At 46.5% G+C, this 57,671-nt stretch carries 53 protein-coding genes and 7 pseudogenes (2 of these 60 running past the window's edge); 8 read left to right on the forward strand and 52 right to left on the reverse strand.

The annotated features are described in order from the left end of the window. The 8 genes from trmD to BLQ82_RS12695 form a co-directional block, all read right to left on the reverse strand. Window positions 1-9, reverse strand: the start of a protein-coding gene (gene trmD / locus BLQ82_RS12660; RefSeq protein ID WP_062523315.1) for a tRNA (guanosine(37)-N1)-methyltransferase TrmD. Its footprint begins 849 nt before the window's first position; only the first 9 of its 858 coding nucleotides appear in the window; the start codon lies at window positions 7-9; its stop codon lies off the left edge, out of view. Next, window positions 9-533, reverse strand: coding sequence for a ribosome maturation factor RimM (gene rimM / locus BLQ82_RS12665; protein ID WP_062523189.1), 525 nt, complete (start codon window positions 531-533; stop codon window positions 9-11). Before rimM ends, trmD begins: the two co-directional genes overlap by 1 nt. A 110-nt stretch (window positions 534-643) precedes the next feature. Beyond that, window positions 644-874, reverse strand: coding sequence for a KH domain-containing protein (locus BLQ82_RS12670; protein ID WP_020432321.1), 231 nt, complete (start codon window positions 872-874; stop codon window positions 644-646). A 22-nt stretch (window positions 875-896) separates the two neighbouring features. Then, window positions 897-1,169: a 30S ribosomal protein S16 gene (gene rpsP / locus BLQ82_RS12675; protein WP_019910363.1), complete on the reverse strand. Its 273-nt coding sequence runs from the start codon at window positions 1,167-1,169 to the stop codon at window positions 897-899. A gap of 409 nt (window positions 1,170-1,578) precedes the next feature. Next, entirely contained in the window at window positions 1,579-2,964 is a 1,386-nt protein-coding gene (ffh, locus tag BLQ82_RS12680; RefSeq protein ID WP_062523188.1) for a signal recognition particle protein, read from the reverse strand. A gap of 21 nt (window positions 2,965-2,985) precedes the next feature. Next, on the reverse strand, window positions 2,986-3,342 hold the full coding sequence (locus BLQ82_RS12685; protein WP_062523186.1) for a putative DNA-binding protein: 357 nt from the start codon (window positions 3,340-3,342) through the stop codon (window positions 2,986-2,988). A gap of 204 nt (window positions 3,343-3,546) precedes the next feature. Further along, window positions 3,547-4,194, reverse strand: coding sequence for a PAQR family membrane homeostasis protein TrhA (gene trhA / locus BLQ82_RS12690; protein WP_062523184.1), 648 nt, complete (start codon window positions 4,192-4,194; stop codon window positions 3,547-3,549). A 91-nt stretch (window positions 4,195-4,285) separates the two neighbouring features. Then, window positions 4,286-5,803 carry a carboxypeptidase M32 gene (locus BLQ82_RS12695; RefSeq protein ID WP_062523182.1) on the reverse strand — a complete coding sequence of 506 codons (1,518 nt, stop codon included), beginning with the start codon at window positions 5,801-5,803 and terminating at the stop codon, window positions 4,286-4,288. Window positions 5,804-6,139: 336 nt separating this feature from the next. Between BLQ82_RS12695 and BLQ82_RS12700 the strand changes: the two genes are divergently transcribed. The 5 genes from BLQ82_RS12700 (at window position 6,140) to BLQ82_RS12720 (ending at window position 9,885) form a co-directional block, all read left to right on the forward strand. After that, on the forward strand, window positions 6,140-6,706 hold the full coding sequence (locus BLQ82_RS12700; RefSeq protein ID WP_062523180.1) for a beta-class carbonic anhydrase: 567 nt from the start codon (window positions 6,140-6,142) through the stop codon (window positions 6,704-6,706). A gap of 246 nt (window positions 6,707-6,952) precedes the next feature. Then, a complete protein-coding gene (locus BLQ82_RS12705; RefSeq protein WP_208810679.1) occupies window positions 6,953-7,390 on the forward strand; it encodes a hypothetical protein in 438 nt (145 codons plus the stop codon). Between the two features lies 1 nt (window position 7,391). Next, the gene (locus BLQ82_RS12710) at window positions 7,392-7,679 is read left to right on the forward strand and encodes a YxcD family protein (protein WP_062523178.1); all 288 of its coding nucleotides are present in this window, start codon (window positions 7,392-7,394) and stop codon (window positions 7,677-7,679) included. 245 nt (window positions 7,680-7,924) lie between these two features. Next, the gene (locus tag BLQ82_RS12715) at window positions 7,925-8,458 is read left to right on the forward strand and encodes a histidine phosphatase family protein (protein ID WP_062523176.1); all 534 of its coding nucleotides are present in this window, start codon (window positions 7,925-7,927) and stop codon (window positions 8,456-8,458) included. A 14-nt stretch (window positions 8,459-8,472) separates the two neighbouring features. Next, window positions 8,473-9,885: a DEAD/DEAH box helicase family protein gene (locus BLQ82_RS12720; RefSeq protein ID WP_062523175.1), complete on the forward strand. Its 1,413-nt coding sequence runs from the start codon at window positions 8,473-8,475 to the stop codon at window positions 9,883-9,885. A gap of 65 nt (window positions 9,886-9,950) precedes the next feature. Here BLQ82_RS12720 and BLQ82_RS12725 read toward each other — a convergent pair whose 3' ends face one another. From BLQ82_RS12725 to BLQ82_RS12755, 7 genes are all read right to left on the reverse strand, one after another. Continuing rightward, window positions 9,951-10,967, reverse strand: coding sequence for a S66 family peptidase (locus tag BLQ82_RS12725; RefSeq protein WP_062523173.1), 1,017 nt, complete (start codon window positions 10,965-10,967; stop codon window positions 9,951-9,953). Window positions 10,968-11,117: 150 nt separating this feature from the next. Next, complete coding sequence (locus tag BLQ82_RS12730; protein ID WP_062523171.1) at window positions 11,118-11,477, reverse strand: hypothetical protein; 360 nt, start codon at window positions 11,475-11,477, stop codon at window positions 11,118-11,120. Window positions 11,478-11,557: 80 nt separating this feature from the next. Further along, window positions 11,558-11,905, reverse strand: a complete 348-nt coding sequence (locus tag BLQ82_RS12735) for an Asp23/Gls24 family envelope stress response protein (RefSeq protein WP_062523169.1) — start codon at window positions 11,903-11,905, stop codon at window positions 11,558-11,560. 39 nt (window positions 11,906-11,944) lie between these two features. Continuing rightward, the gene (locus tag BLQ82_RS12740; RefSeq protein WP_062523167.1) at window positions 11,945-13,051 is read right to left on the reverse strand and encodes an AI-2E family transporter; all 1,107 of its coding nucleotides are present in this window, start codon (window positions 13,049-13,051) and stop codon (window positions 11,945-11,947) included. Between the two features lie 34 nt (window positions 13,052-13,085). After that, a complete protein-coding gene (locus BLQ82_RS12745; RefSeq protein ID WP_062523164.1) occupies window positions 13,086-14,507 on the reverse strand; it encodes a sensor histidine kinase in 1,422 nt (473 codons plus the stop codon). After that, the gene (locus BLQ82_RS12750) at window positions 14,485-15,189 is read right to left on the reverse strand and encodes a response regulator transcription factor (protein WP_036704794.1); all 705 of its coding nucleotides are present in this window, start codon (window positions 15,187-15,189) and stop codon (window positions 14,485-14,487) included. The genes BLQ82_RS12745 and BLQ82_RS12750 overlap by 23 nt, the downstream gene beginning before the upstream one ends. 174 nt (window positions 15,190-15,363) lie before the next feature. Next, window positions 15,364-16,203: a DegV family protein gene (locus BLQ82_RS12755; RefSeq protein WP_062523162.1), complete on the reverse strand. Its 840-nt coding sequence runs from the start codon at window positions 16,201-16,203 to the stop codon at window positions 15,364-15,366. A 165-nt stretch (window positions 16,204-16,368) separates the two neighbouring features. Between BLQ82_RS12755 and BLQ82_RS12760 the strand changes: the two genes are divergently transcribed. Then, window positions 16,369-16,584 carry a hypothetical protein gene (locus BLQ82_RS12760; protein WP_062523160.1) on the forward strand — a complete coding sequence of 72 codons (216 nt, stop codon included), beginning with the start codon at window positions 16,369-16,371 and terminating at the stop codon, window positions 16,582-16,584. An 83-nt stretch (window positions 16,585-16,667) separates the two neighbouring features. On the opposite strand, the gene BLQ82_RS12765 is transcribed toward BLQ82_RS12760, so the two are convergent. The 11 genes and pseudogenes from BLQ82_RS12765 to BLQ82_RS12815 all read right to left on the reverse strand — a co-directional run. Beyond that, a complete protein-coding gene (locus BLQ82_RS12765; RefSeq protein ID WP_062523158.1) occupies window positions 16,668-18,449 on the reverse strand; it encodes a stalk domain-containing protein in 1,782 nt (593 codons plus the stop codon). Between the two features lie 27 nt (window positions 18,450-18,476). Further along, window positions 18,477-18,599 (reverse strand): annotated as a pseudogene (locus BLQ82_RS33195) (hypothetical protein); the annotation flags it as partial. A 177-nt stretch (window positions 18,600-18,776) separates the two neighbouring features. Beyond that, window positions 18,777-19,466: a metal-dependent hydrolase gene (locus tag BLQ82_RS12775; RefSeq protein WP_062523156.1), complete on the reverse strand. Its 690-nt coding sequence runs from the start codon at window positions 19,464-19,466 to the stop codon at window positions 18,777-18,779. 139 nt (window positions 19,467-19,605) lie between these two features. Continuing rightward, window positions 19,606-20,781: an MFS transporter gene (locus BLQ82_RS12780; RefSeq protein WP_074648200.1), complete on the reverse strand. Its 1,176-nt coding sequence runs from the start codon at window positions 20,779-20,781 to the stop codon at window positions 19,606-19,608. A 148-nt stretch (window positions 20,782-20,929) separates the two neighbouring features. Next, the gene (locus BLQ82_RS12785; RefSeq protein ID WP_025705455.1) at window positions 20,930-21,232 is read right to left on the reverse strand and encodes an ArsR/SmtB family transcription factor; all 303 of its coding nucleotides are present in this window, start codon (window positions 21,230-21,232) and stop codon (window positions 20,930-20,932) included. Window positions 21,233-21,384: 152 nt separating this feature from the next. Beyond that, window positions 21,385-23,511: pseudogene (locus BLQ82_RS12790) on the reverse strand (thioredoxin domain-containing protein). Window positions 23,512-23,671: 160 nt separating this feature from the next. Next, window positions 23,672-24,502, reverse strand: a complete 831-nt coding sequence (locus tag BLQ82_RS12795) for a hypothetical protein (RefSeq protein WP_074648202.1) — start codon at window positions 24,500-24,502, stop codon at window positions 23,672-23,674. Between the two features lie 314 nt (window positions 24,503-24,816). Continuing rightward, window positions 24,817-24,984: pseudogene (locus tag BLQ82_RS12800) on the reverse strand (DUF255 domain-containing protein); the annotation flags it as partial. 189 nt (window positions 24,985-25,173) lie between these two features. Continuing rightward, window positions 25,174-26,136: an alpha/beta hydrolase gene (locus BLQ82_RS12805; RefSeq protein WP_062518894.1), complete on the reverse strand. Its 963-nt coding sequence runs from the start codon at window positions 26,134-26,136 to the stop codon at window positions 25,174-25,176. Further along, window positions 26,133-26,762 carry a TetR/AcrR family transcriptional regulator gene (locus BLQ82_RS12810; RefSeq protein ID WP_062518897.1) on the reverse strand — a complete coding sequence of 210 codons (630 nt, stop codon included), beginning with the start codon at window positions 26,760-26,762 and terminating at the stop codon, window positions 26,133-26,135. The genes BLQ82_RS12805 and BLQ82_RS12810 overlap by 4 nt, the downstream gene beginning before the upstream one ends. 281 nt (window positions 26,763-27,043) lie before the next feature. Then, window positions 27,044-27,199: pseudogene (locus tag BLQ82_RS12815) on the reverse strand (DUF255 domain-containing protein); the annotation flags it as partial. Window positions 27,200-27,678: 479 nt separating this feature from the next. Here BLQ82_RS12815 and BLQ82_RS31405 point away from each other — a divergent pair. Beyond that, complete coding sequence (locus BLQ82_RS31405) at window positions 27,679-28,032, forward strand: hypothetical protein (RefSeq protein ID WP_143013420.1); 354 nt, start codon at window positions 27,679-27,681, stop codon at window positions 28,030-28,032. Here BLQ82_RS31405 and BLQ82_RS12820 read toward each other — a convergent pair. The 7 genes and pseudogenes from BLQ82_RS12820 to BLQ82_RS12845 form a co-directional block, all read right to left on the reverse strand. Continuing rightward, window positions 28,003-28,133: pseudogene (locus BLQ82_RS12820) on the reverse strand (DUF255 domain-containing protein). The gene BLQ82_RS31405 and the pseudogene BLQ82_RS12820 sit on opposite strands and share 30 nt — an antisense overlap. Before the next feature lie 27 nt (window positions 28,134-28,160). After that, window positions 28,161-29,042 (reverse strand): hypothetical protein, encoded by an 882-nt coding sequence (locus tag BLQ82_RS12825; protein WP_062520190.1) that lies wholly within the window; start codon window positions 29,040-29,042, stop codon window positions 28,161-28,163. A 225-nt stretch (window positions 29,043-29,267) separates the two neighbouring features. Next, entirely contained in the window at window positions 29,268-30,269 is a 1,002-nt protein-coding gene (locus BLQ82_RS12830) for an alpha/beta fold hydrolase (RefSeq protein WP_062520293.1), read from the reverse strand. A 331-nt stretch (window positions 30,270-30,600) separates the two neighbouring features. Then, entirely contained in the window at window positions 30,601-31,419 is an 819-nt protein-coding gene (locus tag BLQ82_RS12835; protein WP_062520193.1) for a hypothetical protein, read from the reverse strand. A 69-nt stretch (window positions 31,420-31,488) separates the two neighbouring features. Continuing rightward, window positions 31,489-31,585: pseudogene (locus tag BLQ82_RS32625) on the reverse strand (DUF255 domain-containing protein); the annotation flags it as partial. A 174-nt stretch (window positions 31,586-31,759) separates the two neighbouring features. After that, on the reverse strand, window positions 31,760-32,197 hold the full coding sequence (locus BLQ82_RS12840) for a DUF1259 domain-containing protein (protein WP_062520196.1): 438 nt from the start codon (window positions 32,195-32,197) through the stop codon (window positions 31,760-31,762). A 358-nt stretch (window positions 32,198-32,555) separates the two neighbouring features. Further along, the gene (locus BLQ82_RS12845) at window positions 32,556-33,134 is read right to left on the reverse strand and encodes a GNAT family N-acetyltransferase (protein WP_074648222.1); all 579 of its coding nucleotides are present in this window, start codon (window positions 33,132-33,134) and stop codon (window positions 32,556-32,558) included. A gap of 244 nt (window positions 33,135-33,378) precedes the next feature. On the opposite strand from BLQ82_RS12845, the gene BLQ82_RS12850 reads away from it, so the two are divergent. Continuing rightward, entirely contained in the window at window positions 33,379-34,467 is a 1,089-nt protein-coding gene (locus tag BLQ82_RS12850; RefSeq protein ID WP_062520200.1) for a nucleotidyltransferase domain-containing protein, read from the forward strand. A gap of 246 nt (window positions 34,468-34,713) precedes the next feature. On the opposite strand, the gene BLQ82_RS12855 is transcribed toward BLQ82_RS12850, so the two are convergent. The 19 genes and pseudogenes from BLQ82_RS12855 to BLQ82_RS12940 form a co-directional block, all read right to left on the reverse strand. After that, entirely contained in the window at window positions 34,714-35,118 is a 405-nt protein-coding gene (locus tag BLQ82_RS12855) for a contact-dependent growth inhibition system immunity protein (RefSeq protein WP_062520202.1), read from the reverse strand. Window positions 35,119-35,151: 33 nt separating this feature from the next. Beyond that, window positions 35,152-35,769, reverse strand: a complete 618-nt coding sequence (locus BLQ82_RS12860; RefSeq protein WP_062520204.1) for an HAD family hydrolase — start codon at window positions 35,767-35,769, stop codon at window positions 35,152-35,154. Window positions 35,770-35,786: 17 nt separating this feature from the next. Further along, window positions 35,787-36,398 (reverse strand): class I SAM-dependent methyltransferase, encoded by a 612-nt coding sequence (locus BLQ82_RS12865; protein ID WP_062520206.1) that lies wholly within the window; start codon window positions 36,396-36,398, stop codon window positions 35,787-35,789. Between the two features lie 283 nt (window positions 36,399-36,681). Continuing rightward, the gene (locus BLQ82_RS12870; protein WP_062520209.1) at window positions 36,682-37,260 is read right to left on the reverse strand and encodes a hypothetical protein; all 579 of its coding nucleotides are present in this window, start codon (window positions 37,258-37,260) and stop codon (window positions 36,682-36,684) included. A 162-nt stretch (window positions 37,261-37,422) separates the two neighbouring features. Then, window positions 37,423-37,710, reverse strand: a complete 288-nt coding sequence (locus BLQ82_RS12875; RefSeq protein WP_062520211.1) for a DUF6809 family protein — start codon at window positions 37,708-37,710, stop codon at window positions 37,423-37,425. Window positions 37,711-38,022: 312 nt separating this feature from the next. Beyond that, window positions 38,023-42,780, reverse strand: a complete 4,758-nt coding sequence (locus BLQ82_RS12880; RefSeq protein ID WP_062520215.1) for a carbohydrate binding domain-containing protein — start codon at window positions 42,778-42,780, stop codon at window positions 38,023-38,025. Window positions 42,781-42,984: 204 nt separating this feature from the next. Further along, on the reverse strand, window positions 42,985-43,707 hold the full coding sequence (locus tag BLQ82_RS12885; RefSeq protein ID WP_062520217.1) for a response regulator transcription factor: 723 nt from the start codon (window positions 43,705-43,707) through the stop codon (window positions 42,985-42,987). Window positions 43,708-44,031: 324 nt separating this feature from the next. Continuing rightward, window positions 44,032-45,012, reverse strand: a complete 981-nt coding sequence (locus BLQ82_RS12890; RefSeq protein WP_062520219.1) for an aldo/keto reductase — start codon at window positions 45,010-45,012, stop codon at window positions 44,032-44,034. A gap of 101 nt (window positions 45,013-45,113) precedes the next feature. Continuing rightward, a complete protein-coding gene (locus tag BLQ82_RS12895) occupies window positions 45,114-45,659 on the reverse strand; it encodes a TetR/AcrR family transcriptional regulator (RefSeq protein ID WP_062520221.1) in 546 nt (181 codons plus the stop codon). A gap of 327 nt (window positions 45,660-45,986) precedes the next feature. After that, complete coding sequence (locus BLQ82_RS12900; RefSeq protein WP_062520223.1) at window positions 45,987-47,096, reverse strand: GerAB/ArcD/ProY family transporter; 1,110 nt, start codon at window positions 47,094-47,096, stop codon at window positions 45,987-45,989. Window positions 47,097-47,123: 27 nt separating this feature from the next. Further along, window positions 47,124-48,302 carry a Ger(x)C family spore germination protein gene (locus tag BLQ82_RS12905; RefSeq protein WP_062520225.1) on the reverse strand — a complete coding sequence of 393 codons (1,179 nt, stop codon included), beginning with the start codon at window positions 48,300-48,302 and terminating at the stop codon, window positions 47,124-47,126. 9 nt (window positions 48,303-48,311) lie between these two features. Beyond that, window positions 48,312-49,829: a spore germination protein gene (locus BLQ82_RS12910; RefSeq protein ID WP_062520228.1), complete on the reverse strand. Its 1,518-nt coding sequence runs from the start codon at window positions 49,827-49,829 to the stop codon at window positions 48,312-48,314. A 382-nt stretch (window positions 49,830-50,211) separates the two neighbouring features. Further along, window positions 50,212-51,918 (reverse strand): GMC family oxidoreductase N-terminal domain-containing protein, encoded by a 1,707-nt coding sequence (locus BLQ82_RS12915; RefSeq protein WP_062520295.1) that lies wholly within the window; start codon window positions 51,916-51,918, stop codon window positions 50,212-50,214. Between the two features lie 10 nt (window positions 51,919-51,928). After that, the gene (locus BLQ82_RS12920) at window positions 51,929-52,588 is read right to left on the reverse strand and encodes a hypothetical protein (protein WP_062520231.1); all 660 of its coding nucleotides are present in this window, start codon (window positions 52,586-52,588) and stop codon (window positions 51,929-51,931) included. A gap of 287 nt (window positions 52,589-52,875) precedes the next feature. Further along, window positions 52,876-53,034: pseudogene (locus BLQ82_RS33305) on the reverse strand (helix-hairpin-helix domain-containing protein); the annotation flags it as partial. Between the two features lie 24 nt (window positions 53,035-53,058). Further along, a complete protein-coding gene (locus BLQ82_RS12925; protein WP_062520234.1) occupies window positions 53,059-53,706 on the reverse strand; it encodes a hypothetical protein in 648 nt (215 codons plus the stop codon). 202 nt (window positions 53,707-53,908) lie between these two features. Continuing rightward, window positions 53,909-55,954: a serine hydrolase domain-containing protein gene (locus tag BLQ82_RS12930; protein WP_062520237.1), complete on the reverse strand. Its 2,046-nt coding sequence runs from the start codon at window positions 55,952-55,954 to the stop codon at window positions 53,909-53,911. A gap of 280 nt (window positions 55,955-56,234) precedes the next feature. Then, complete coding sequence (locus tag BLQ82_RS12935; protein WP_062520240.1) at window positions 56,235-56,921, reverse strand: hypothetical protein; 687 nt, start codon at window positions 56,919-56,921, stop codon at window positions 56,235-56,237. Then, window positions 56,914-57,671: the 3' portion of an ATP-binding cassette domain-containing protein gene (locus BLQ82_RS12940; RefSeq protein ID WP_425287527.1), read on the reverse strand. The gene runs 49 nt beyond the window's last position; only the last 758 of its 807 coding nucleotides appear in the window; its start codon lies off the right edge, out of view — the gene reads right to left on this strand; its stop codon occupies window positions 56,914-56,916. The genes BLQ82_RS12935 and BLQ82_RS12940 overlap by 8 nt, the downstream gene beginning before the upstream one ends.

Consider the following 57,671-nt stretch of genomic DNA (forward strand, 5'->3'; position numbering starts at 1 on the left):
AATCCGCATCATGGCAGCAGTCCTTCCATCAGATGCACCTTGATTTTTTTGGCCTGAATATCTACGTCGAGCACAACGTCATTAATGACCGGAATCAGAATATCCTGACCTTTAGCCGGCTTTACCACCCACACATCATTGGCCCCGGGCTGGAGAATTTCTTTTATGGTGCCCAGCGGCTGACTGTCATCCTCATCGGTATACACCTCGCAGCCAACGATCTGGTGGAAATAATATTCATTTTCCGGCAGCTCCACTAAATCGTCACTGGGGACCTTCAGGAGGCTTCCTTTATATTTCTCAATCTGATTGATGTTGGTATATCCCTTTAATCTGACGATATACATCCCTTTATGCTCGCGTGAGGATTCCACCGTCACTTCGAATTTCGGGCTTCCATCGGGGGGAACCACGAGCAGCTTTTTGCCCGGTGCAAAACGGACCTCCGGAAAATCGGTAGAGGACAATATTTTGATCTCCCCGCGGATTCCATGTGTATTGACCAGCCTGCCTACGTTCAGCTCTTCCGTCATCTGATCCTCTCCTTCGTCTGTTCCTGTGCAGCGTAAACTTAGTTCTCTTATATATTTCAACAAAAAGGAGCCGGGATATACTATCCCTAGCCCCTCATTGAACGCATTCTTTAAGATAAGATATCCACGGTAACGCGTTTATCGCTCTTGACTGCTGCAGATGTGACCACGGTACGAAGCGCTTTGGCGATTCTGCCCTGTTTGCCTATGACCTTGCCGACATCATCTGGATGTACCGACAGCTCATATACAATCAGGTGATCCTTCTCCACGGTCCGTACAGCCACATCCTCTGGATGATCCACTAAAGCCTTAGCAATAACTCCAACTAATTCTTCCATAGAGGACCCTCGCAATCAGTCATTATTTCTGTTGCTTCAGCTCATGGAACTTCTTCATCACGCCTGCTTTGGAAAGCAGATTGCGGACGGTGTCAGATGCCTGCGCACCTGTTTGAAGCCATTTAAGAGCTTTTTCCTCATCGATCTTAACTACTGCCGGTACTTCAATCGGATTATAATAACCGATTTCCTCGATAAAACGGCCGTCACGAGGGGACCGGGAATCGGAAACCACTACACGATAGAAAGGCGCTTTATGTGCACCCATTCTTTTCAGACGAATACGTACTGCCACGAAATTCACCTCCTTAAAATAGTTTCGATCCCTCCCAAACCCTCCCTTAGCCAAGGGAGGGCCCCAAGGGCTCTGCCCTCTGGACACCCGATTAAGTGCAACTGGCGTGGGCGTTCAGACTGGCGGGACCTGGGGTTATGGGAGTAAGGACCGCTTGCCGTCCCTACGGGACACGCTTAACTGCGGCGGTACCTTGGGACGGGGTAGAGATTTAAAGATTAAAATCAAAAGAATAAGATCAAAATCGTCTGATCATCTGATGTTGCACAATGTCTGATCTTTAAAAAGACTTAGTTCAAAACCCTCTTGATCATCTGATGTTGCACTATGTCTGATCTTTAGAAGACTAAGTTCAAAACCGTCTGATCATCTGATGTTGTACTATGTCTGATCTTTAAAAAGACTAAGATCAGCGGAAAGGGAACTTCATGCCTTTGCCGCCAAGACCCTTGAGCTGCTTCATGGCGTTTTTCTTGCCGCCCTTGCCTCCGCCGCCCATCATGCCGGAGAACTGCTTCATCATCTTCCGCATTTCATCGAACTGTTTGATGAGGCGGTTGACCTCCGCTACGTTGGTACCGCTGCCGGCGGCGATGCGCTTACGGCGGTTGTGGTTGATAATCTCCGGCTGGGCTTTCTCGGCCTTGGTCATGGAATGAACAATGGCTTCGACACGGCCCATCTGCTTATCATCGACCTTGAGATCCTTCATGCCCTTGGCTTTGTTCATGCCAGGCAGCATGTCGAGAATCTGGTCGATCGGGCCAAGCTTCTTGACCTGATCCATCTGCTCAAGGAAATCATCGAACGTAAATTCCGCATTGCGCATCTTACGTTCCATTTCCTTCGCTTTTTCGGTATCGATATTGGCCTGGGCCTTCTCGATCAGCGACAGCATATCGCCCATTCCGAGAATCCGCGAGGCCATACGCTCCGGATGGAACGGCTCCAGCGCATCAATCTTCTCGCCTAGTGCAGCGAATTTGATTGGACAGCCGGTGACGGCTTTGACAGACAATGCAGCACCGCCGCGGGTATCGCCATCAAGCTTCGTCAGCACAACGCCGGTAAGCTCCAGCTGCTTGTTGAAGCTGTCCGCAACGTTGACGGCATCCTGACCGGTCATTGCATCAACGACCAACAGCACTTCGTCGGGATTAGTAACAGTGTGGATCTGCTTCAGCTCTTCCATCAGCTCTTCATCAATATGCAGACGGCCTGCGGTATCGATAATTACATAGTCCAGGTTATTGTCCTTCGCATGCTGAACAGCTTGTCTGGCGATTTCCACCGGACTGGTCTGATCACCCAGCGTAAATACAGGAACCTTGATTTGTTCTCCCAGTATCTGCAGCTGCTTAATCGCAGCCGGGCGGTAAATATCTCCCGCTACGAGCAGCGGGCGGTGGTTGCCCTTCTGCAGCAGCTTAGCCAGCTTGCCTGAAGTGGTGGTCTTCCCTGCCCCTTGCAGACCAGCCATCATAATAACAGTCGGCGGCTTGTTCGACTTGGCCAGCTTCGCCTGGCTTCCGCCCATCAGCTCGGTCAGTTCCTTGTTAACGATATCAATGATCACCATGCCGGGTGTAAAGCTGTCCATTACTTCCTTGCCAATGGACTTCTCCTTCACCTTGGACACGAAGTCCTTGACTACCTTGAAGTTAACATCGGCTTCCAGAAGCGCCAGCCGCACTTCACGCATGGCTTCGTTCACGTCATCTTCGGATACTTTACCTTTGCCGCGCAGTTTGCTGAACACATTCTGCAATCTTCCGGTTAAACCTTCAAACGCCATAAGCAGCTTCCTCCCTTCATGCTACTCTAACCTCTGCAAATGATCCACGAGCTCCGTGAACCGCAGTGTATATTGCTCAGGCAGCATCCCATTCTCCGGCAGTCTGCGCAGTTCTTCTAAGTATTTGCTGCGGCTCTCATGCTTCTTGAGCAAACCCAGCTTCTCTTCATAATTCTCCAGCACCTGCTCGGCACGCTTGATGTGCTCATACACGGCCTGGCGGCTGATCTCAAATTCAGCGGCGATTTCTCCCAGGGAGAAGTCATCGTGAAAATAATATTTAAGAAACGTTTGCTGCTTATCCGTAAGCAGCCGTTCATAAAAGGCAAATAACAAGTTAATCCGGTTGGTTTTCTCGAGCCTATTCTCCTGACTCATTAAGGGCACTCCCTTCGTCAAGGAAAAACACTTTACAGCTTCACAACGTCCCTTATGATACCTAAAACAAAGAAAGATGTCAAGCCTTTTTGCTTGTCATCTTTTTCTTTGTCAAACAGCAGCGGTTTTATCGTCCAATTCCCTTGAGACTCTATAGATTGAACTAACTTCTCTTCCGCCACTTTTCCCTGTTTGTATGCTATTTCAGTGAATAGGCAGCACGTAAAGAAGGACTACAAAAAAGTGAACAACCGTCCCTCCGAGCACAAACAAATGCCAGATCGCATGATGATAAGGAAATCCCCGCCACACATAAAAAACCGTTCCCAATGTATACAGCAGACCGCCAGCCAGCAGCAGCGTCATGCCCCCATCCGCCATCACCGCTGACAGCGGGTTCCAGGCAATGACAATCATCCAGCCCATAGCGATGTAAAAAATGGTGGACATAAACAGGAACCTCTTGACGAAAAAGGCTTTGAAGAACACCCCGAACACCGCGACGCCCCAGGCAATACCGAACAGGGTCCAGCCGAGAGTCCCCCGGATTGCCACCAGCATAAACGGGGTGTAAGTACCGGCTATGAACAAGTAGATGGAGGAATGGTCCAGAAATTCAAAGAAATCCTTTGCTTTTCCTTCCCTAAGACTATGCACCATTGTTGAATTAATATACAGCAGCAGCATAGTGGCGCCGTAAATGGAGAAACTGACCACATGCCAGGCTGTACCGTTCCGTGCAGCGAAGACAACCAGCAACACCAGCGCAGCTATGCTTAAGACTACTCCAATCCCATGTGTTACCGCATTTGCAACCTCTTCCTTGCGGCTGTATGTGTGTGTATTAGCCATCCCACTAATCCTTCCATTGTACGCTTTCCTTCTATTATATTCCCTTTGGCGAATACCTTCCACCCTGCTGAGGGTAGGACTCCTTAGCCGGCTACAGTTGATAAAGCTCTGTATATTTGGCTTCCAGATAATCGGCCAGATAATCAGGATTCAGCGGCTCACCTGTCACCTGCTCAATAATTTGCGATGGGGTCAGGCTTTGACCATAACGGTAGATTTTCTCCGTGAGCCATTCCTTGACCGGCAGCAGATTCCCGGCAGCAATCAGATTCTCGAATTCCGGCAGCTCTTGGCGCAGCGTATTCAAAATTTGTGCGGCATACATATTCCCCAGCGAATAAGAGGCGAAATAACCGAAATCCCCGCCGGACCAGTGAACATCCTGCAGCACACCCAGCGCATTGCTTGGAGGTGTAATCCCAAGATACTCCTGATACTTGGCATTCCATACCCCAGGCAGATCTTTAACCTCCAGTCCTTCATTAAAAATCAGCTTCTCTATCTCATAACGGATGATGATATGCAGATTATAGGTCAGCTCGTCGGCTTCAATGCGGATAAAGGAATTCGCCACACTGTTGATCGCACGGTAGAAGTCCTCCACATCCACACCGGCAAGCTGCTCAGGAAAATGCTGCTGCAGATCGCCATAGTAGCGGTGCCAGAAGGCGCGGCTGCGGCCAATCATATTTTCCCATAGTCTGGACTGGGATTCATGGATGCCCATAGAAGCGCCCTGAGCCAGCGGTGTACCGACAAGCTCCTTACTGATGTTCTGTTCATAGAGTGCATGCCCGCCTTCGTGCAGCGAGCTGAATACTGCGCTTGTGACATTGTCCTGCAAGTAGTTGGTTGTGATGCGGACATCCCCCGGATTGAGTCCCGTAGCGAACGGATGGACACTCTCGTCCAGGCGTCCGGCTTCAAAGTCAAAACCCATTTGCTTAAGAAGGAACAAACCGAACTTCTCCTGCTGCTCCTTCGGAAAGACCTGGGCAAGAAACTCCGTATCGGGCTTGTTCGGCGAAGCCGAAATAGCCTCCACAAGCGGAACGAGGCGGCTGCGCAGACGGCCGAATATGTCGTCCAGCTTCTCTACCGTCAGATCAGGCTCGTACATGTCAAGCAGGGTGTCATAACGGGAGTCTTTTACCCCCCAATGGTCGATGAACTCCTGTGTAAAGGCTACGATTTTGCTCAAATAAGGCTCAAAGGAATTAAAATCACCGCTTTCCTTGGCTTCCTCCCAAATGGTCTGCGCATGGGCGGTGAGTACGGAATACTCCTCGTAGCTTTTGGCAGGTATGCTCTGGCTGCGCTCATACTCCTTGCGGCAATCCTTGACGATTTTATTCTGGACGTCGCTTAACTGATTCATGACCTCCGGGCGGCTGAAAAATTGTGTGAACTCGCCCATTTCAGTTGAAGTCTGCAGTCTGAAGATTTCCCCGCTGATGAGCCCGATAGTATTGGAACGGGTCTCTACACCTTTGCGCGGCGCCCCTGTCCGCAAATCCCAATGCAGCAGGCCTATCGCCTCTGTGAATCCGCTAAGTTTGGATAATAGCCCGCTGAATTTCTCCCACTCTTCCTTGACCAGTTGTTCCATGGCCCAACACCCGCTTTCTCTATTTTTACCAGCTCCTCTTGATGATACTTTTTTAAATCAGTATAATCAACTTCAGAAGAATATATCTTCAATTTGAAATATTGGGGCGCCACTGTGTCCCAGCAGGCTGCCGGAACGCTGTGTAGCGTGTCTAGACGCAGCATGTAAACATCTTTTTTCGCGACTGGATGTGCGAAATGTGTCTTAAGGGAGTATATTAAGAGTTAGCAAGTACGGGGCAGGATGCTCCCGAAACTAAGCGTGTGCTTTTGAAGCAAGTTTTGCGAAGTGAATCCGGGTATCTATGCTATCAAAACTTTTAGGAGGCTGCAGGTCATGAGTCAAGTCACAGATATTATGGAGTTTAACAAAAAATTCGTCGAACAAAAAGAATACGAAGCTTATCTGACCAGCCGCTTTCCCGACAAAAAGATGCTGATCATCACCTGCATGGACACACGGCTCGTGGAGCTTTTGCCCAAGGCTATGAATTTCAAGAACGGGGACGTCAAAATCATCAAAAATGCCGGTGCGGTCATTTCCCAGCCTTTTGGAAGCGTAATGCGCAGTGTGATGGTAGCCCTGTATGAGCTGGATGCGGATGAGGTCATTGTCGTCGGGCACTATGAATGCGGGATGGCCTCGCTGAACGCTGACAGAATGATCAATTCCATTAAAGAACGCGGGGTTTCCGATGAGGTCCTCTCCACTTTGGAGAATTCGGGCATTAAACTGACCAAGTGGCTGCGCGGGTTTGACAATGTGGAAGAAGGGGTAATTCAGACTGTGGAGCTGATTAAGCGCCATCCTTTACTCCCCCCAAACGTACCTATTCACGGCATGATCATCGATCCGGCCACCGGAGCGCTTGAGCTGGTGTCTGACGGGTATGCGGAGAACTAGGCAACTCTCTGAAAAACTGCTGTGGCGCGGATCTTTAGGTCCGCGTCTTTTTTTTGCCCTCATCCTCATCCTCATCCACTTCCTGTAAACCAACAATTGTGATATTTCAATTTGAAACTTTCTGTCGTGTGCTGCGTATTACCGGGCAGATACACAAAACCAAGCGCATGCTCCCGAAGCAAGTTTATACGATACCGTTTCTGGAAGCAGATGCTAACAAAACTTATAGGAGGGTACTTGTACTCAATGAAACCAATGAAACGTGTAATGATGATTCTCATGGCCTTTACCCTGTTCTTCGCAGTCACCGCTCCTGACTTTGCGGATGCTAGACGTGGAGGGGGCGGCTTTAAGTCCGGAACCCGCGGGTACACCACTACGCCGAAGAAATCAACCACAAATAACGTGAAACAAAGCGATAGCAGCACAGGAACAAAAGCCGGCACCGCCTCCAAAGCAAACCGTGGATTTTTCAGCGGCGGCAGCTTAATGAAAGGCCTGATGATCGGCGGGATTGCCGGCTTCCTCTTCGGCAGCATGTTCGCCGGGATGGGCGCCTTCGGGAACCTGCTTGGCTTCGCCGTCAATATGCTGGCCATCTACCTGGTCGTAATGCTGATTATGTCCTTCTTCCGCCGCAGAAAGGAACGGCGCAGACTTCAGGAACGGGATGGTCGATACTAATATGGCATTGACTGTTCTAAGCATGGACGAGATCATTAACGCTATCTGCCTGCATATGGCCGAACGCAAGGGCGTCCGGGTGCAGGAGGTCCAGGTGGAGCTTAGCTGGGAGGAAGACACAGGCTATACTGCAGAGGTGTGGGTCCAGGGCCGGAGCCAGTATCTGGTCGAGTCCAATATGATCGAAGCAGTCCTCCGCTATTTGCACAGTGAGTATGGCATCCGTGCTTACCGTGAGGATGTGCGGCTGGAACTGGACGAGGAGATTACAGCGGTTGTGAATACGTAAATAGTTCTGCACAAGAAACTGTCCGGCTATCGCAGCGGACAGTTTTTTTGTATTGTCTATGGTTTACCCTCATTCTGAGAAATAGGGTAGATTTCCCTATACTGGTTCGATCATGCCGCCTGTCTCCGGTTCATCCAATCAGGCCAAATTTAGGATCGGATACACGGGTGATATTAAGCGCATTCTAAACTAGGTTTTCCAAACCGTTACCTTGAGCAGCAACTTTTGAAAGGTGTGTGTCGCCAATGAGCCGCAGCATGACATTTCTGATCGCCCGCCACGGGCTGGCCACAGGGAATCAAACGGATGCGCCTTTAAGTCCGGTTGGGCTAGGTCAAGCCGAACAATTGGCCGACTGGTTAGCCGGGATGGAGAATGTCCACATTGACAGGTTTCTGTCCAGTCCTTATAGGAGAGCCTGGCAAACTGCCGAGATCATTGAGAAAAGGCTGTCTATTAAGCTTGAACAGGCAGACTGCCGTCTGAAGGAGAAGGGAGTCCTAGGCTTTGACGAAGAAGAGACTGACGAAGAAGTGCTTAGCCGAGTGACAAGGCTGGCGGAAGAATTACTTGAAAGCGATTCTCAGACCGTGCTGCTTGTTACACACCGGTTGACGATGACGCTTCTTATGAACCGGTATGATCCAAGCTTCACACTGGAGCAGGGACGCCACATCACCAACCCTGATCTTTATGAACTGAAGTTTACTCATGGCAATGGACATGTGAAGCGGTTATTGATTGCTGTGCCGCACCAAGCCGAATCAGTCCAAATTTAAGGAGGAGATTGTCCATGCAAGGATTACTCGAAAGAAACCGGATTACAACGGTTATGAACCCCGATATCTCGAATATGACAGCCTGTATCGAAAATGTAAAAAGAGCAGTGCTTCTAAATCTTCAAGGGCCACTGGACCCTACGGACTACAATCAATTAAGAGGCCGGCTATACGCGGCCAAGGACAAGCTTCCGAGAATGTATCAGCAGACTGTAGCCATTCCCTTTATTCTGGCGCTTGACGAGTTGGGACAGCAAGGATTCTCCGATCTGGTCGCCCGGGACCCGCAAAGAAACGGCATTGCCCGGCTTATGCTGGATATTGCCCATTGTATTCTACAGAATGGCGAAGGCTACAATGCGCTGGCAACCGATGCTTTCCAGGAAATTGTCAGCGACCTTTATGACGGCTTTCTCAGCGCAGAGGATCGTGTCGGCATTAAGCTGCCGGATCTCAGCGTAATTCCCGCCCTTGTAAAATGGGGAGAGCCGGACAGCGGCCCTTATACCTGGCCTTCAGATGCCACAGTTGCTTTCAATGCCGGCGCTGCACTCGTAAACCTCCCTCCCGCTAATGCGTTCAGCGGACTATTAGCCTGGTCAAGCATTCCGCATGAAGTCTGCGGCCATGATATCCTTCATGCCGATCTCGGCCTGATGGAGGAGCTGTCCAGAATGGTCAATATCCGGCTGACTGAAGCTAACATTGGCAGCGGTCTGCCGGAGTATTGGGCCTCACGCATCGATGAGACTGCCGCCGATGTGCTCGGTGTACTGAATCTTGGACCAGCCGCAGCTATTGGCCTTGTCGGTTACTTCCGCGGCATGAACGCCGCCTTCTCCGGTCAGGCAAAGCTGCGCAATGCCGGACCGTCCCGTGATCCGCATGCGGCGGATATTCTGCGCGGTTACCTGAGCGCCTATGCCACCGCACTGCTGAAGTTTGATCAGGCAGAAGCCTGGAGCAAAATGATCGAGGCGGAAACCGACAAGGATTTGACCGGTATTGAAATTGACGGCATCGCTGTGGACGCCGCAGCCGCGAAGCGTTCTGCGCAAATTGTCGCCACAACCATCATGACCGAAAAGCTGCACAGTCTGGAGAATCACAGCCTGAATGAAATCCAGAACTGGAGCAACAATGATGAGAATATCGCCTCTTCCCTGCGTATTCTGCTGCAGACTACCGGCTCGCTCAAAGAGGAATACCGGTCGGGATACTATGCAGCACATGTAGTGGCAGCAGCGGTGACAGCTGGATTGTCCGCTCATAGCGATCTGGACATCATTTTCAACCGGATGCAATCTTTGCTCAAAATCATGCACGATACAAACCCTGCCTGGGGGCCGCTCTTCGTACAGCATCCGGGCGATATCACACGCCACCTGCTTTACTATCCAGCCGCACCGGAAGAATTGTTCCTCTAACTCAAAGGGATGACCCCGCCGCGGGTCATCCCTTTTCCACTTAAAAATATCCCGATTGATGTCTCCTATTCATTAAAATACTGTGTGATTGTTCCTGCGCCGCCGGCCACATGCACTTCAGCGTATGCTCCATTGATCAATGTCATTTGCGGAGGAACATGGCCGAAGTCCAAATCATAAACAACCGGCACTTGGAGTTCTTCGGACAGCTCTCTGTATACATCCTCCGCCGTATAATTTTCCATGGGCGTATTGGAGCCGCTTCTGCCGAACATAACACCGGAGCAGTTCTCGAACCAGCCCGCCAGCTTCATCTGCACCAGTGACCGACGTAAGTCTGCTGTGTTCAGTTCGCAATTCTCCAAATACCACAGGACGGGTTCCCGATGAATGAAGTTTTCTTGAAAATGCCGCACATCGCCGTAGGGTGTACCGATAATATGCCGGATCACATCGATGCAGCCGCCGAGCAGCCGGCCATTAAGCGTGGCCGCATTGCCGGATACCGTCTTCCAGTCTGTTGGGGTATGTAAATGAAAAAGTGACGGTGAAGGCTCCGCTCCCTCCAGCTCCTGATGATAGTGCAGTGAGGAGCGTTGGGTGACGGATTCTCCGCTTGCTGTGGATAAAACCGTCTCCCACATCGCCGTAGTCTCATCTGCAGCCTCCGCGCGCAAGTCCCCCAAACTGGGCCCATGTGCTGTCGCAATGCCCGTCCGGAGGGTGATCACCAGCAGCAGCAGGCTGATATCGGAAAAGCCCATGATCCACTTGCTCTTCACCTGGCTGAAATCGATATGCTCCAGCATCTCGATCAGCAGCTCTCCGCCCCAGGGCGGAATGATCAGATCAACCTCATCGCTAGTCATCATCTGATTAAATTCCTTGCCGCGCACCAGCCCGGGGGCTGATTTCGCCTTGTCATGCCGGAAGACGGTATCTCCGCAAAGAACGCGATAACCTTTTTCCTCCATACGGGTGCAGGCTTGTCCGAACAGCTCCGCAGATTGGGGTCCAACCCCTGCGGAGGCGGCGGTCACGCCTATGGCCGCCCCTTTTTTAATAACCGGGTATGTAATCATCTTAAGCCTCCTGTAACTTAATAATCTTTCTTCATAGTCTATCATTCTTCCCCTTGCCCGGGAAAAGAAAAACCGTTTCCGCCAAGCGGTCAGCCTGACTGGAGACGGTCTATTGCGGTTACAGCACCGGCCACTACTATAAGCACATGATCAGATCAGGGAAATGGCCAGCAGCTCGAACAATACCAGAGGCAGGATCGCATTGCCCGGGTATGGATAAGGATACGGATAAGGATAGCCTGGGCCTAGATAAGGCTTGTAATAGGGATTGTAGTAACCCCGAACCATATCTGTGGTGCCTTCAACCATAAGATACATATGCTTGTTGTCCATTCCGGCAATGGTTCCTTCATGCACCTGACCGTCAATCGTCTGAACGCTTACTTTGTGGTTTAAATATGGCCTGCAAGAGTGGTGGAGCGACTCGCGGACTCCGTGCAGATGCTGGACAACGGCGGGATCGGCCTGATAGATTACCGTCGCAGGCTGTCCTGACTGATAGAATGACATCGCTAGATGACCTCCGTAATTGGATTTGCTCCATTCTATGCGGATGCCCAGGGCAGGGTGCCTAATTCCGGGAAGCAGATTTACGGAAGAACCAGCTTTTCGACCCGGATGTTCACTACGCCAAGCGTCAGGCCGAGCATATTCTCCACTGCACTGCGGACGTTCTGCTGCACGCTTCTGCATACCTCTTGAATCGCGTATCCGTAGTTGACTATGACTTGCAGATGTATGGCAACATCCTCTTCCGTAACTTCCACTGACAATCCTTTTTTGCTGAATTTGCCGCCCAGGCGTTTGGCCAGATTTCCGGTAACCGTGCTGCCGGACATTCCAGCGATTCCCGGAGTATCCATCACCGCATAGCCAATAATAGCCGATATCACCCGGTCGGAAATATTCACCAGACCTTTGTGAGAATCCTGTTCCATTCCTATTCCTCCTTAAGTATGGTTAGGCATAACCCCGTTTTAATCCCCTGAATCCGCAGACAGCTGCGGCTCCTCCGGCCAGCGCTGGCGCATATACAGCTGATGCAGCTTGACCGTAATGATTTTGAGCATCATATAGACCGGAATAATCAGTAATATCCCAATAATACCACCAAAGTCTCCTCCGGCCAGCACCAGAATGATCGTAGTCAGCGGATGGATATCCAGGCTTTTTCCAAAGATATAGGGTGCCACGAGGTTATCCTGAACCTGCTGTGCGACTAACACAACCACGATGGACCAGACTGCCGTCGAAGGCGACTCCATTAGTCCGATAATGAAGATGGGTATGGTGGACAGAATGGCTCCGATAAACGGGATAAAATTCATCAGCACAGCCACCACTGTCAACAGCAGGGCATATGGCAGACCAATGAGCAGAAAACCAAGATACATCAATACACCGAGCGCCAGATTCACCAGTACTCTGCCAACGATGAAATTACTCATCGCCTCATCAATGTCGGCAACGACTCCCTCTCCTTCCTTATGGAAGCGTTTTGGGAAGAAGCTCACCACTTTTACGCCGAACTTTCCGCCTTCCTTAAGCATGTAGAACAACAGAATCGGGAAGGTAAAGAGTACTACAGCGAAATTGGATACAAAAGAGAACAGCTCAGACATAGAGTTCGACAATAGCGAAAACCCTTTATTTAAGTAGTTCATCAGTTGTCCTGCCGGATTCATATCCGCCGGAATCAGTGAAGACAGCAGCTTGCTGTCCTCCAGCTTCGTGAGCTGTTCACCCAACGCATTGAACACATTCGGCATATTGTTGCCAAGATTCACCAGCTGGCTTTTTAATGAAGGCCAGACCCCCACACTGAAAGCCAGGAGCAGAACTGCGATGCTCAAATAGACCAGCAGGATGGCTGCCGTCCGGTTCAGCTTGCGTGACTCCAGCCAGTTGATCAGCGGCCGCAGGAGATAAAAGAAGAACACCGCCAGCATCAGCGGCACAATGACCACACGGAATAAAGACAAAATCGGTGTAAAAATAAACTTCACCTGAGTGCCTAAGTAGATAATGCCCAGCACCAGCAGAACCGCAATACAAATGCGGATAAACAAATTTAATTTGGCCATGACCCTCTCCCGTTTCTGAATTCATCCGTCCGTACTATTTCGGAACCCGGATAGTAAATACCGTCGGTTCTCCCTCCCTGCTCGCAAGCTCCAGTGAACCGCCCATTTTCTCGGCGTTTTTCTTCGCAATGGATAATCCCAGCCCGGTTCCGCCGCTTGCTGTACTGCGGGCTTCATCTCCCCGGACGAACGGGTCGAAGATCGTCGACCAGAGCTCCTTCGGAATGCCCACCCCATTGTCGGCAATCTCAATACGAATCTCTGTGTCCTCCGGAAAGACGCTTACCCGCAGGTGTGTGCCATTGGGATTGTAAGCCAGCGCATTAGAGATCAGATTGTTGACAACACTTGCGAACAGCTCCGGATCATAATGGGCATACATTTCCTCTTCCGGAACCTGAAGCTGAAGCTGGAAGTCCTTTTGCTCGATTTCGCCGTAGGTGTCGGCAACAATCTCCCGCAGATGATCCCCCAGCTCAAGCCGTTCCGTGCGGAGAATGAAATCCGGCGAGTCCAGCTTCAGCAGCTCCAGCATATGCTGGATCAGCTTCGTCACCTGCACGGATTTGCTGTAAATATAATTCAAGTATTTCGTCTGCCGTTCAGGGTCGGTCCCCCGGCCCTCCATTAAGGCCTGGGCATAGCCCTGGATACTCGTAATCGGTGTTTTCAGATCATGGGACAGGTCTACCATCAGCCGCTGCTTGCTTTTCTCGGCCCGCCGCTTCTCTTCGGTAGTCTTCTCAATCACATCCGCCATGTAATTAAAGCTTTCCCCGATCCGCAGAAATTCCGTCTCCGCATATAGGGCAATCCGCGTGCTGTAATGTCCCTCCATCATCTGCTTCAGCCCGAGATTCAGAACCCGCAGCGGCTTTTTGATACGTCTGGTGACCCAATAGCTATATACAAAAATCAGCATCAGTATGAGCCCGCTGACCAAAAATACGTAGAAAAACACGGAATGGTTCAAATACGAAACCAGCAGTTCATTATCAATGGACACTTTGATCACATCGCGGGGAATTTTGAGCAGCAGCCAGGCCGCCTGCCCGCCTCCGTCTATTTTGGCAATCGAATAATAATAAGGCTGATCCGTGCGGTTCTCCAGCCCCAGAAATAAAAGGTCTTCATCGTAGGATTGGATCTGGTCCTCCTTGTCTCCAATAACCTGAATCACTTGCTTATTGGAATCAAGCAGCTCCAGCCAGCCTCCGCTGTGCAGCAGCTGGGTGCTTTGCGGGCCTTCGCCCATCTCTTCGAGATATTGACTGGCTTCGACCGGAAGATTCGGGTCTGTCAGCCGTTTGTCAAGAATCATATGGGTGATATCCTTCTGGATAAAAAGATAGACCCCAAGCACGAGCAGCAACAGCATGCAGTTGAACAGCAAAAAATCCAGTGTGAGTGATGTCTGCAGCGGGCGGTTGTCTCTACTTTTCCACGGGTGCTTCAATTTTGTACCCCAATCCCCTGATCGTCTTCAGGTATTCCGGCTTCTTGGAATCACGCTCGATCTTATCGCGGATATTGCTGATATGCACCATAATACTGTTGTCTTCATAGACGTAGAAGTCTTCCCAGACGGCTTCATAAATTTTTTTGCGGGTGAACACCCGGCCCGGCTGCTCCATCAGAAGCTCCAGGATTTTGTATTCCGTAGAAGTCAGTGCAACCGGTTCTCCGGCCACTTCAACCTGACAGCTGCTCCGGTCAAGCAGCAACCGTCCGAGCACAATCTGTTCCTTCTTCTTCTCTTGGACTGCCGGAGCATCGAACTCATGAACCCGCCGCAGCATGGAACCTACACGGGCAACGATTTCCAGCGGATTGAACGGCTTGGAGATATAATCATCCGCTCCCAGCTCAAGGCCCAGGATTTTATCATGGTATTGGCTTTTGGCTGATAGAAACAGCACTGGAAAATGATCATTTTCACGGATTCGCTTGAGCAGCTGCAGCCCGTCCATACCCGGCATCATAATATCAAGAATTGCCAGGTCCACGGTGTGGCTCTGCATCAGCTTCAAGGCTTCGTTCCCGTTCTGCGCTTGCAAAATGTTGTACTCCTTCTCCAGATACAGCTGCAGAAGCTCAACAATCTCCAGTTCATCGTCGGCAATCAGAATGGTATACATTATGAATCCCCCTCTATCTTCTCCCGCAAGGCGCGTTAATTGTAACTATAGCCTGCCATTCTTAATCCAGTCTAAACCAAATCTAAAGAATAGATAAAGTTTTGTGATGCAAAAAAACCGCACACCGGGCGGGGTTTCCGGGTACGGCCTTCCTGACAGCGTTGAGGACGTATGTTAAAAAGCTACGCCGATTCCGCCTTCGCCCGCATAGGTCCCCATCACAGGTCCCATACTGGAAAATAGGATCTCTTTGAAGGGATGCTTTTCCAGAATCCGCTCCTTGATTTCCAGCGCCAGCTTCTCGCAATTGCTGTGCACAATGGCAATCACCGCTTTTTCGTAATCATGCTGTTTGCTTTCCAGCTTCGCCAGCAGGTGACTCAACGCTTTGGGAAGTCCGCGTGTTTTTTCTACCACTTCAACGGTCCCTTCGTCGCTGATCTTCAGCAGCAGCTTGATGTTCAGCACGGAAGCCACTGCGCCGGACAGCCGGTTCAGCCGCCCGCCCTTGATCACATTCTCCAGGGTATCCAGCGTAAAGTATGCGTTCACTTCTTCGATCTTATCCAGCACCATCTGCTTGAGCTCCGCCAGACTGGAGCAGGTCAGCGACCATTTGGCTGTTAAAGCGACAATAAGGGACAGGCCCCCGGAAAAGTTCTTCGAATCTATAATCTCAATCGCATTCGGATGGCCTTCTTCTTCATACATTTCCTTGGCAATCACCGCAGTCTGATAAGTGCTGCTTATATTGGCGGACATACAGACGACCATAATATCGGTGCCCGGTTCCACTTGTTTGAATTTGTTCAGGAATACCTGCGGACTGGGGCTGGCTGTTTTGGGCAGCTCCTTGGATTCGCGCATTTTGGCATAAAAAGCCGGGGTATCCGTATCTTCCGGCATCAGCTCATGCCCAAAATGAACCGGCAAATGAACGATGTCCACGTTATATTTTTCTGCATATTCCAGGGGTATATCCGAACCGCTATCGGTAATAATTTTGATGGGCATCAGAGTGCTCTCCTTTCAATTCTATTTTATTATAGTTACCCTGATGAGCGATCAATAGTACATTTTATAACTTGTCAAACAGCCCGTTTTATGCTACCTGATCTTTCTTAACGTTTCGTGATGTGATAAGGTGGAAGCATAAGCCTACAGAAATGGAGTGTAATTATGAGCAAGGGAAGAGTATGGAACAAAGGCAAGCATAACGGGCGGGGGCTGTCGAAGAAGAATATAGCGGCTGAAGAAACAGAAAACCAGGCACAGCCTGAGCAGGCTCCTGAGGAGAGCTTCATTCCGCGCATTGATACGGTCAAGCCGATGAACCGCAGCAACTGGGTAACCCGGCCGGCACGGGTGGTGCCGAAGAAACCGGAGAATAAATAATGATCCGTGATATAAAAAGGGATGAACCGTGTAGTGCTGCGGATCATCCCTTTCTGATTGATGGGGCTGGATCTGAGCCAAGCCTATTTTACGACAACTACGAATGTCACAATTGCGGCAAGATCGCCTTTTGTCAGGCTGCCAGGAGGGTTATACAAAGAGACGATATAGGTGCCTTGGCCCTGCTCCGGTTTAAAGCGATAGGAGAAACTGCCATCCTCAGCAACATTGAAGGATATCGGCTTACTCTCCACTCCATTCGCTTGACGATAGGTCAACCGAAGAGAGGAATAATTGAAGCCTTCTGACTTAATGATTCCAGTAATATCTGCAAATGAGGTTGTTTCCACATAGCCGGAAGGCCATGCTGTACCGTCACCCGCAGCCAGCTTGAGATCCATCTTCATTGAATCGTAAGCAGGATAGCTGCTGTAACGGAATGGAATATCCTTAGGCTGCAGGTCCGCTGTAAGCGGAATGCTATTGATAATACGCCCAGATGTTGCGTCACGGTATACGAGTTCATTCGCACCTGGAAGCACTGGAATGCTGACTTGATAAACATTATACTTCAGCCCGTTGTAGCCTTGTGGCGGTTGATTGTGCACAAACGACCAATCTCCTCCGGCACCAATCCGGCTGTTTTCATAAAGGAACGACGGACCTCCGGTACTGAACACCGTGAAAGGATAATCGGCTGTGACCGCATGTTTCGGAATCCGGCTATTTGTGAACCAGCTGCTGTGAAGGATTGAGACCGTTTTAGAGAATGGATCATATTTCATCTGCATTCCGAACTGCTCCGTAAAAAATTTTAACGGGACCAGTACTCTGCTGTCCGCCACATACACCGGGACTTTAGCTATTAATGCCTTCTTTTTATTGACTTCTCCTGTTTTCAGATTGAGCTTCAGCTGATTATAATATCCGCTCTCAGAGAGATAAACGGCATTCTCCTGTGGAACATACTGCATCTGCCCCTGGATGATTTTAACCACATCGGCGACTGGCAAATACACGGAACCTCCAATGACGACAGGCTTGCTGCTTAGCGTAATAAAATTGTTGGTAATTGGCTCAAACGCTTCTTTGCGTCCAACTTGCAGGTCATACTGGCTCTCGATAGGCAGCAGCACAATGTCCGCAACGTTGAGCAGATTGATCACCGGACGAAAACTGTACAGCACCGAAATAAAATCGGAGATCGGCGCTCTGCTCTCAAAGGAGTAGCCAACCTTTCCATCAAAAGTCCAATATGCGGAATAAGATCTGTTATCTCCGGCTCCCGTAACTTTGACGACCCCAGCAGCACCGGATATCGGTGCACTATATTTAGCAGCCTCCCTGAATATTTGAATAAGCCGCTCCTTCTCCGCCTGATTGCCAATTGCAGCCTGATCCGTATAGAACATCCAGTTATCCTTTTGGTATAAGAGAGTTCCCTTGTTATCTGCTGCTCTATAGGCCTCTGCTTTCATCTTCATTAAAACCATTTTGGGGTCTGGTTCCTGAACTGCTGCCGATGGCAAACTACTGTCCTTGCCGGGGAGCTGATTCGTCTTATAAGCGGACACCTCATAACCATTCGTCGTCAGCTTGCTCTTCAACCCGTAATAGTGCCAGTTAGAGCCAGGCAGGCGGGTAGGCAAGTAGGCAGTAACCGGACTATCCTTGTACAACTGGTTCGCGAGTGGTTCAAAAATGCTTTGATAACCAAAGCCAGGGTCCAGTACGACACGCTCAGCTTCCTTTCCTGGCTTCACTGTTTCCGCGCTTGCTGCATTAAACGGGAAAAAACAAATGAGGATACCCGCGGCAAAAGTTAACATGATCTGTTGTCTCATCCTTTTCTTAACTTGAGCCAATACTTAACCTCCTTAGGAACATTAATCTCAAACCATTAGACTCAATATTTGCCAAAATGTTTCATATAATGAAGGTTGATTCACTATTTTCCTGCAGAGGGTCGACTTGCCCGATCCATTGCTGCCGATAACAGCCGCGAACCCACCCCGCTGAAGCTTTAGGAATCGCTCCGTCCGTTAACGGGTGTCCACTTTCTATTCTAGTTCCACTCTGTCCGTTTCACTCTGCACTCAGCCAATACAACCCCAAAAAAAAGAACACCACCGAAGTGATGTTCTTTTTCCATAATCATTCACTTGTGCCGTAACAGCTCAACCGACTATCGTCTACAACTCCAGTGCTTCCCCATATTCCAGCACCGTGCCTCTGATTCCTTCTTCCCCAAGCGCCCGCACAAAAGCATCGGCATCCTGCACAATAGGCGGGAAGGTGTTGTAGTGAATCGGAAGCACCTGCTTGGCTCCCAGCCATTTGGCGGCAATCAGCGCATGCTCCGGTCCCATGGTGTAATGCCCCCCGATAGGCAGAATCGCCAGGTCGATGTCGTACAGCTCACCGAACATTTTCAAATCTCCGAACAGCCCCGTGTCTCCGGTATGCACAACAGTGCGTCCTTCCGCCTGAATAATGAATCCCGCAGGCATGCCGCCATAAATCGCTTTCTGCCCGTCTTCCAGCGTAATGCCGGAGCTATGAAAAGCATGAATCATCGTCGCCTTGGCAAAACCAAAATCAACCGTCCCCCCGATGTTCATCCCAATGGTCTGGACGCCTTGTCCCTCCATGTAGCCTGCCAACTCCACGTTCGCCACAACTGGCACATTATTCTGCAGCGCAATTGGGGCAGCATCCAGAATATGATCCACATGGGCATGCGTCAGCAGCACCATATCTGTCTTGACATCCTCCGGTTTGGTGACCGCAGCGGGATTGCCTCTAAGAAACGGATCAATAATTAGCGACTTGCCGCTCACCTCAATCTGAATGCAGGAATGGCCGTGGTAAATGATTTTCATGGGATCTCTCTCCTCTTCCTGTATACTCATTTCACTTACGAACGTATGAATTAATAATATATTTCAACTTCATCACCTGTCAAAAAACGTAAGGCAAGCGGCGCCGGAACCCGTGCTCACATATTAATTTCTCAGCGCATTACAGCTTGTGTTCGAGCGCAGTTTTTCTTACGGCTCCAAGACGATATAAAATCAGCGTTACACTAATCGCCAAAAACACACCAGCCGCACCGATCCACGTAACCGAAGACAGCGCAATCTGTTGAACCGCAAGTCCTCCAATCCCAGCTCCAGCGGCCATAGCCAGCTGCATCACCGACTGGTTCAGGCCGAGCATCACCCCCGACGCTTCCGGTTTCAAGGTAGTGATATGGTACTGTTGGGTCGGTCCGGTTGACCAGGCAGCAAAAGACCAGAGCAGCAGTACTGCCAGTACACCGGCAACGGTATGGGTGACAAGAGATAGGAGGATAAGCATCACTATATGCAGCAGCATTCCGCCAAATAACGTAGGATACACTCCCCAGCGATCCGCACTGAAGCCGCCAATTTTCGAACCAACCATGCTGGCGATACCGAAGATCAACAGCGCACCGCTGATGTAGCTGTCGTTAATTCCCGAAATCGAAATCAGGTAAGGAGATAAATAGGTGTACGCGATAGAATATCCTCCGAGCCAGAAGAACGAAATAGCTAACCCCAATGCCACTTTCGGTTCCTTCAGCAAAGCAAGCTGCTGCGGCAACGGAATAGGCTCATCTCCCTTGATACGTGGAATCGTAAGGTAAATTATCAGCATGGCAATCAGCCCCAGCAACGCAATTCCGATGAAAATAAACTTCCATCCGACGGCATCCGCCGTCATTCTTCCCAGTGGAACGCCAATAATCAAAGAAGCTGTGAATCCCATGACCACCGTTGCGATAGAGCTCGCCTGCCGGCCTTCCCGGGCGATTTTGGCTGCAATATTCAGTGCCGTAACAACGACTATTCCCGCTCCAAGCGCCATAATAATTCGTGCGGCCACGAATAACCCATACCCGGGCAGAACAAAGGATAGAAGGTTGGCAGCAACAAACAGGCCCAGGCCATATAAAATTAAGCTGCGTCTGTCCATGCTTGCCGTCAGTGCCATAAGAATGGGTGTACAGATGGCATATACGAGCGAGAAGATCGTGATTAATTGCCCGGCAGAAGCCAGTGAAACGCCGAATGAAAAGGAGATGCGATCTAAAATTCCGGACACAATATACTCAGACGTCCCCACCAAAAAACTAATAATAGCCAAAATATAAACTTTCCAGCTTACCGGCATGAATCGTTCAACCCCTTATTTTACTTTTATATAAAGATATATCGCGAATTGTTAATGTGTTAGAGTAAAAAATAAACAAATCGCGAATTATCGAATTGTTGTGGCGAAAAAGAAACTGAATCCTCCGAACAAGAATTCAGTTTATGGGCTATACCTCATCCTTCATAAAAGCAGCCAATTGACGAATCGCTTCCTCGTCTCTTTGGTAATACGTAAATTTGCCAATCCGTTTCGTTGTAATCAGCCCGGCCCGCTGCAGCATCGCAAGATACTGGGAAGCCGTCGACTGCGTCATGTTCAGCTTGTTCGTAATCTGGCTTACACATACCCCAACTTCAGTCATATCAATCCCTTCATGGGGTGTAAAATGGAGGTTCGGTTCTTTGAGCCACTGCAGGATCTGATAACGGGATTCATTCGACAAAGCCTTAAATACTTCGATAGGGTTCATAACCATCATTATATCGATAATTCCCGATATGTCAAACTCAAAATTAGAGATCCTTTGCAAGACTGGATATTCCGGTGAAGATGAATGAAGCCGGCCCGATTGGTAAAAGCAAAAAGCAGCCCTGGTGACAGGCTGCTTTTTGATGTTCCTTTCTAAGCCTCACGCGAACTGGAGGCTAAAAGCTCCCTGACCGCCTCCATGCTCGTGACCGGTGCACGGCAGGCAAAGTTCCGGCAGACATAAGCTGTAGCTCCACCGTTAATCGCCGGTTTGTCCGCGAGGTGGGGAAGCAGACGGAGAATCCCTTCTGCATCTCCTTCCCAGTGGACAATCAGCGCAGCGTCCGGCAGATACGCCTGCTGCACCTGGGCCAGCATACCATGCAGCGCGGAATCGTCCCGCTTCCCGGACAGCACCCATTCCCGGCCGCCTGAAGCCATCGCCAGATGGGCCTGCAAATACATCGCATATCCCGGAGGGTACTCCGATGCTGCTGTAGCCATTACCGCTGCTGTACGCTCAGCGGCCGTCTTCAGCTCCACATCCTGAGTCATCACCGACAGCTTCCACAGCAGCTTCGCTGCCACCGAGTTCCCCGAAGGAAGCGCACCGTCATACAGCTCCTTGGAACGGATCGGCAGCTCTTCCCCGTCATGACCGGTGAAAAAGAACCCGCCGCCTTCCCGATCGGCGAACAGCTCCAGCAGTCCATCCTTAAGCGTCAACGCCCGCTCCAAATGAACGGCTTGGCCTGTAGCTTCGTACAGCTCGGTCAGTCCCCAGAGCAGGAACGTGTAGTCGTCCAGATAAGCAGGAATCGCGGCATCGCCATCCCGGTAGCGGGCCAGCAGCCTGCCGTCCTCACGGCGGCGCAGCTTATGCCAGATAAAGTCCGCCGCCGCGGCTGCGGCTCCAGCGTACTCCGGCTTTTGCAGCGCTTTGGCTCCCTTTGCCAGCGCTGCAATCATCAGCCCGTTCCAGGCCGTAAGCACCTTATCATCCTTCGACGGATGAATGCGCTGCTCCCGGTAGGCGAACAGCTTCTCGCGCCATTCCTCCATCCGGGTCCGCAGTCCCAGCGGGTTCATACCCATCCGTTCCGCCATGTCGTCCGGCAATCCTTGCAGCAGATTCGGGATATTGGCACCTTCAAAATTCCCCTCAGGTGTAATTCCGTACACATGGCAATAGGAGTGCATATCCTCCAGGCCAAGCGCCTCCTCGATCTCCTCACGGGAGAAGACGTAGAACTTCCCTTCCACCCCTTCGGAATCGGCATCCTCCGCAGAGTAGAAAGCCCCTTCCGGCGAAGTCATATCCCGTTGCACATACGTGAAGATTTGCTCCGCAATCTCCGCATAGAGCAGTTCCCCCGTGATCTGGTACGCCTCTAAATAAGCAATAGCCAGCAGCGCATTGTCGTAGAGCATTTTCTCAAAATGCGGCACCAGCCACTCCCGGTCCGTGGAATAACGCGAGAACCCGTAGCCCACATGGTCGTACATGCCGCCCCGGTACATCGACTCCAGCGTCTTCTCTACCATACGTAGCGCTTCCGGCTGGTTATACATCTGGCTGTACGCCAGCAGAAAAGACAGATTATGCGGCGAAGGAAACTTCGGCGCATTGCCGAACCCGCCGTATTCTTCATCGAACTGGCGGCGGTATAGCTCATACGCTTCGTGCAGCAGCTCTTCTCCGGGAACTCCTGCCCCGCCTTCTCCGGCACGTCCGGAATTCTTACGGTCCAGCGATTGAAGATCCGCCAGCAGTTCGTCCCCGAGCTGGTCCAGCGCTTCGCCGTCCTGCTCCCATTTACGGTGAATCTGCTCCAGTACATCCATCAGCCCAATCCGCCCGAACATCTGCCGCTTCGGAAAATACGTCCCCGCATAAAACGGCTTCTTCTCCGGCGTCAGCAGCACCGTTAACGGCCACCCCCCGCTCCCCGTCAGCGCCTGACACACCGACATATACAGCGCATCAATATCCGGCCGCTCCTCGCGGTCCACCTTAATGGCGACATAGTGATCGTTAAGGAGCTTAGCGACTTCCTGATCCTCGAAGGATTCTCTTTCCATTACGTGACACCAATGACAGGTTGATTAAAGCCACAACTACGAATACCCAACAGATAGGAAGATCGGCTTATTGTCGCGCTTAGCGACTTCAAAAGCCTCGTCCGACCAAGGGAACCAGTTCACCGGGTTATGTGCGTGTTGCAGCAAATACGGCGACTTCTCCTTAGCTAATCTATTGGGTACTTTTTGAGTTGTCATGGGGCATCACCTCTTTTCGATGGGATTTGGGTAAAGTATTGCTTAGGGTTAGTTTACCCAAAAAGGTGGGGGAAGGCGCATAAAAAACTCTTGCATAACTTTCATCTAACTTACGGGCATTCATGAACCCTCAGAGAATCATCCTGATTCACCTTAAAAATCACTTGTATTTCTTTAATACTGTAATTTGGTTTTTAATTGAATACACCTCTATTTGTGTACCAAATTCGTTAGTGGTCGCTTCTCCATAACAAACTATTAAGGAGTTCTCTATTGATTTAATAAATTCTTTATTCTTCTCTGCGTAATCCCATCTAATAAACAAGGAAAAATCCTGTGTATTCTTATACATTGGATTATTCCCTTTTGTTAGTGGAATCTTAATGTTATTCTTAATAATCTGAGCAGATCTTGTATTGCCTCTTAAAATACAGATTGCTCTTTTTTCTTGCGATTGTTCTATTCTTTCAATAATTTCATCCTGACTCCCAATTAATTCTTTCAATTTTATAGTGCTTCCATCTTCAATTAAAAGCTGCAACTCCTCAAACTCTGGCTTTAATTTGAAATAATTCTTATTATCTAATAAATTTATCAGACTATATATAAATTTCCTACTTCTTTTACCCGCAAATACCTTGGCTTTTTTTGATCTGTTAACACTCAAGTTTGTTTGATTACTATCTAATCTCTTTGCTCTAGGAAGTATTGTTGATACTAATAGTTCAATTTCACCCACATTTTCATATTTTTCTTTCTGGCTTTCTATAATAGGTACAACACAGTTACTTTTGTGACTAGTAAGAGGCCAATTTTTAAAATGAGGATCATTATGCTCTTTACCTCTGGAAAATTGAACTTTCACACCACAAAAAATACAAGTAAATTTATCTCTAGTCTTCTCATACTTGTAAAACTCACCATCTACATCAAGTGCACACAAATACTTTTGCTTTCTATTAAAATAAATTGCATGACTCATTCTTGACATAACCATCCTCCAATTTCACATCAAGTTAGGATAATGTTCTGGTATTCATGAAACCTAACGAATTAAGACCATTAGGCTAGGAACGACTGTGCTTAGCCGTGTAGGGGTATCCGTGGAGACTACCTACATGAATTGTCACTTGCGGATCAAGATAGGCCTATTGCAATAAGTACTCCATTCTTATGTAGGCTAATAGGATATTCCCCTAGTATTACTTTCGCATATTTTTGTACCTATGAACACGGCAAAAGTATGGCGAATCAAAAAAGCCGCCATCACAAGGCAGCTTTATAATTATTTTATTGATTTACACGAACATCCCACCAATGACATGTGCTATAGCCGATGGATAAGAATACGGTCTTATTCTCTGCTACTGCCTTTGCAAAGGCTTCTTCACCCCACGGATACCAGTCCACTGGATTATGGGCATGCTGTAGTAAGTATGGTGATTTTTCTTGTAGTAATCGGTTTGAAAGAATATTAAGACAAATGGATACGAAATGCTTATCTCATATACGTTCGTGAATAAATACCCCCTCTTTTGCAACGACAGCTTGAGTCGATCTTATCACCATGCTCTACACTACAGGCTAAAAATGCTTGATATTATTGGGTAGTTTTACTTCGTCAGGACAACTCCTCCACTAGTTGGCTCTCTTGGACTGGAATTATTTTCCTACATACTCATCCATAAAGCGGTCTACTCTTTGGAAATATTCAGTCGGGTAGTGGTTGAGAGCATCGATATGTTCCGTATTTTGCGGGTACCATACTTCTGCACTTGGGTTATCTTTTAAGGACTCGTAGATAATTTCTGTATTTTTATAACTAATTTGCTGATCTCCAGTACCATGAATGAGCATAACTGGCTTGTCTTGCATCTTTTTCACCGCATCCATAGGAGATATGGAATCAAGATCAACCTTAAAGGCCCAATTTGCCATCCAAGTCGATGTATAACTGAAGGGAAACGCAGGTAACCCTGAAAAGAAGGGCAAACCCTCTCTCAGAAATAGACCGGCATTACGAAAAGGACTATCTGCAATTACGGCTTTGATGTCATCACTTTCACTTGCGGCTAGCAAAGAAGTAGCAGCACCCATTGAAAAGCCGATCACTCCAATGTTATCACCCGTATGGTCTCTGGATTTTAAATAACTCACCGCTCCCAGCAAATCGTACTTTTCATTGCGGCCCAGGGTAATCAAATCACCATCGGATTTACCTTGCGAGCTGAGGTCGAATGCCAATACATTGTAGCCTTTCGGTACGAAATGCTCTACTAACTTTGGGGTCCGCCCTTTGACTAAACGATTGCTCGTGTATCCATGGACGACAATAATCGTCTGATTACTTGCTTTACCAGAAGGAAAAAAGGTCCCTCTAATCGTATTATCATTATTCAAACTCTTGAACTCGACCTCTTCGTAGGGAGTTTTAGCCATATTCAATTCGTAGCTGACATTAGTGTCTTTAGGATGATGCAGCAAGGTGTCTACTACTTTATAAGATATAAAAAACACAAGAGCTATCACAAGCAAAAGCACGATCCCCAGGCTCCATAAAATTTTCTTCCGTCTTTTCACACGAACGTTAAATGTCAGATCGGGTTGTAATGATGTTTGACTCATTTAGACTCCTCCAGTTTTTCTTTAGATTGTATAGGTGCGAACAAATAAAAGGCATGCCCCTTAAGATTTTCCCATTCGGGATGATGAATAATCTCTTCTCCAAGAGTTAAAGCCACTCCATTTAAGAAAGAGATATAAGCACGGGAGATCATTGCCGGAGAAAAGCTTTTGTTGAATTCTCCCATGGACTGCCCCTTGGCATAGACGGATTCGATCTTATCTGTCATTACCTTTATACTTTCAAGGACCTTCTCTGTAAGTTCAGGGAACCTTATTCGTTGTCCTAAGACAGATTGAGCAAGCCGTAATTCATTTGTATAGAAGTAGATATGGTCGAATTGTTCTTTTACCATGTTCTTGATCAATACCCCCGGCGTCCCCTCTTGTTGTAGACAAGCAAGTGATTTCACCTGAATATCAGCAAGCGGCTCCAGGACAGCGGCGTAGAATAAAGCTTCTTTACTAGGGAAATATTGAAAAATGGTTCCGGGAGTCACTCCCACACTCTTCGCAATAATAGCCGTTGTGGTATTTGAATATCCACTTTCTGCAAACAGGACTACAGCTTCTTTTAAGATACGTTTACGCCGCTCCTGTCTTTTTTCTTCATTGACGGGTCTGGCCAAATATATTCTCCTCTCTTTAAACAAAATCTTAATTAATTAATTGATCATTTATTTAATTAATAATATATCTTTAATTACGACTAATAGCAAGAGTGAATTTATCTTACTTACGAGCAGGATGAAACTCAAAAAAAAAAAAAAAAACAAGCTGGAGTGCTGCCAAACATGCGCCTCCGGCTTGTTTTTATCAGATTCCACCAGCAAATGCTGCAAGAGATTCTACAATAATTGATTCACGCGAACATCGCACCAATGACAAGTTGACTTAAGCCATACTACGAATACCCAATAGATAAGAAGACGGGCTTGTTATCGCGCTTGGCGACTTCAAACGCTTCTTCCGACCAAGGGAACCAGTTCACCGGGTTATGAGCATGTTGCAGCAAATACGGCGACTTCTCCTTGGCTAATCTATTGGGTACTTTTTGAGTTGTCATGGGGCATCAACTCGTTTCGTGTTGGATTTGGGTAGAGTATAGCTTAGGGTTAGTTTACCCAATTTGGCGGGGATGGCGCAAAGAAAAAAGGCACCGCGAATACGATATCTAATTACATCCTTAGATATTAATCACAGAACAAAAAAGAGGGGGTTCCCCCTCAAAGTTAAACAATTAATTTTCAAGGCGAAGGCGAACCGCTGATACCTTTCTTCGTAGAGCCGTTTATCAGATGTCTCTTTCATGGATGTATAATTTCTTCACTACTCATTTTCATCGTTACCTTGAACTCATTTACCATTAATGACCTGGTTTTGCGATTTAAGAGACTTCGTTAGTTTCTTATTTACGTTCTAAAAGTTATACATAGGGATTGATTAAGGTTTTGAGCTACGGAATTTGAATATATTAAAAGATGATTGTAAAGACGTATTTCATTATAATGGAAATATATGTAAAATAGTTAATGAGGTGATGAATTGACCACAAAAAAACGCAAATTTGTAATTGCAGTGGTTGTTATACCTATAATTTTTATACTGGGGTTTCTTTTTATGTTTACCAATATAATAAATCCTAACACAATTTTTGTGTCACAATGTAACGTAACAAATAATTCAATATCAATAAAGGGTGCTTTTACAGATAGTGCAAATAAGTATAGAGGATATAAACTTACTTATAACGATAATACGCTCTATATAAAAATAAAAGGAAGTCTATTATCATTTAATGGATCAGCTGGGGATTTTAATATTTCAATTAATAATAATTTTGGTAACATTATTCACACAAACATCCCTTCAATGGCAGGTGGAATAACCGACGGATAAGAAGATCGGCTATTTTCCGACTGCGCTTTGGCAAAAGCCTCTTCTCCCCGAGGGAACCAGTTCACGGGATTATGAGCGTGTTGTAATAAATACGGGGGTATTTTTCATTTATGATGCTTTTCCTGCTTTTAGCTAATTACAATCTCTTGGCTGATAGGAATTACTGCCTTTTTATCTTCCTGCTCTTCAAAGTTCCCATGTTTATCTAGCGTATAACAACTCTTTATCAGGTAGCCCTGTTGACAATTGGGACAATGACCAAATTTAAATCCATATTTAACATTAGTATCGGAAGCTACATCCTCACAAAGCGCCTTTTGTTCAGTGATATACGTTGTTAATCCTTCACCGTTGTTATTATGTATGTACTGATTGATTTCACTTATTACCGGCTCTATCATCTCGCTATTTACGTCCAAAAGTTTATGTTCCTGTAAATACGCTTTCTTACACGAAGAACAATGTGTCTTACCACTTGTCACCAGTAATCCGACACATAGACCGCCTATTAATAATCCAACACATTGTATGAGGAATTTGCTGATGTTTACCCACTTATTTGGTTCAATATCTATTGCATTGCTTACATGTCCTCTTGAAAATATGCTTAAACTGCTATTATTAAATTTATAATCATAATAGTTCAATAGTGTTATAGGTTCATCTGATTCTCCAAACACAAAATGGCTTATATGCTCCCCCTCAAACTTATAATTAATCTCATTCGATGGTGAGACGTATGCCATTCGATATTCTCCATACATAAACCCGCTAAATGAAAGTAATATGAAAATAACCGACATTAAGTAGTTGTTTTTATTCGGCTTTAATCCCTGTCTCACAATTTTATAAAAATACCCGAAGGTGGCTATAGCTCCGAGAAAAATCCCCCCTGCTGGAATAACGAAAAACATAGAAAAGCTAAAAAAGTTAAAACCCAAGGTACTCAAGATAAGCAATTGCACAATTACTGATACTACCGCTGTTATTACTCCCCAAACCCATTTCATAAATATGACTTCCTCCTCTTTCTGAGTGGTATATATTTTAACATCCGATGAAAAATACTCCAACAATAAAAATTACAGCATTTTTCGACAGTTTAATCTTATGTTTTTCCTTAAATGTGAACGATCAAAAAAATGCTTCGACATGACATGCAAGGAAGCTTGCACATGATGCCGTAGCATGGTTACATCAAATAATTACAAACAAACTTTCATTTTAAAAATCATCTACTTGTCTTTTTTCACTTCTTCCATAAACGCCCTAAAGTTTTCAACGATTTCTTTTGATTTGGTATGGTGTAAATAATGTGTTCCTTCAAATGTCATCACTTTTCCATGTGCAGAATCCTTTATTTGCTCTTCATGTAGTGTTGACCATCCTTCAATTGCTGTACTATCCGGTTGTAAAAAGAATATAACAGGAAGGTTTTTTGGGAATGTTAAATTTTTAGCTGCTTTATAATTAGGAAACATATTTTCTATTTCATTCACAATGGTAGGATTTCTGAAGTTTTTGAACGAAAGAATTCTCATTTGTTCTTTTGTATCATCATCAACTGGTATTGCAGCATAGGGGTCAGCACTTAGTTTCATTATCAATCTGGCTAAACCTGACTTTTTGAGTAGGGAAATTGTTGTATTTGATATTGGAGATTCAACAACCTTATCACCGTATTGTTTTGGAGCACTGCTATCGATCCCGACGAATGCACTCACTTCGTGTTCATATTTGTTCACATAATCTAGTCCGTAAATGCCTGCAATGGAGTGACCCATTAGGATATACCGGTCAATTTTAAGACCCTGTAAAGCTTCATGAATTTCACTTACAATATTTCCTATGCTTCGTTCTTTTTCGGTTCCATCACTTAATCCATAACCAAAAGGCTCAATCACTACGACTTTGTAAAATGGTGATAACTCTTCTACTAGCGGCTTAAAATCCAGTGCTGGTGTTCCTGTTCCCAAACCTGGTAGTAGCACGACTGTTTCTTGGCCTTGTCCTTGAATCAAGACATTCATGTTTTTCCCGTCTACGGTTACAAACTGACAATAGGATTTTATTTTTCCTTCCTCTGATTTACTGCTGATCTTATCAACGACAAAAACAATGGCAAGAAAAACGACGATTGCTATAACTAATACTGCTAATACCTTAAGTAAAAAGCTAAGTAATTTTTTCATCTTACTAGCTGTTTTTTTGCCTGTTGCTGGTGTATCCAAGTCCATTTTCTTCACCTCACGAATGTTCACTCGTATCTTCTCCTGTCGTTATTACTGTATTGGGCTGCCTTATCGACCGTTAAGCTAGCCTATACGATAGAGATGTACTCCCCATGACGACAATATGTACTGAATATGAACAAGTAGTTTTTGCTATAAACCGGGTATTGAATGTTCGCAAATAATGTAGCTAATCCCATCCTTCCAAACAAAAAACTCCTGCAGAATTATCAGCAGAAGTTCTAAAAATTAGGATTTATGCGAACATCCTGTCAATGGCAGGTACGTGTTCTTTTGGGTACTTTTTGAGTTGTCATTAGGCACCACCTTATATAAATTACTGGTTTATCACGAATACACCAACCTGCTCTCCAACCTGTCCAATCCACAGTTCTCCGTTACCAATCATAACACCTTTCCAATTGACAAATACTTGATCGACTTTTTGCGCCAATAACGCCTGCTTAACTTTAGCAGTTATGATTTTGTCGTATTTTGCAATAAAATCCTTCTTGGTTTTGATTTGCATGGTTTTTCCGTTATGATTCACTTTCAACGGGTACACCATCAAACTGGCTACTTCAGATTTTTTTCCTGCTTTAACGTTTTTCTGGAGCAAACTGAAGTTATGCTCAAATACGATTGGATTTTTGATGCCTGCAACTTCATAAGGATTGTTAGTGACATTAACCGCAATAACTCCAAGTTTATTGTTTTGTTTACCTATCCACAAATCTCCATCTCCAACCATAATTCCTTGATAGTTCACAAACACCTTATCGGCCTTTTGAGCCAGCAGATTTTCACGTACACTAGAAGTGAAGATACGATCGTATTTCTTATTAAATTCATTCTTGTTATAAAAAACATATTTTTTATTGTCTTTGTTTAAATTCATTGGATAAGAGATCAGATCTGCCACTTCTGCTGGTTTGTTTCCCTTAACTGCTTTTTGTAATTTTGCAAAATAAGTAGTAAATTCTGCAGGATCGTTTATGCCCGCAACCTCATAAGGATTACTGCTATCTGAACTCGTTACGGAAGCTGGTGTTGAAGTATTGCTACCTTGTTCAGCCCAAGCCGGACCGGAAAATACTATGGTGACAATTGAGAAACTCAAAATAATTGCGGCTTTTTTCATGCTAGAGTTTGTCATAATGGTTTCCTCCAAAATTAAAATTGGTTTATTTTCAGACTTAGCTTTGACGAAAGCTTCATCTCCCTACGAGTACCAATCCACGGGATTATAGGCATGCTGCAGTAGATAATGGGGACTTTTCATTTATCAATCGACCAGGTTTTTGACCTTCTTTAATCTCCATTATGTAGCCTCCTTTGTACGATATGTGCCACTGTTAATATTACCCATCACAAGACAAAAAGACACTAACGTTGAGTTAGCGCCTTTAGCGATAAACCCCTATTTCACATGGGTCCTCCTTCTAATCGTGTATGTAAGACACTAACAGGGGGCTAGTGTCTCTATTTTTATATCCTTATTTTTTAGCAGGCTTACAAATAAATGGACCCACAGGTTTGTTCGTCAATACCTGGGATGCTTCACGCACATTTTTAGCAAAAACCAGCGGACGCTGAATTGCCTCCCAATGGATATACCAAATATTTGGATTTGCGAATAACCAATGATTATGAAGAGCTGTTATTTTAATTCCTGATTTTCGAAGTCTAGAGATAAACGGGTTTATTTCCTTCGTGAGTATCACTGACTCTCCAAGACATAACGCCCTGCCATCTGCGCCCACACTCTCGAAGGAAATGCCAAAGGGAAGTGTGAAAAGGCCTTTTGAACGTCTGCCTAATATTTTCACCTTAATATTTGTACGCAACTTAGTGGCTACACATACTCCGTTTACGACTTGTGCTTCACCTCCAAAAATCTCAGCAAACCTTCTGCACTGTGGACTTATACTCATATCTTATCACTCCCCATCGTTAGATAAGATATAGTATTTTGAAGTGAAAACTATTGGAACGGTGTTTATCATTTAGTAGAAAAATTGAGTAGAATAACCAGTAGGTCTATTAGTTTAGTGTAATCAAAAATACGTCTGACGCCTTCCAAAAAATACAATAGATCCGTTCACCGGAAGCTCAGCCGTGTTCTTCCCGCTAATATGAATTCAAACAAGCGTTATTGGACAGCCTGATAAACACCGGTATTTCACTGAAAAAGTCAAAAAATCCGCCCGGTTCCCTGAAACCGCCCACCTATTCTCCCCGTTTCGTACTATCGAGCTCCTTTTGGGAGCGCCCTTTTTTCGTCCGCTCCACTTAACCCAACTTCATTCTGAAATTCTTATTCCGGCCAATCACATACTCCATCTGTATATCAAACGGCTCCAGCGCCACATGATGCGCGTTAATTTCCACCGCATCAACACAGCCCATCGCCCGGTAAAAAGCCTGTGTTTCTTCCGCGGAATGCGCAGAGATATACAGCTTCTGCGCACCCCACGCTTCAGCCTGCTGTGCCGCCATCATAAACAAACTTCTTCCAAGCCCGGCGTGGCGGAAATCCGTGGAGACATGCAGCTGCATTAAATCCGCATACTGCCGCGAACTGCCGAACAGCTCGCGCAGCAATGCAGCAAACGCGGCGATTTGCCCGTTATGCACAGCACATATGACCTTTCCCCCATAATGAAGACATCTATGAAAATCCTCTGCAATGATTTCGTTTTTGGTCGCTGCGTCCCAGTTATCAATGAATGGCGCATCCACCAGCTGCCGCTCCCCTTCTACTGTGCGCCAGACACGGGTTACCCGTTGAAATCTGTTGAAGGAATCCAGCAGGCCCGGCTGCAAATCATCCAGGCTCAAGCTTTTAAATTCTATATTTTGAATCCTCATTGTCTCCATCATCCCCACTCTCCAACAATTCCTCTCTGCTCCTTACCAAGGAACCCCAGCCGCATCAATGCGCCTATAGTATACTCTGGAAAAAAACTTGAACAGTAATTTATTTCCACATCCAGAAGGTAGACATGCCTATGGGCCAAAAATAACTATAACCATTTAGTAACTATATGATGCATTCCTCTCATGTTATGTTGGAATGACAAATACTGGTGAACATGCTAAGGAGCTATACACTATGGATGAACATACGAAACACAAATTGCTTGAAAAAAACGAACAGCTCATCAACATGGTCATTGAGCGCGTAAAACGTGATTTTCCAGAAGACATCGCCATTATAGGGCTCTCGGGCTCGTTTTTAACGGGTGATTTTCATGAAAAAAGCGACCTGGATCTGATCATTATTAACAATACGGACAGAGGTTGGGAGATATCGTCTTGCTTTATATTTGATGACGTTGGTTATGATATCTACTGCACTCCGTGGAATCCGCGCATTGAACAGCAGGCGAATCTGGAAAGTCCCATGGTTTCTTCGCTTATCAATATGAAGGTGCTTTACTGTGCCAAACCCGAAGATTTGGAGAGATTGAAGGGTTATCAGCAAAAGGCGCTTGTTGAACTGGCCAAGCCCATTGGCGAAGCATCCCTTGCCAGGGCACAGGCGTATATCAGTATGGCAAAGCAATACTATGCAGAAGCTTTGTTGGCAGAGGAGATCGGCGCTGTACGTTATGCGTCAGGCAATCTGGCTCTTGAACTCTTCAACGCGATTAACTGTCTCAATAATACATTCTTTCAGCAAGGGACCAAGCGATATCTGGAAGAGCTGCGCCCATTAAAATATTTGCCCCATAATTTCGAGCAAACTTATCTGGACTTGGTAAATGCCCGGTCGGCGGATGAACTCAGAAGCGAGGCCTTCCGTTTATTGAAAAATACAACTGTGCTTTACGATGAAATGCAAGCCGAACTGGTTGAACCTCCGGTTCCAACCTATGATAATCTAAAAGGAACATATGAAGAATTATGGTCCAATCAGAGAAATAAGGTCATTGCCAGCACACAGGCCAAGGATAAGTCTTATGCCTTTCTTACCGCGCTAAGCGCTCAGGATTTCCTGGATGAGATGCTGGTTAGCCGGGGAACCGCGAAGTTCGATGTCATGAAGCATTTCTCGCCGGATGCGCTGGAAACTTTTCAGGAACGTTTTATGGAAATGATGGACGAATACCTTGATGAATATAAAAAAGTCGGCAGGGAAGTTGCCCGCTATGAGTCTATTGAAGAGTTAACCAAAAGTTTTATGGGCGGCAGCGCATAACATAGAATCGGGAAGCCGGCTATCCGACTTCCCTTCTTTAAATGGCTATCCACCAAAACACGCCATATTTATCAATCAGATTTGCACAATACCGGTTCCAGTCGCATGGCCCCAAAGAATCAATAACATTACCCCCGTTGCTCAATACATCAAATGCTCTTCGGACAGCATGCATGTATTCGTTCTTCGCTTCATTTTTTAGTTCCAAACTTTTTCTTCCCCATATGTGATCGACAATTACCTTACTTATTCATAGCTATGCTTGTACTGGCTTACAATTTCAGTGAACGTTTCTATCTCAATCTTTAATGAATCTATTATGCTATCTAGTTCATAGTGCAACCTGCTATGTTGCTTCCAAAAACTCTCCTCAATTCTAACAATTGTATATAACAAGTCGCCCATATATAATTCACCTGAATTAAACGGATTCCTGGCAAGTCTGTACAATGCAATGGGCACTAAATATTCAAGTGAAATTTGCTGGAGTATCATTAGTCTGAGATCTTCATTAGTCCAATATTCTAAGGGCAGCTTTCTTAATTCATGTACTTTAATGATTAAACCTGTTGAATGGATTGGGGCGTCTCCCCAATCGGTGTTCTCAAGTTCATCCAGACACTTTTTGAAATCTATATCTTTTAAGTCCATGCAGAATCTCCCCCTTCCGTACAGAAACGCTAGCTAAAACAGCTCTAAAAGTCCCTCAAAACTATGAATTACATAATCATAATCACTAACTTCTCCAAATCCGTAACTCGCAAATACGAAAGGAATTCCGGCATCTCTTGCAGCCTTCAGATCCTTTTCCGTATCGCCTACGTAAACAGGGCTCTTTAAGTTATTTCTTTCCATGACCAGTTTGATATTCTCACCTTTGGACAACCCGGTTCTCCCCGGATTCTCAAAGTCTACGAAATACTTTTGTAATTGATGGTATTCGTAAAAAGCTTCTATATATCCGGCTTGGCAATTACTCACTATGAACAGCTTATATTTTGCAGATAACACTTTAAGGACCTCTTCCAACTGTTCAAATAACTTTCCCCCTCGTTCAGCCAGGCTTACACACTCCACTTCATAACACTGTCCTAAAATCTTTTGCTGTGCCTCTTCATCTAAGTCGGGAAACATTTTTCTGCCGGCCTCATCCGCTTGCAGACCCATAATTCCTCTTAAATCTTCCTTAGTTACTTCCCCTATGCTCCCTTTATATTCGCTCAGTACTCTGTTCCATACATCTGCAACAACATCCAAGGAATCCCATAACGTTCCATCCAGATCAAAGATCATGCTATCCATTTAAATTCTCCTAACTTTTAGTTATTTATTGTTGGTTTCGCCCAAATCAGATGAACCATATTCAGCCAGTGGCTTTCCACTTTATCGATTTGCATACGTGACTCATGGATCAGTCCAATAATATCTCTTGTATGATGGCATCCATAAACACGATATAACAGCGGATTAAGCGCTTTTTGCATAACAGCTACCATAAAGTTAGAACTGAGCCCATGCTCCATGAACAGGATTACCCCGTCCGGTTTACACCAGCGGTTGACTTTATCTAACATCCTTAGTGGATTCTTATAGCTGCAAAAGGATAATGTAGAAACAATAGTATCAAACGACTCATCGGAAAAGCTGATTTCCTCAATATCAGAACACATAAATTCGGCGTTCAGATGATGGTACTTTGCTGCCTGCCGTGCTTTGTCAATCATTGCCTTACTAAAGTCCGCTGCAGTAATCTTGACTTCCGGAGGATAAAACGGAAAATTAGCACCTGTGCCTACTGCAAGTTCAAGCACATTGCCCTTCGCATGACCTATAAGATTCTGCCGCCAGCGCTGTTGTTTGGGATCTTCTCTTTTTTTGTCATATTGGGTGGCTTGTCTGTCAAAAATATTTATCAACCGCTGTTTATCCATCTTCTGCTGATCAGCTCATTCCTTAATAAAATACGGTAAAGCTTTCAACTATTGAATCAATAACCACCTGCGGGTTCTCAATATGTATGTTATGTCCGCTATCAGTTACTTCAATCTTGTGGTCTTGGAGAAAGCAGGAAATATTTTTAAAGCAGTTAATATCTTTAGTATACCAATTTTTGAGAATACTTGTAAAAACCAAAAGAAATTAACTTCGTTGTCCTTGAATTTGTTCTTCAGGAAAACGAGCAGTCATTTCATCTTCATGCATTGGCTTTCAACTCTACTGAGCCCCAAACATCTCATCAATACTATGTATTTCAATCCTATCTTTCTCTGCACGGTAGTCATAATATTCGTGTTCCTCATCAATAAGGATCTCTTTACTCCTTAGGAACCCGAGCAATCTGACTGCCTCTTTCCTTATGCTGTCCATGTAACTTTGATTTTCCAAAGACTCTTCTTTAAGAATCTCCTTGTATTCATCAGAAGTTGTAATATAGGTTAAAGCAATATACCTCAGAAAGGTGTAGCCGTCACAATAATCATCATACAATATTTCCAATGTTTCCAATTGCTCTGTTTCATCCTCATTCGTTAATAGGTCATCTAACTTTAAGATGATTCGTTCTTGTTCAAACGGGCCAAAATGGATCATTCTTCTGATTTGCTTCTCCGTTTCATCAAATGCATATTTGTCCTTGTAGTTTCTGGAGATAAGTTCGAAGTATTCCTTCTCACCAAAAATCTCTTCTAATTCATCATGTTCATACACCCACTGCTCAAATGCTACAAGGGATTGCTCATCCTTTTTATTTCTAATGAAGTAATACAAATAACGTTGTGCCGTGATTTGATCCATTACTCACACCTCGCATAATCCAATCTTGTTAATCGTCCAATGATTTTAATCATTAGTTTCATCCTTCATCTTACATTTACTGCAGTCTTTACTATGATAATATCATATTTCCTGTATAACATTATTCCCCCCTCACAACATAAGTCTTCTTGTCTATTTCCCTTAACCTCCAGCACCCTTCTCCCAAGTCCCCATCACCTCAATCATCATCAACACCCCCAGCCGGAACTCTTCCGTATATGCGGCAGCTGAATACATGGAGGTGCTTTGCCCCAATAGATCAATTAACTTTTCCAACTCATCGTACTCTTTCGGTGATAGATTCTTGTGATAAGCTTCAATTAATGAAGAAATCTTTCGATTCAGTTCGGGGTATTCGGAATGTTTAGGGTGTATGTCTTCGTCAGGCCTGATGTTGCCATAGAACAAGGCTTCCAATATACTGCCCATGATTCGCCTCCTATGTATACCTAATATAAGCTCTCGCACACAGTATCTCTGCTGTAGCATACACGATCGAAACGCAGTACATTGCATTTTAGCGATATAATCACTAATACTTTTTATTCCATGGTAAAATGCCTTGCGGCACAGTTTTTTCTGCCTAAAACTTATACATGCTGAAATATCAATGTGCAAAAAAATTGTGTATATTCTTGTTATTCAACGGCGGTGTTTCATTGAAAAAAGGTCAGCCAGAAAACTGGCCGACCTCTTTATATTGTGGTAGAGAATGTGTAATTCAATAATAGCCGTCCGCGATTATTTGCCGATGCGTGCGAACGGGACAGTCAATAAATCAATGTCACTCCACTCTTTAGGGGAGTTCGAATCCGATACCCCTGGCGAATCGGAAGTCGCTGGATCATTAGGAAGGGTATCCATCGGCGAGTACTCGCCTTGGTGCAGCATTACGCCGATACCTGCGTTCTCTATATCCGGATTTCCGAGTGCGCTGAGTGGAATTTTTGCTTCATAGAAAGTGTCACGATTGGGATCGTGGCCAAGTGCCATGAAGTTTACAAGCTTGCTTGAATCATTAACATCATCAGCATCTTTTACGCCCCACAGGGATGTATAACCTTTGCCTTTAGCAAATTTAACGGTAATACCTGCTGCTGCGCCTGTCTTATAGTTCACTCCACCATCGTCGACGGGGAACACCCCGTTTACGGCTTTGGAAAGATAACCGGAGTGGAACATATTCGAAGCGATGTTGAATTGATAATCGGGAAGATCCAGCCCGCCCCAGAGCGGCTGTTTGCCATTCTTCTTCCACATATCATGTGTTGCGCCAGCACCACGAATCGCATCCATGGCAATTGTCTGCGGCATATCCATGGAGCGGATTGGTGTACCGCCAGCAGAACCAGCATTAGCAGGATCAACGATGTCTGTAACATCTACATACTGCCAAGCCAGATACAGGAACTCGTTGTCCCATGCAGCCCACAGATGGCTAAGGTCCATTGGAGATTCATGAAGCGACCAGTTGCTGCCAAGTGTACGCGGATCATCACCGGCCATGTCAATAGCAATCAGCATGTCATCTGTCCATTCTCCACTGTTAGTTCCATCAATTGTGATTGGAGTCGATACGCGTTTACCAAATGAAGGGTTAGTGGAATATGGCTTGTCTCCACCAGGAATTACGATCGTTCCTTTCAATGTCACCACTGTAAGCTCAGTGCTTGCTGCTGAGAAGTTATTTGCAGTATCGAAAGCTTTTACCGTGTAGGTATACGAAGTTTCTTCAGCTAAACCGGTGTCCGTGAACGCAGGAGTTGCGGATGTTCCTACTTTTACTGCATCACGATAGATGTCGTAACCTGCTACAGCCACATTATCCGTTGAAGCTGTCCACTGAAGGGCAACACTGGCAGCAGTTGCTGTACCTTTTACATTTGTCGGCGCCGAAGGTGCGATGGTATCACCAGCACCCGGTACTTCAATGGTTACTTCATTGCTGTTAGCGGAGAAATTACTTGCAGCATCACGGGCGCGAACCTGGTACTTGTAAGTTGTACCTTCCTTCACCGTGCTGTCAATGAAAGTTGTTGCATTCACCGAAAATGTCTCCGTGCTTGTACCAGCTATACGGGTAATTTGGTAATCTGCTACGCCAACATTGTCAGTAGAAGCACTCCAAGTCAAAGTGACCGTCTTAGGAGTTCCACTGCTGAGATTGCCAGCCAGGTTAGCTGGAATTGAAGGAGCAGTCGTATCGGAGCCAGCAGGCTTCTCCCCAAGCTTCACTTGTCCAGGAGCATTGTTGTTGCCAGGAATGTAAATATTGTCGCCTGTGTTGAAGTAGTAGTTCTTCTGACCGTTGCTGTCCCAAACGTTGCTTCCGTTATTAAAGCAAGCTTCCAGACGGCTGGTGGTACCAATATCAACCGTTATTTTTTTGTAGCCAGGGTTTAGCAAGTCATTCTCCATCTTCACGCCTGGAATGGATGTCCATGTACCACCTTCGGCGCGATAATGGATGTTAACATTTGTCCAGCCCTCTTTGTAATAAACGGTAACTTTATTTCCTGGCTTTGGACCTTCAGGTTTACCGGCGGTCACTTTACCTGCGTCATAGGTGTTGTCTCCTTTATTGAAGAAATAGTTCTTCTGATTGTTGCTGTCCCATTGACCGCTGCCATTGTTGAATGCTACCTCTGCGCGTGTTGCCGGAGAAGTTCCCAGGTCAATCGTGTGCACAGCATATCCCGGAATTTCAGAATCCTCCATCTTCACGCCCGGACTGGCTGTCCAGTTGCCGCCTTCAGCGCGGTAGTGAATGTAAGGAGTTGCGTATCCTTTTTTGTAGTAAATCGTAGCGGTGTTGTCATTGCCTTGTCCAGACGGCAAAGTCTTAACGCTGATCTCGTTACTTGGATCGGATGTGCCGCCGGATTGGCTCTTTGCAATCACTTTATAGGTATACGTTGTTTCTGCAGTCAAACCTGTATCCTTATAAGTTGCTGTTGTCGACGATCCAACCTTCACATTGTTGCGGTATACGTCGTATCCGGCAATTCCGGAGCTGTCGGTAGACGCATTCCAAGTCAATGTTACCGTCTTGTCTGTCTTTACCGAACTAGCCAGGTTTGATGGAGCCGTCGGTTTAGTCACGACACGCGGATCTGTATCGGACCAAGCGCTTCCGTCATACCAGCCTGTTGCTGTTCTGGTGAAGCCAGCTTGGTTCTGAGCAGGCAATTGTTTGCCAGTAGTGTCTTTAAATATAATCGTAGCTTGTTCAGCCTTGTCGAAGCTGTAGACATACCAGTCTCCGCCAGCGCTTGTCATAGCTGGAGCTGTAGCCCAGGTTGGGTCATTATCCTTTGGTCCTGTGTTATAAAAGTAGATGGATGGTGTTCCCCATCCGGACGGTTTCTTGAAGTAGACTTCCAGCTTAGCGTTAGGATCGCCTTTCGTGAACTCGAACGAAGCAGTACCTTCGCCATTTTCATTCGTTGCATACATCTTCAGCGTTATCGTGTCATTAATGGCCATGTCTGCGCCAATCTTGATTGTTGTTCCATTGGTAAATGCAGTTCCGTTAATGGGATCACTGCCATCCAGCGTGTACTTGCCACTGTCCGCATTCTTGATCGACAGCGTTACAGAGGCAGTTTCGGTTTTGAATTTACCGCCTGCCGGTGAAGCAGTCAGAACCGGGAACTTCTTGTTTACGCCAACATTTTCAATCAGAATAACGCCGTTGGTTCCTGCGGTAAATTTGGCCTTGCCTCCGCTTACCACCACTTCGTTCTTCGTGTAAGCATCGCGCACAGTAGTACCATCCGGGAAGATGCCGGATACATTCACATCTACAGTTCCAGAGGCTCCTGTAGCCACGACTACTTTATCCAGAACATCACCTTTCTCATAGGTGCGTGAGAACGTATACGGACCGTCTGCAATTTTCTTATGCGTTCCTGCGCCTACGGCAATGTGATTGTTTCTGAATTGTCCAATTTTCTGCCAGTGTGACAGAACATCCTGGTTAATGCCGTTCCAGTTCATCTGTGAGCGTGCGCCTTGGTCCGGGTCAGAGCCGGTAGCCCCAAACGGTCTTGCCGTTTCATCTCCATAGTAAGTCTGCACTCCGCCCGGAAGAAGCAGAAGCGCGGTACCTGCTTGAATCAGATTTCCACGGTTGTATAACCCTTTATCGTGAGAAGAAAGATAGCTGATCATATTATAGTTAGGCAGATCCCCGTTTAATTCACTTGCATATCGGGAGAAGAGGCCTTCCAGATCGCTCATATTTGCGCCTTGGAAGGAGAAGTTGATTAAGGAATCAAATCCGTTATCGAAATAAGTGCCGGTTCTTCCGAGGCCATGACCCCAAACTTCCCCGGTCATCCAGAAGTCTTCTGTCCAATCTGCTCCCGGTTTAGTCGGGTTATTCTGTCTCCATTTCGCAAGCGCGCTACTTGCGCTTATCTTGAGTTCTTTCCATCTGTCTGCTTGGACATGCTTTGCAGTATCAATACGGAAACCATCAATTCCGAACTCTTCGACCCATGAGGACAGCCATTTGATCATATAATCCTTTGGGGCAACGTTCAGATCTTTGCGGTATTGCTTGGCAGCCGGAACGATCCAGTTATCGTAACCGCTCGTTTCTTTGTTGAACTTGGTTTTCAGTACCGGCGGCAAGCCGGTGCCACTAGTGGATTCGGTCTTGATATCAGGCAGGAACCCTACACACAGCGTCTGATCGTTGCCGCCGCATTGATCGTAACCTGCAATATTGTTGGCACGAATCCAGCTGCTGCCCCACCAAGAAGCCCATGCACTGGAATTATTCGTATTCATAATGTTATTGTGCGTGTGCCAGTTTTGGCCTTGGCCTTTGTCCGGAATCCAGTTGCCGGCGAGTCCGCCGCGGTCACCGTATCCGTATTCCGCCATATCCACAAGTGTCGGATAAGCGACATGGTTCATAACCACGTCCAGGACCACACGGATTCCCTTGGTGTGAGCGAGGTCAACGAACTCGCGCATTTCATCAATGGTACCTATGCTCTTGTCCATTTCAGTAAAGTCGAGTCCATAGTAGCCATGGTAGCCATAGTGAGCAAAGTCACCGTCTTTCCCGCCTACCCAGCCGTGCATTTGTTCCCAAGGAGCTGTAATCCAAATTGCATTTGTACCCAGATCCGTGAAGTAGCCTTCTTCCAGCTTCTTGGTCAAACCTTTAATATCTCCGCCGTGGAATGTACCCACATCCGAGCCCCAGGCATCCGTCTTAGGTCTGCCATAAGCGCCGTCATTGCTGGTATTGCCGTTTTTGAAACGGTCTGTCATGACGAAGTAAACGTTTGCATTATCCCAGCTGAATGGGCTTACTGCCTGCTGCTGTCCGTCATTAACCGGCGTGCTGCTGTTTGCTGCAGGCGCTGCAGTCGGGGTCACTGTGGCCGCTGTTACTTGGCCCGCTGGCAATACCGCAACGCTCCATAGCATTGAGCAGAGCAGCATCATGCTTAGTAAAACTTTGCAACTCTTTTTTACCATTAGCTTATTCTCCTCCTGTACCTTTTGATATGAAACGAGTTGCGTGATCCGTAAACCAGCAAGCGATATACTACTAAAAAGCTGGATTTTTGCAGATTGCAATCGTTTGCACTTAAACCCATCTTATCAACTTACTTTAAAGTCTAGTTAAAGTAATGAAATAATATTTTAAGAAAAGTCATAGATTATTCGATAAGCGTTGTTTTACGCTTCCAAGGATTCCACCATTAGTGAAACCGATCCGTTAAATTTATAGCCAGCACCTCTGACAGTATGGATATATAGCGGTTTACTCGGGGTTTTCTCAATTTTTTGCCGCAAGTTATAAATATGAACCATGACGGTTCGTATGTCCCCTTGCTTCATGTCTTTCCAAATAAGATCATATAAGGTTTCGGTGTGGAATACGCGATTCGGGTTCTTTGCCAGAACAACAAGGAGTCGGAATTCTTTAGAAGATAAAGAGACTTCCTTGCCATAGGCCATTACTGAGTGGGTAGTAGGATCAATCTGCAGATTTGGATAGAGTATCAAATGACGTTGATTAACTGGGAAAGCCTGTTTATACCTACGGAGGTGTGCTCTGATTCGGGCGAGCAATCCTTCATTGCTGGAGGGCTTGGCAATAAACTCATCTGCCCCCCGGTTCAAGGCTTCAATCCTGAGATAATCTTCAGTATGATGACTTGTAAAAAGCACTGGTTTATCGCTGAATTTGCGCAATTCCGTGCATAAGTTCAAACCGCCCGCCCCTGGCATTGACAGGTCAAGAATAATTAAATCAGGATCGTGAGAATGAATGAAGCTGACCGATGCTTGTCCGCTGTCAGTATACCCAACAGCTTCATATCCATGCTCAAGTAAGAATTGAACCAATAACCTGCGAGTTTCAGTATCATCATCAATGATTATGATTTTTTCCCGCATTCATTTTTCTCCTTTCATAATATTGTAAGCGCTTTCTGAATTGTATTAAAGAGATTGCGGATGAACTTTATACATAGTATGTCATTTTCATACAAAAAATATCATATGTTGTAGAATAATGCAACTAGATAAACCACAATTAAGAAGATTATAACCTGACAAGCAGGCGACCAATCGCAGCCGCTTTTTCCATTACTTCAATCAATTCGATGAGGGAGATTTCGCGAAATGTTTAAACCTGTCAATCCTGTACTTTGTTATAACGTCCAAAAAACAGCGGCAGTCCAGGACTGTTTTTCTCGTCCATGGCTGCCGCTGTTTCTTTTATTGGGCACCAACCACCGGATGAGGAACATACGGCTCTTCCAGCGAAGCAATTTCTTCAGGTGTTAGTGTAATGGACAGAGCGGCTGCCGCATCTTCGAGATGGGAGCTTTTGGTAGCCCCGATAATGGGAGCGGTCACGGGTTCTTTCTGCAATAGCCAGGCTAGGGCAATTTGAGCGCGGGGAACACCGCGTTGTTCTGCTATCACCGCAACCTGTTCTGCGATCAAGCGGTCAGTATGTGCCGTTGCATCGTATTTGGATTTCTGGACCTGGTCAGTCTCGGAGCGGTGTGTGGTTTCGGACCAGTCCCGCGTCAATCTGCCTGAGGCCAGCGGGCTGTAGGGAATCACAGCGATTTTTTCTTCCTTGCATAGCGGGAGCATCTCTCTCTCCTCTTCACGGTATAAAAGATTCAAATGATTCTGCATCGAGACGAACCGGGTCCATCCATGTTTCTCAGCAACATGCAGTGCCTTCAGGAACTGCCATGCGAACATGGCTGACGCCCCAATGTATCTTGCCTTTCCGGCCTTCACTACATCATGCAAAGCTTCCATCGTCTCTTCGATCGGCGTATGGTAATCCCAGCGGTGAATCTGGTACAGGTCCACATAATCGGTTCCCAGCCGCTGCAGGCTTTTATCGATTTCGCTCATAATTGCCTTCCGGGAAAGTCCAGCCCCATTGGGACCTTGGTGCATACGGAAATGTACTTTCGTCGCCAGGACAATCTCATCCCGGTGGGCATAATCCTTCAAAGCCCGGCCCACAATTTCCTCACTTGTTCCATCTGAATATACGTTCGCCGTGTCAAAGAAATTGACACCCAGCTCAAGGGCTTGTTTGATAATAATACGGCTGCGGTCTTCATCCAGTACCCAAGGATGGACCCATCGATCTGCTTCACCAAAGCTCATACAGCCCAGACACAGCCGGGAGACATCCAAGCCCGTATTTCCAAGCTTCACATATTCCATTAGATTGTTCCTCACTTTCCCATTAAAATGTTTTCCTTCCTAAACAGTTTACTCCTTAGAGTGAACTCGAAGGCAAGCAATTAGCCGGCAATTTACTCCCTCTATAGACTTCTCTTCAATAAGGCTCCAACTTGTTCTGCCATGATTTGTGGAGGATACGGCATTTCATTTCTAATCCACCATTCAATGATCCCTACATAAGCGGTACCCGTATATTGCAACATGATGTCTTCGTTCAAATCCTCATTTCTACCACTTTCTCTATCAATCTCACCTCTGAATCCTTCCATAACATAATCAAGCAGCCGAGTTCTAAACGAGGGAGCTCCTTTACTGGCTAACATCGTTGAAAAAAATAAATGATTTTTCTCAAAATACTCAAAAAAAGGCACAAGGCCATTGCTCCAATCCAATTGGCATGCCCATTCATCCATTTCACCTAATTCATTCATGTGTGATTCGATCAGTTTATCCAACAAATCATATTTGTCCTGGTAATGAAGATAAATGGTTCCGCGATTAAGGTTTGCCTGGTCTGCAATATCCTGAATGGTAATTTCATCAAAACTTTTTTCGCTCATCAATTCAATAACAGCTTTTTTCAAGGCTTCTTGCGTTTTAGCAATTCTTCGATCCATTTTTGCCATCGGAAAATTCACCAAACTTTCTTAAATAATTAACACTTTCGGTTTATGTGTTGAGGTATCAACAATCTACATTTTTTTAACCATTGAATGTATGTTTCTTACATATATAATAATATACACGAGTTGATTAATCAATTCGTTTTGTTAATTCACCTGTTGTTAGGATTTATATTTTGCTTTAATCTAACCAAAATGGGGGATGATATCAAAAAATTCTGAATAAAGAAGATTTTGCTCATCACCTGGATGCGACTTTAAGAAATCAACATTCACCCCATATAGTTTCTATGGATTTTACCTACTGAAGGGAAAAGGAAGGGTGTGGTTCTAAGCATGATCCGCGGCAGCCGGCCGTTTCCTTTGTCTCCATTTACCTACTACAAGCAAGAGTAAGGGCAGACCGAGCATATTCACCGGCATCGCAAACGGCACCCAGTAACGCTGCAAATAATTTGAAGTCGCCTCCGTTACATCTTGGGGAATTAACGCAAATACAAACATAACCGGGGCAATGAACCAAATCAGGTTCCTCCAGTTGCGGACATGCAAAAATTGGGCGGTGCCATAGCTCATCAGGAAGAGCATCACAGCAAATTTGACGAATACGCTGGCGAGCCATATGACGACCGGAATCGCATCGAAATTATCGATAAAGCCGAACAGTGATATTTTTTTGGTCATTTCGAAAAAAGGGTACCACGTGTTAGAGGAAAGATTGACCCCTAAAGTGAAGATCACCATCAGCGTTGTTATCAGTACAAAGAATACCGAGGTCAAGACGGCCCCGAACGTGTACAACGCCCCCTTGCGCTGCTGGGTCAAAAATGCGGCAAACATAAGGTATTCAACAGAATGACCGAGGTAGGAGGCTGGTGCCAGCGCTCCACCCAGTATTCCCGTCATTCCGCTATCCACATAGACCGGGAGGATGTTCCTCCATTGGATATTGTTAGTGCTAGCGATTAGGACAAGGCCAATCATGAGCAAGATGATCGGCCCCAGAACCTCGCCGCAGCGGGCAATGCCTTCAATTCCGCCTGCGTAGTTTGCATAGACAATCACGAAGATCATCAGAAGCATGACCGCTTCTTTCGGTGTCCCGTGAAGCAGCATGACTTGGACCAAATCGGAGAATTGGCGGAGAATTATCGGAGTAATCGTATACCATTGAACCAAATAAATTACGATTACAGCTTTGCCGATCCATTTCCCAAGAATCAAATGACTGTATTCAAAAAACGTCTGCCCAGGGTATAGCTTCGCGGCTTGCGTCGCCAAGAGTGCGATCAGCGTAGCGATACCTCCGGCAACGATAACGGAAATCCACGCATCCTGTTTTGCCTGTAGGCTTGGGGTGACCGTCATGACCAATGTCATCCCGAGATCCATGATAAGGATGATCCAGAAAACCTGTATACCCTTCAATTTCATCTTCATCGCAAAGAGCCCTCTTCCGGTTGATAGTCAGTCCGTTTTTACTTTATGTGCGGGGGAGTGCGTTTTGCCCGTTCGTTCAATCTTGATGTGGGCATCGACAGTCACGGGAACCTCAGGAAAAATATCAAGCCATTCATCCTTCATTTTTTTCCAGGCATACGGATACTCGATGTGGACATCCTCTCCGATGCCGAGGATATCCGACTGGAGCACTTTTTGCACATGTGTTAACATGCTCTCTGCCTCGCTTTGAATTTGCTTCGACAACAAGGTTTCGACACGTTTCATATGATTCACTTTGCTCAGGTCCAGCTTCGAATCGTTATCGATCGCCCGGACGGTGGCATGTAACGAGACCTTTACTTCGGGGAGGTCATTCTTGATTACCAAGTGCATTTTCATGCCGCTTTGCAGCAGTTCAACACCTACGGTCCCTCCGTATTGTTCGTTCTCAGGTTCCACTTGCACAGTAAACCTCAAATGGTGTCCCCCTCCTGTCCACCAGCGCAATAGTTTTAATTCGTCGGATGACAAGTATCCGGATAGTTGATTTCTACGGTAAACTGCAGCCCGGTCAATCGTGAACGTTTCCTTATCAGTACCTTTATGAATGACCCTTATGGCAGCGGTAACCGGTGATCTGTCTTGTGAGGACAGAGCATTCAAGAATTCGTCGATTTTGACAGGAAAGCTTAATTTGCTGGATTGAATTTTGTTGATACCGATACCCGGAATGAGTTCAAGCTGATAGGGGGTGTTCAAAATTTCTTTGGCTGTCCCTCCACAAGTTGTTAGCACATAACTATTGGAGCGGCTCTCAGGAAATCTGGTAAATGTATCCACTACCTGATTGATACCATGCCGGGCGAATTGTTCTCCGATAATGATGACGCCTCTATGCCCAAAATAGATGGCACGAGACAATTGCTGCTGCAGTTTCCCTGTCACTTCCGATGAGTTCTTCCCGCTGGCCGAGATGACGATGACTGATTTCTTGCCGCTCCCCCCGGACTGTACGGCACTGGGGATTCCCGTTGGAAGGGCGATCTGAAGGGTTACTTCGAGCTGTCCGTCATCTGTAAGATCAATTCCGCTTGCCATAACCAAAGCGAGATCGTCCATTTCATTGCGGTCCCAGCAGCCGGTCGTCAATCCGAGAATAACGAAAATAACCAGGAACCTGAATGTCCGGAGTATTCTGGTCATTTGCTCCTTTCACTCCATTCTTCGCTGTGTTTGCTTTTGACGCCTCCGCATTACCCGCCATGGGGCACGGATCAAAGTATCCGTTAGTCCTGTGGGGTTAAACGGTGCAATTGGTGTCATATAGGGAACACCGAAGGATTTCAGGGTTACCAGATGGATCAAGACGCAAATCAAGCCAATCCCAACTCCATACAGACCGAAGCTTGCAGCGAGAAACATAAGCGGAAACCGTATAATACTGATCGCCTGGCTCATTCCCGGGTTCGGGATGAGAAAGGAAGCAATACCTGTAACGGATACGACGATGATCTGGGGAGCGGAAATAATACCTGCCTGAACGGCAGCCTGTCCAATGACAAGTGCGCCCACAATGCTGATCGTCTGTCCTACTGGACGGGGAAGGCGGATTCCTGCTTCGCGCAGCGCCTCAAAGGTAATTTCCATGATCAATCCTTCCGCTATTGCTGGAAAGGGGACAACTTCCCGCGCCGCTGCAAGGCTGAGGGCCAAGCTTGTCGGGATCATTTCCTGATGGAAGGTCGTGATCGCAATAAATATGGCAGGGAGCGCCATTGCTAAAAAGGCAAATAGATATCTGAGCCATCGCAGCATCGTAACGTATATGAAATTACTATAATAGTCCTCGGCTGTCTGAAAACCAAACCAGAATGTGATCGGGAGAACGAGCACATTCGGCGAACCGTCAATCAGGACCGCAATTTTACCTTCGATCAGGGAACCTGAAACCAAATCGGGCCGTTGAGTTGCCTGCATCAGGGGAAAGGGTGAATAGGGATGGTCGCTAATCAATTCCTCGATATAACCGGATTCCAGCACACTGTCCATATCGATGCTGGATATCCGTTTTTTCATCTCTTCAACTACGCTTTGTTCTGCTAGATCTTCAATGTATACAATCATCACGTCAGTCTGGGAAAGCCTTCCTGCACAGAGCTTCTCCGTCTTTAGCCGGGGCGTCCGGAGCCGATGGCGAATGAGGGCAAGGTTGATGTCGAGTTTCTCGATAAAACCGTATCGCGGACCGCGAATGACTGCCTCCGTTGCCGGTTCCTCAAGCTGACGATGCAGCTTGTTTTTGAGCCCAAAGGAGAACGCCTCCGTGGCGGATTGGGTGAATAGAACGACTTCTCCCCTAACGATGCTTTGAACGACTTCATTCATATTCTTCGCGATACGGGGTTGTACAATGGAAGCCAATTTGAAGTTCAGTATTTCATAGATGTGGGAGGAGCTGCTGCTTGACGCTGCTTCGGGCTGCATCAAAGGCTCCAAGAAACCGTCATCCCAAAGTTGATCGTCAACTAATACATCCAGATAAACGACCATACCCGGAATGGAGCCAAACATATGAAGTTTGCGCACAACTAGATCGGAGCAATTGGCAAACAATTGAGCGAGGACCGTTTCATTGTCATCCAGTTCGCTGGAAATCTTCAACTCAATTGTTTTATCTAATTCTTTCAGTTTGTTTCCGAAAGGATCAGTTACTCTTTTTTTCGTTTTCATATGCTCCTCCTATCAAAACATAATCTTCCCCATCCATTATTGGATTATTCGGAATAAAATACCATGAGTTAGAGGCAAGTGGAAACGGCTATGCCGTCCTTAAAAAGGAGCATATGCTTCCGAAGCAGCAATACAGAAATAAATTATTGAATTACGAAAAAGGGGCTATCCCCTTATGCTTTTTCCAAAGCATTTGAGATAGTCCCTTGGTGGGGCTCCATTGAGGTATATTTTCCCTGCCGCCGTGCATACTTCATGCATAACAAAAGAATGCATATGGAAGGGGTGCAAGAAAAATGAAAGTGCTCGGAAAAGCAGCCGCCTTTTTGCTTATTATCGCTTTATCAGGAGCCGTCCTGTATTATGCCACCGCAATGGGTGGTTAGCTGAAATACTTAGTGACAATCTTCTCTGCCGTCCGGGTAGCCAGCGCTTGTGTCGTGAGAGTAGGGTTAGGGCCGCCGATGCCATTGAAATGCACACTGTTGTCGGCTATGAACAGGCGCCTCACTTGATAAGCCTCACAGTTCGTATCGGTGACATATCCCATACGCATCGTGCTTTCGAGATGGATCATGGAGCCAAAGGGGGTATCTGAACGGATAATCTTTCTGGCACCGGCTTGCTTCAGCGTTTCCGAAGCGTATCTCGCCAGTTGATCCCTCCTCTTCAGTGTCTTCGGGCTAGGCGTATAATGCATGATCGGAATCGGACCGTTCTCGTCTTTCAGGAGTGGATCGATCTGTACCCTGTTACGATAGAGTGTCTCGTCATCCGTAAGGATCAGTATGCTCATCGTCCGGGAATAGTTCATCATCAGCTCTTTGAGCTGAGGACCGACGACACGGCCGTGAATATCCCACGGCGCTCCCGGCTCCGGCGGATTAAGAGCGTCATATCCCGCTTCACTGAACCCATAGGTCAAGAAGGACATTAGACCTGGGCTTAGGCAAGAGACTTGAAAAATCCCGGTTCCCGGAATATCGACCCTGGCCCCCGAAGTATGTCCGACGTACGGATAGACAGCCGGCAGGCCCATAATGCTCATTAGATCCTTTTCATCGAAAACGCCTGCAACCCAGTCAAAGCAATGATTGGTTAGTCCTCTTCCCACCCATTCGTTATAGGGTAACCCCGAATTCAGCCAGAGACGCGGAGATTCGATGCAGCCAGCGGCCATAACAACCGTTCTAGCCGTTAACTCGCCGATTTCTCCCGTCCACGTATCCCGAAACTGCACACCAGTTGCGCGAAGTCCTTCTTTCGGATCTTGCGCCGTCAAGAGCTTGATCACGAAGGAGTTCGGCCGGATTGCAACGTTTCCGGTTTTGAGTGCGAGTGGAACGTAGCTGACAAGGGTACTTCGTTTGGCAATTTTGTCTACCGAAGAACCGGTCGTGCATCCGTTGACGCAGTTTCCCTTCAGGGTGCAGCCCTCCATGTTGGATAATTGCTCGAGCGAGTAACTCTGGTCCATCAGATGTTCGTTGGTTGGCAGAATGGCATTCGGATTCGGGCGGTACCCCGGAGTCGTAACGTTCAACGTCGGAATCAGCGGCCAGCCTGCTTTTTTGGCGCCGTAGTAAAATAGCTCTTCTTTGGGCGTTGTAGGCGCGAACTGGACCGGCAGCGTGGCTTCGGCCTTTTCGTAATAAGGAACCAGCTCCCGATAGCTGATCGGCCAAATATTGTCGACCGCAAGGGGGAAAGCGCGCGGTGACTGCGACCAATAAAGCTGGGTCGTTCCCCCTACTCCAGATAGCTGCCAGATTTCACCTTTCTGGCGCATGACCCGGTGCCAAGGTGTACGGCGGCGGTCGGCAGGCCCAAAACGGAATACGCCGGACACCAAATCATTCATATTGTTTTCATATGCATTGAAGATCTTCTTGTATATCCCTACATCCAAATCCTTATAATCGGAGCTCCACTCTCCACCCCGCTCGCTGTTCGGATTCGCCCATTGTTTGTTTCCGTACCATGGGCCGGCTTCCAATACCAGCACTTTCAAGCCTGCTTCTCCAAGCTCCTTCGCCGCAACGGCGCCTCCACCGCCGGACCCAATAACGATTACGTCGGCATCGAACATTGCATCTGCATCATACAATGGTGGATTCCCCTCCCTTGCGTTCGATGGTCAGCATGTAGCCAAGGAGCGCCCTGTAGCCCGGCACAACTCCAGGATATTCCGCCTGCTTCCATGAGACCGGGAAATATTCCAGCCTTCGTTCGGTCGGTGTCCTTAGCCGGGTCGTCCCGTATGCCGACCACTCCGAATAGTTGCCAAACATCGTTTGCCGGTTAAGAAAGTCAATCATATACCGGGTAAACCCCAAATCGTTCCGGTATGGAGGAGGCAAAACTCCAGGATCGATATTCCCTTGCTCCAGCATGGCGAGAACACTAATCCGGTCATTCCGGGACATTGCACTGAATGGTCCGCTCTCCCAGAGAAGAGGATTAGGAGGATGCTGCAGCTGTCTTGAGGCGGCTAAATGGACGGCACCAACATTAAGCAATCCTGCGGTGGAACAAGACAATGGAATGTCCGTCAAACCAAATCCCAGTACAAGGGAAAGGCTGTGGTCCAGCTCCCAGATCATATACTCGTGAATGCACAAATCAGCTGCTCCTGCAGTCAGCTCTGGCGAATATGTGGCAGACACTGGTGAATCAGGAATAATTGCCTCAACAAGTGCTCTAAATGTTGCAAAGGTATGGGAATCCACTGTTGCAGCATAGATTGCAGACGGATGCATACTAATTCCCCCTTTAGTAACAGGTATGGGTAATTCACCTAAAACCCCCATCACCTATATCTATTCGCCAGGAGGATCTTTCAGACTCGATTAAGCAACCAGCAGCTTAGAACAGCTCAGCTAACGCTTCCAATCCTATAGTTAAAACAAAAAACGAGTATCCGCAGGTGGCTGCTCTTGTTGACCTTTTGTGGTTTTGAAAATGAGAAAGGGCTGTCTCTACTAGTAGAAAAACTACTTTTGGGACAGCCCCCTGATTTGGATGCTGGTCAATGCGAATTATTCGCTTATTGATTCCTTACTTCAGTTTTAAAAGCCAGGCCCTTCCCCGCCAACGCTTGTCTGAGCTTCGGCATGGAGGATGGGCCAATTCCGTGCAGCTTCAAAATGGCTTTCTCGGTATAAGCGGAGAGCTGCTCCAGCGTTGCGATGCCCTCATGCTCAAGCCTTTCGTATTGGAGATGGGCTGGCTATGCCCCCATAGCCTCCTTCAATCTGCCCAGCATTCTAACCCCGAGCAGGACCAACCAGGCGGAGAAAAACAGCTGGCACAAAACCATCAATGGAGTACCAATCAGCCAGGGATAGGAGCTGACGAGCTCCAATACCCCTGCCATGAATCCCAAATATGCTACAGGCTTGCCAATTACACTTTTTCTGATTACGAAACACAATACGATAACCGCCGCACCTAGTATAAGGGCTGCAGAGTGCATACCCCCATGGTAAATGCTGAGAACAAGCTTGTAAATGTCTGGCGGGAGCTCAAGTTCATACACCGGATAAACCAGCCGCCCCAGGATAATGACCAGGAATAGATGGACAGGGATGACAACCGCAAGCAGGCCGCAGCCCAGCGATGCCTTAATGGGCTCCACCTTCAACAATACCCGGTACAATGCAACGATTGAAGGGATTAGCAATAAGGTAGCGAAGAACAACAATTCGTCCGCCATGGATAGATGGAACCGCCAATTCTGCAGCCATGCCATCAGCTCTGCATCCGTAAGCGGAGGACTGGGCATGGGCAGAAGAAACAGATATTGGGCCAAAAAAAGAATGCCCGAAAGAATCAAGGCAATTCCGCCGAACCTGATCACACCGGTATTTTGCTTCATGTGGCTTCAGCTCATTTCCCGTTCCGTTTTTTACAACACAAATAAATGCATGAACCATTGGTACATTATACAATGAAATGGAAGAATATTACGATTGCTATGAATCTATACATATAAACAAAAAAACTCCCGCCAAAAATCAGCAGAAGCTTCTTGGAATAATTATTCACACGGCGGAATTTAGTTAAAACCCTAACTCCACTTACTTCAATGTAATCGAAAAAACGTCAGATGCCTTGCCAAAAAATCCAATATATCCGTTCACCGGAAGCTTAGCTGTGTTCTGCCCGCTAACGGTTGAAAAGCTAACACATGTATTATTCTCGTCATAAACTGCAAAGCTGGCGTTTGGAGGCAATTTAACGGTTATGGTTTTATTGGCCGCTTTGCCGCTGATTTGATACCAACGGGCAAAACCATTGGCCTGTATGGCCGTTGAGGATGCCTCCCCACTGTAGATGGACGGAGTATCGGCTCTTTTAATAAAACTCATATTATACATTTGGAGATATTCCGCGTTGTTTTCCTTATAAAACTTCAAATTCGTCGTATCTCTGCCCGCGGATACCGGAATTTGTACAGCGTTTATGGCACTGTTTTCATCAATTATTTTACTTCCGGCAACGTACCCGTTGTTCACATCAATCCATAATTTGCTTGGTATCAAAGGAACAAACAGGACTTCTGAGCTTGGTCTCTCCGTAAGCGGCAAATAGTCTTGGCCCACTCTCTCTGACCATGCATCTGACACCGCCTTGTCCAGGTGGAGCGGCTCTACCTTTTGCGAATCATAGAATGTAAAGAGGCTTTGACCCAGTCCTGGAAAGTTTAGATAAGCGCTGGCCTTGATATAAGTGATGCCGTTGATCTGCTTGTCAAAACTTAAGGTAACGGTTCCGTCTGCACTTTTGAAATATCCATCCCCCACATACACATATTTCTGCGCCGGAATGAACCCGCCAAATAACAAAGGCATATCGATTTCTCCATCTTTGATCCCAATTTCCTTAGGACTATCCGATGCAGAGGCATAGACACCATTGTATTGGTTCATGCTGTCCGGCATTTGCACTTTTACAGGAGGAGTGAAGATCTTATCCGGTATAATTTCTTTGATTAGGCCTTTTTCTTTGAGGTATTCCTGCAAAATCCCGGTTCCCAGCATACTGTTAACAATAGATGAGCCGCCAGAAGAGGCCACTGCTACAGAAATATTATACTGTGGAAGTACGATCATAGCAGCTTTAAATAAAACCGAGTCGCCGCCTTTAAATGCTGCTTGGATATTGTATTCTCCAAACGGGGACAATTTCACGCTATCCCAGCCAAGTCCATAGGCAAAAAAGTTCTCCTCACCGTCTGACGGCCAAATTCCATTTTTATATTCTGCATTTAACATGGCCTTTGCCGATTTCTCTGATAGCAAATCTGTTGTACCCATTAATACTTCTTCTACTTTGAGCATATCTTCGGCCGTTGAATAAATGCCGCCCGTTCCAACGGCACTTATAGTGTCCGTGGGCAACGCACCCTCATAGTTCGGCAGGTAGGCTCTGGCCAGGGCGGTTCGGTCAAATTTATCCATAGGCGTTTTCGTATGTTGAAGACCTAAAGGTTCACTAATGTTTTTTGCGATAAATTCGGAATAGCTCATGCCGCTTAATCGTGCCACCAAAATTTCCAGCAGTGTGAAGCCATCGTTGGTGTATACGGAAAATTCACCGGGATTGGCTTTCAAGGTCTGGGTCCGCAGACTGGCAAGTACATCTTCCTGTAAGGCCGGGTTGATATCATCGAATAAAAAGGTGTTCCCGTAGCTTGTGCCATTGATCCCTGATGAATGATTTAACAACATCCGGGGTGTAATCTGCTTGTATCGTTCATCCGCCATTTTAAAATCCGCAACATACTTTACATAAGGCTCATCTAAATTCAATTTGCCACGGTCAACCAGCATCATCACGGCTGTGGCAGCATACATTTTGCTAACCGAACCGATCCCGTACATGGTATCTTTGGTGACCGGCCGGTTGCTATCTTTAGCGTAGACGCCCTTATTTCCTGATAAAATGATTTTTCCATTATCCATAAGTGCATATTGTACGCTCGTCTCACCATATTGAGTGACCAAAGTATTGGCAATTTCATCTGCTTTCTTGTGCAGCGGGCTGTCCGGCTCCTGCGCAAAAGCGGTTGAAGAGGTCAGCATCATGCTGCTGGCGAATAAAACTGATAATATTTTCTTCATGAACTCCCCTCCTCTTGTTAATTCACAAATATTCGATTCACGTTGCTTCATAAAATCCAACCTGCTATACTCCTCCTTTCCTGGGTGAACTATTCGTAGTACAAACAGTCGTTGCTCAACCATATTGGTATGTTAGTCTTGTAGCATACTATAATACCGCCTCAATAAAATGTCAACAGGCATAAACCCATACCAAAATTCTGAAACCAATAAGCATGGTGATCAGCCTCGTGGCATCCCGAAAATAAAAAAAGGCTCCACTAGGGAGCGTAGAAGCACCTTAAAATATAGAACGTTTTGCTGTAAAGCACCATCCGCCAGCCAGAAGTACACAAGAAATCAGGAAGGTTAACCCGAAGCCAGCCAGCAGCGAATCATTGAAGAGCAGCACCATTAATCCGTTGGCTAATTTGTGCCGGAGTGGAGCAATCGATGTAAAGACCGGAATGGCAGCAAGGATAATCACCCAGATAATCCACCCAACGATATGGCGCATTCCCGAGAATAAAAGACTCAGCAGTGACAGGAGCATCAGGTATGCTCCAAATTGATAAATCAGCATGCCGGCTATGCCGAATTGACTCCAGCCGAAAATCTCAAGAATATTATATGTACTCTCGTGGCTGCGGATAATAGAAACTTCCAGCTCAAACCATACCGTATTAAGTACAGCAAAAAAAGCCGCACATAAAACATACACTACCAATATTCCGTAGTAATAGTCCTTGCGGGTTGCCCCTAAATTAACAACCCTTCTGAAAAGCTGCACTGGCAAAATACTGCCGACGAAAACCAGAAACACGGTAAAAAGATTCGCAGCGGAAACTTGCGAGTTCTCACGAATGCCTACTGACAGGCTTACAATTATGTTTGCCAGAACACTAACAGCAACAACACCCAGAATGACATAGAGATACAGCTTGAGCTGCAGAAAGGATGCTTTCAGCATGACTGTTAATTTATTCAATGCGGCGGCCTCCTTCGATCAGATACGAAAAAAACTTTTGAAGCGCAAGCCCTTCAATCGTGAGGCCCAGCTGATTCGCCTGTACTCTGTCTTTTTCCCCAAGTGTGCCATAAATTACGGAGAGAGAGCCTTTCCCGTAGGGTTCGCTATAGATTACTTGTTTGTCATTAGTGAATTGTTGTACGGCTTCAGAACTGCCCGTAAGGACATGGGCATGGTCGCGGATATGATCCACGTCGTCATGCAGCAAGATCGTGCCGGCGTCCATAATGTAGACCCGCTCAACAATTTTTGCGATCTCGTCAATGAAATGGGTTGACAGCACAATGGTTCGCGGATAATTTGCATAATCCTCAACCAGAATGCTATAAAACTTCTCCCGGACCAATACGTCGAGTCCAAGCATGGGCTCGTCATAGATGGTTAACCGGGCCCGGCTTGCGAGGCCAATAATATTACCGGCAAGTGACTGCATCCCTCTGGAAAGGTGACGGATTTTTTTACGGGGATCAAGCTTGAAGGTGTTGAGCAGGCCTTCCGCAAAAGGCCAGTCCCAATGGGGATGAAAGGCCGAAGCAAACTGCAGAATCTCCATAACTCTGGCCCCTCTCCAGTACAGATTTTTCTCCCTGATATAACAGGTCTCCGGCGGCATCCCGCCTAGTTCCAAACGTGAACCCGAAGCTTCAACCACGCCGGAGGTAGGAAAAATGCCTCCAGTTATCATGTTAAGCAGCGTTGTTTTTCCGG

It is taken from the genome of Paenibacillus jilunlii, assembly GCF_900102965.1.
In the GTDB taxonomy this organism is placed as follows: domain Bacteria; phylum Bacillota; class Bacilli; order Paenibacillales; family Paenibacillaceae; genus Paenibacillus_AQ; species Paenibacillus_AQ jilunlii.

Bases quoted from the DNA above. Each gene is read 5' to 3' on its own strand.
- rimM (WP_062523189.1), bottom strand. From the start codon at position 533: ATGACGGAAGAGCTGAACGTAGGCAGGCTGGTCAATACACATGGAATC.
- BLQ82_RS12670 (WP_020432321.1), bottom strand. From the start codon at position 874: ATGGAAGAATTAGTTGGAGTTATTGCTAAGGCTTTAGTGGATCATCCA.
- ffh (WP_062523188.1), bottom strand. From the start codon at position 2,964: ATGGCGTTTGAAGGTTTAACCGGAAGATTGCAGAATGTGTTCAGCAAA.
- BLQ82_RS12685 (WP_062523186.1), bottom strand. From the start codon at position 3,342: ATGAGTCAGGAGAATAGGCTCGAGAAAACCAACCGGATTAACTTGTTA.
- trhA (WP_062523184.1), bottom strand. From the start codon at position 4,194: ATGGCTAATACACACACATACAGCCGCAAGGAAGAGGTTGCAAATGCG.
- BLQ82_RS12695 (WP_062523182.1), bottom strand. From the start codon at position 5,803: ATGGAACAACTGGTCAAGGAAGAGTGGGAGAAATTCAGCGGGCTATTA.
- BLQ82_RS12700 (WP_062523180.1), top strand. From the start codon at position 6,140: ATGAGTCAAGTCACAGATATTATGGAGTTTAACAAAAAATTCGTCGAA.
- BLQ82_RS12705 (WP_208810679.1), top strand. From the start codon at position 6,953: ATGAAACCAATGAAACGTGTAATGATGATTCTCATGGCCTTTACCCTG.
- BLQ82_RS12710 (WP_062523178.1), top strand. From the start codon at position 7,392: ATGGCATTGACTGTTCTAAGCATGGACGAGATCATTAACGCTATCTGC.
- BLQ82_RS12715 (WP_062523176.1), top strand. From the start codon at position 7,925: ATGAGCCGCAGCATGACATTTCTGATCGCCCGCCACGGGCTGGCCACA.
- BLQ82_RS12720 (WP_062523175.1), top strand. From the start codon at position 8,473: ATGCAAGGATTACTCGAAAGAAACCGGATTACAACGGTTATGAACCCC.
- BLQ82_RS12725 (WP_062523173.1), bottom strand. From the start codon at position 10,967: ATGATTACATACCCGGTTATTAAAAAAGGGGCGGCCATAGGCGTGACC.
- BLQ82_RS12730 (WP_062523171.1), bottom strand. From the start codon at position 11,477: ATGTCATTCTATCAGTCAGGACAGCCTGCGACGGTAATCTATCAGGCC.
- BLQ82_RS12735 (WP_062523169.1), bottom strand. From the start codon at position 11,905: ATGGAACAGGATTCTCACAAAGGTCTGGTGAATATTTCCGACCGGGTG.
- BLQ82_RS12740 (WP_062523167.1), bottom strand. From the start codon at position 13,051: ATGGCCAAATTAAATTTGTTTATCCGCATTTGTATTGCGGTTCTGCTG.
- BLQ82_RS12750 (WP_036704794.1), bottom strand. From the start codon at position 15,189: ATGTATACCATTCTGATTGCCGACGATGAACTGGAGATTGTTGAGCTT.
- BLQ82_RS12755 (WP_062523162.1), bottom strand. From the start codon at position 16,203: ATGCCCATCAAAATTATTACCGATAGCGGTTCGGATATACCCCTGGAA.
- BLQ82_RS12760 (WP_062523160.1), top strand. From the start codon at position 16,369: ATGAGCAAGGGAAGAGTATGGAACAAAGGCAAGCATAACGGGCGGGGG.
- BLQ82_RS12775 (WP_062523156.1), bottom strand. From the start codon at position 19,466: ATGAAAATCATTTACCACGGCCATTCCTGCATTCAGATTGAGGTGAGC.
- BLQ82_RS12780 (WP_074648200.1), bottom strand. From the start codon at position 20,781: ATGCCGGTAAGCTGGAAAGTTTATATTTTGGCTATTATTAGTTTTTTG.
- BLQ82_RS12785 (WP_025705455.1), bottom strand. From the start codon at position 21,232: ATGAACCCTATCGAAGTATTTAAGGCTTTGTCGAATGAATCCCGTTAT.
- BLQ82_RS12795 (WP_074648202.1), bottom strand. From the start codon at position 24,502: ATGTCAAGAATGAGTCATGCAATTTATTTTAATAGAAAGCAAAAGTAT.
- BLQ82_RS12805 (WP_062518894.1), bottom strand. From the start codon at position 26,136: ATGAGTCAAACATCATTACAACCCGATCTGACATTTAACGTTCGTGTG.
- BLQ82_RS12825 (WP_062520190.1), bottom strand. From the start codon at position 29,042: ATGAAATGGGTTTGGGGAGTAATAACAGCGGTAGTATCAGTAATTGTG.
- BLQ82_RS12830 (WP_062520293.1), bottom strand. From the start codon at position 30,269: ATGGACTTGGATACACCAGCAACAGGCAAAAAAACAGCTAGTAAGATG.
- BLQ82_RS12835 (WP_062520193.1), bottom strand. From the start codon at position 31,419: ATGACAAACTCTAGCATGAAAAAAGCCGCAATTATTTTGAGTTTCTCA.
- BLQ82_RS12840 (WP_062520196.1), bottom strand. From the start codon at position 32,197: ATGAGTATAAGTCCACAGTGCAGAAGGTTTGCTGAGATTTTTGGAGGT.
- BLQ82_RS12845 (WP_074648222.1), bottom strand. From the start codon at position 33,134: ATGAGGATTCAAAATATAGAATTTAAAAGCTTGAGCCTGGATGATTTG.
- BLQ82_RS12850 (WP_062520200.1), top strand. From the start codon at position 33,379: ATGGATGAACATACGAAACACAAATTGCTTGAAAAAAACGAACAGCTC.
- BLQ82_RS12855 (WP_062520202.1), bottom strand. From the start codon at position 35,118: ATGGACTTAAAAGATATAGATTTCAAAAAGTGTCTGGATGAACTTGAG.
- BLQ82_RS12860 (WP_062520204.1), bottom strand. From the start codon at position 35,769: ATGGATAGCATGATCTTTGATCTGGATGGAACGTTATGGGATTCCTTG.
- BLQ82_RS12865 (WP_062520206.1), bottom strand. From the start codon at position 36,398: ATGGATAAACAGCGGTTGATAAATATTTTTGACAGACAAGCCACCCAA.
- BLQ82_RS12870 (WP_062520209.1), bottom strand. From the start codon at position 37,260: ATGGATCAAATCACGGCACAACGTTATTTGTATTACTTCATTAGAAAT.
- BLQ82_RS12875 (WP_062520211.1), bottom strand. From the start codon at position 37,710: ATGGGCAGTATATTGGAAGCCTTGTTCTATGGCAACATCAGGCCTGAC.
- BLQ82_RS12880 (WP_062520215.1), bottom strand. From the start codon at position 42,780: ATGGTAAAAAAGAGTTGCAAAGTTTTACTAAGCATGATGCTGCTCTGC.
- BLQ82_RS12885 (WP_062520217.1), bottom strand. From the start codon at position 43,707: ATGCGGGAAAAAATCATAATCATTGATGATGATACTGAAACTCGCAGG.
- BLQ82_RS12890 (WP_062520219.1), bottom strand. From the start codon at position 45,012: ATGGAATATGTGAAGCTTGGAAATACGGGCTTGGATGTCTCCCGGCTG.
- BLQ82_RS12895 (WP_062520221.1), bottom strand. From the start codon at position 45,659: ATGGCAAAAATGGATCGAAGAATTGCTAAAACGCAAGAAGCCTTGAAA.
- BLQ82_RS12900 (WP_062520223.1), bottom strand. From the start codon at position 47,096: ATGAAGATGAAATTGAAGGGTATACAGGTTTTCTGGATCATCCTTATC.
- BLQ82_RS12905 (WP_062520225.1), bottom strand. From the start codon at position 48,302: ATGACCAGAATACTCCGGACATTCAGGTTCCTGGTTATTTTCGTTATT.
- BLQ82_RS12910 (WP_062520228.1), bottom strand. From the start codon at position 49,829: ATGAAAACGAAAAAAAGAGTAACTGATCCTTTCGGAAACAAACTGAAA.
- BLQ82_RS12915 (WP_062520295.1), bottom strand. From the start codon at position 51,918: ATGTTCGATGCCGACGTAATCGTTATTGGGTCCGGCGGTGGAGGCGCC.
- BLQ82_RS12920 (WP_062520231.1), bottom strand. From the start codon at position 52,588: ATGCATCCGTCTGCAATCTATGCTGCAACAGTGGATTCCCATACCTTT.
- BLQ82_RS12925 (WP_062520234.1), bottom strand. From the start codon at position 53,706: ATGAAGCAAAATACCGGTGTGATCAGGTTCGGCGGAATTGCCTTGATT.
- BLQ82_RS12930 (WP_062520237.1), bottom strand. From the start codon at position 55,954: ATGAAGAAAATATTATCAGTTTTATTCGCCAGCAGCATGATGCTGACC.